Here is a 47,024-nt window from a genome sequence, read left to right as displayed (position 1 = left end):
GCGGATACCGCCCCAACACGGCGTCGACCTCGGGCGTCAGCGAGGCCGCCAACCGCCACGCGGCCGGACGGCTTTCGTCCCGCAGGGCCTCAACGGCAGCGAGGAGCACACGCCGCCCCTTGCTCCTGGGCACGGTCGCGGCGGCACGCTCGTACAGCCGCGCGCCCTCCTCCAGCACCAGTTCCGTGTCCATCCCGGCGGGGATCTTGATCTCGGCGTGGTGCCGCCAGGTGCTGACGGGGTCGCCCCACGCCTCGACGTGGTACGTCCAGCGGCCCGGCTCGCCGGCCGTGACGTCGGCTCCCCAGCGGTCGGTGCCGGGGGCGAGTTCACGCATCGGGGTCCAGGGGCCGGGGCGGCCGTCCGGGTCGGTCAGTACGGCATTGGCGGCGACGGCGTCGTGTCCCTCCCGGAACACGGTCGCGGAGATCTCGAAGGTCTCGCCGGTGACCGCCTTCGCGGGCCGGCGTCCTTGCTGGACGACCGGGCGGACGTCGAGAACCGGTATGCGCCCGACACCGCTGGTCGCATCGGCCGTGGAGGATCGCTCCGGAGCCGGCGGTCCGGGGTCGGGGGCGGTGGCGCGGGGGACTGGTGGCGCTTCGGTGCGAGGCGTCGGGGGTGTGGACGACTGGTGGTGCATGGCGGGCATGACCGCTCCTGTCCGCGTCAACGTTGGTGGGCGGATGGCTGTGGGGAGGTGGGTCCTGCGTGGTGACTTGGCGCTGTGCGGCCGGGCCGCGTGGGGGTGCACGCCCGGGGGCGCACATGGGGTCGTACCGGAGGAGCCTTCCCACCCTATTCGTGTGGGCAATCCGGCACTTTGTTAACTACTCACGCGTATGTCTACGCACAAGACCGGCCCCGTTCGTGAGGAACGGGGCCGGTGTCCGCACTTCGCCGCGAAGTGACCGCTACGAGCCCGGTACCTGCAGGAGTTTGTTCGGTGAGCCGAGCCCGCGGCCGGAGACCTTGCCGGAAATGGCATGTGCCACCAGCGCTTTGGAGACCTGGGCAGGCGATGCCTTGGGGTGGTCCGCGAGATAGAGCGCGGCCACGCCCGCCACGTGCGGTGATGCCATCGACGTACCGGAGTAGGTGGCCCGGCCGGTGTTGCTCGCGTTGGACGCGGAGGTGATCGACACGCCCGGGGCGAACACGTCCAGAACCGGTCCGGTGTTGGAGAAGCCCGCCCGCGCGTCCTTCTTGTCGGTGGCGCCGACGGTGATGGCCTCGCGCACCGCCGCGGGGGAGTACAGGCCGGCCGGCAGCCCGTCGTTGCCCGCCGCCACCGTGTAGGTGACACCGGCGGCGACGGAGTTGCGTACGGCGGCGTCCAACTGGGCGTTGCGCTTGCCGCCGAGGCTGACGTTGGCGACCGCCGGCTTCCTCGCGTGCTTGGTCACCCAGTCGATGCCCGCGATGACCTGGGCGGTCGTGCCGCCGCCGGCGTTGTCCAGGACCCGTACGGCCACGACCTTCGCCTTCTTGGCGACTCCGTACTGTTTGCCCGCGACCGTGCCGGCGACATGGGTGCCGTGGCCGTTGCCGTCGCCGGCGCTCCTGTCGTTGCCGACGAAGTCCCAGCCGTGGCTCGCCCGGCCGCTGAAGTCCTTGTGCGAGATGCGGATGCCGGTGTCGATGACGTAGACCGTCACGCCGGCGCCCGCGGACTCGGGCCAGGTGTAGCCCCTGTCCAGCGGAAGACTGGCCTGATCGATACGGTCGAGACCCCAGGACGGCGGGTTCTTCTGCGTGTGCTCCAGGGTCACCCGGGTGTCCTGCACGACCGAGGCGACCCGGGGGTCGGCCGCGAGCCGCCTGGCCTGTCTCTCGTCGGCCCGGACGGCGTAACCGTTGAGGACCGTGCCGTAGGTGTGGCTTATTTCCGCCCCGTACTTTTCGGCGAGGCTCTTTCCGGCCGCCGACGGAGCTCTCGTTGCCCCCTTGAGTGTCACCAGGTAACTGCCGCGGACGGAGCCGGGGTCCCCGGCGCCGAGTATCTGCCCCTCCGGTGCGGCGTGCGCGGGCATGCTGGTGGCCGAAAGCGCGACGACACAGGTCATCGCGGTCAGACCAGCCGCCCGGCGCAGACGCCGCGTGCGCGTCCGTGCCATGGTGTGAGTTCCCCTCCTCAACTCGGCGCACGGCGGCCGGGAATCGCCGGGTGCACCCGGCGAGGCCGGTACGCCACTGCCACCCTCTCGTGAGGTCAGAAGTCGCCACAAGGACGCCTACGGGGGCGGAATCGGCCATATCGGCTATGGGGGATGTGTAAAGGTTGCGCTTGATTTCGGACGGAGATACTCGGTCCGCTTCGCTCGGGAGTCGCAAAAACGCCCTGTGGTTACGAAGCCCCGCATACCGATACCGTCGGTGGCGATGACGGGACCCACACCGCCGTGTGTCCCCTGCCACGTGCTGCCCGAGGTGAACCGTGAAGGCGATCCGTCGATTCACCGTCCGACCTGTCCTCCCCGAACCCCTCCGGCCCCTCAGCGACCTGGCGCGCAATCTGCGCTGGTCCTGGCATGCGGAGACCCGTGAGCTCTTCCAGTCCGTGGACCCCGGGCGCTGGGCCGCCTCGGGCAACGACCCCGTGCGGCTGCTGGGCAGTGTCCCGCCCGCGCGGCTCGCGGAACTGGCTGAGGACAGCCGCTTCCTGCGCCGGCTGGCCTCGGTCGCCGGTGACCTCAACGACTACGTCACCGGTGGACGCTGGTACCAGGACCAGTCCGCCGAACTCCCTGCCGCCGTCGCCTACTTCTCGCCCGAATTCGGCATCACGGCGGCCCTGCCCCAGTACTCCGGAGGCCTCGGCATCCTCGCCGGGGACCACCTCAAGGCGGCCAGCGACCTCGGTGTGCCGCTCATCGGCGTCGGGCTGCTGTACCGGCACGGCTACTTCCGACAGACCCTGTCCCGGGACGGCTGGCAGCAGGAGCACTACCCCGTCCTGGACCCCAACGAGCTGCCGCTGGTGCTCCTGAAGGAACCCGACGGCACTCCCGCCCAGGTCTCGCTCGCCCTGCCCGGCGGCAGGTCGCTGCACGCCCGCGTCTGGCTCGCCCAGGTCGGCCGGGTGCCGCTGCTGATGCTCGACTCCGACGTCGAGGAGAACGACCTCGGCGGACGCGGGGTGACCGACCGGCTCTACGGCGGCGGCAGCGAGCACCGGCTGCTCCAGGAGATGCTGCTGGGCATAGGAGGTGTGCGGGCGGTGCGGGCGTACTGCCGGCTGACCGGACACCCCGAACCCGAGGTCTTCCACACCAACGAGGGACACGCCGGCTTCCTCGGTCTGGAGCGCATCGCCGAACTGGCCACCGCGGGGCTGGACTTCGATCCCGCGCTGGAGGCCGTCCGCGCGGGCACGGTCTTCACCACCCACACCCCCGTCCCGGCCGGCATCGACCGCTTCGACCGTGAGCTGGTCGCCCACCACTTCGGCCCCGGCGCCGAGCTCCCCGGCATCGACGTCGAGCGCATCCTCCAGCTCGGCATGGAGACCTACCCGGGCGGCGAGCCGAACCTGTTCAACATGGCCGTGATGGGCCTGCGCCTGGGCCAGCGGGCCAACGGCGTCTCGCTGCTGCACGGCAACGTCAGCCGCGAGATGTTCTCGGGCCTGTGGCCGGGGTTCGACCCGGACGAGGTGCCGATCACCTCGGTCACCAACGGCGTCCACGCCCCGACCTGGGTGGCCCCCGAGGTCTTCCGCCTCGGCGCCCGCCAGATCGGCGGCCGGCGCACCGAGGACGCGCTGACGGTGGGGGGCTCGGAACGCTGGGACGCGGTCGGGGAGATCCCGGACCAGGACGTCTGGGAACTGCGTCGGGTGCTGCGCGAGCAGCTGGTGACCGAGGTGCGGGAGCGGCTGCGCGCCTCCTGGCGCCAGCGGGGCGCGGGGACGGCCGAGCTGGGCTGGATCGACGGGGTCCTGGACCCCGACGTCCTCACGATCGGATTCGCGCGCCGGGTCCCGTCGTACAAGCGCCTCACCCTCATGCTCCGCGACCGCGACCGGCTGATGGACCTGCTCCTGCACCCCGAGCGGCCGATCCAGATCGTGGTGGCCGGCAAGGCGCACCCCGCGGACGACGGCGGGAAGCGGCTGGTGCAGGAACTCGTGCGGTTCACGGACGACCCGCGGGTGCGCCACCGCATCGTCTTCCTGCCGGACTACGGCATGGCGATGGCCCAGAAGCTCTACCCCGGCTGCGACATCTGGCTGAACAACCCGCTGCGTCCGCTGGAGGCCTGCGGCACCTCCGGGATGAAGGCGGCCCTGAACGGCTGTCTCAACCTGTCCGTCCTGGACGGCTGGTGGGACGAGTGGTTCCAGCCCGACTTCGGCTGGGCGATCCCCACGGCGGACGGCACCGGCACGGATCCGGACCGCCGCGACGACATAGAGGCCGCGGCGCTGTACGACCTGCTGGAACAACGCGTCGCGCCCCGCTTCTACGAGCGCGGGCAGAGCGGCCTGCCCGACCGCTGGATCGAGATGGTCCGCCAGACGCTCACCCTGCTCGGCCCGAAGGTCCTCGCGGGCCGGATGGTCCGCGAGTACGTGGAGCGCCTCTACACGCCCGCCGCGCACGCCCACCGGGCGATGACGGCGGACGCGGCGCGCGAACTCGCCGTCTGGAAGGCGCGGGTGCGCTCCGCCTGGCACGACGTGAGCGTCGACCATGTGGAGACGTCCGTGTCGACGGTGACCGCCACGGCCGAACTCGGCACGACCCTCACCCTCCGCGTCCGCGTCGGCCTCGGCGACCTCGCCCCGGACGACGTGGAGGTCCAGGTGGTCTCGGGCCGCGTCGACCCGGAGGACCACATCGCGGACGCGTCCACGGTGCCGCTGAAGCCGGTGGGCGGCCCCGACATCGAGGGCCGCTGGACCTACGAGGGCCCCCTGTCCCTGGCCCGCACGGGCCCCTACGGCTACACCGTCCGCATCCTCCCGGCCCACCGCCTGCTGGCGTCGAGCGCGGAACTGGGCCTGGTCGCGGTGCCCGCCGAGGACCTGGGGGAGGGGGCGGGGGTTCTGATGCGGTGACGCGGCGGCAGCGCGGGCGCGAGGCTCGCGGGGAGAGGGGTTTGTCAGTACTCCTTGTTCTCGCGCTCGCACAGCTGCCGCAGTACGCTGCCGCACCGCCGCGCATAGGCGTGCTGCAGCCCCCGCGTCGCCGGGCCGCCCGCTCGGGTGTACCACTTGGCCGCGCGGCTGAAGGCGTGGACCGTCAGCCAGACCGTGCCGTCGCCCGTGCGGTCCACGACGAAGGACTCCTCGCCGCACTCGGGGTGGCCGACGAGGGTGCCGTAGGCCCAGCCGGTGCGGCGGTGCTCCTCGACCGTCCACACGACGCGGCAGGGGGCCTTGATGACGCCGGCGAGGGTGACCGTGACGTCGACGTCGGGGGCCGCGCGCTCGGCCGCCGCTTCCATGCCGACGCCCATGGCGCGGTGCATCTCCCAGGTCATGACCGCCTCGGCGGCTCTGCGGAAGACGTCTTCGCCCTCGCCGATGCGGGTGCGCACGTTCATGGGGTGGAAGCCGGGCGGGCAGAAGCCTCTCTCCCGGGTCGCGCCGACGTCGTCGTACGTGAAGGACATGGGTCCCAAGAGTAGGGCGGCACCCGGGGATGCCTTCGTCCCGGGTGCCGCCCCTGCGAGCAACTACAGGTGCGTCAGCTCACGTTGATGGCCGACCAGGCGGCCGCCACCGTCTTGTACTCCGTGCTGGTGGAGCCGTACAGGGCGGATGCCGCGCTCAGCGTCGCCGTGCGGGCGGCCTTGTAGTCGGTGGTCGAGGTCATGTACTCGGTCAGCGCCTTGTACCAGATCGCGGCGGCCTTGGCGCGGCCGATCCCGGTGACCGTCGAGCCGTTGGAGGTCGGGGAGTTGTAGCTCACCCCGTTGATCGTCTTCGCGCCGCTGCCCTCGGACAGGAGGTAGAAGAAGTGGTTCGCGGGGCCCGAGGAGTAGTGCACGTCGATGGAGCCGATGCCCGAGTACCAGGCGTCCTTGGACGCGCCGTCCTTGCTGGGCTTGTCCATGTAGCGCAGCGGGGTGCCGTCGCCGTTGATGTCGATCTCCTCGCCGATGAGGTAGTCACCGACGTCGGAGGCGTTGCCCGCGTAGAACTCGACCGCCGTGCCGAAGATGTCGGAGGTCGCCTCGTTCAGACCGCCCGACTCACCGGAGTAGTTCAGGCCCGCGGTGTTGGAGGTGACGCCGTGGGTCATCTCGTGGCCGGCCACGTCCAGCGAGGTCAGCGGGTTGGTGTTGCCCTCGCCGTCGCCGTACGTCATGCAGAAGCAGCTGTCCGACCAGAACGCGTTGACATAGGCGTTGCCGTAGTGGACGCGGGAGTAGGCGGCCTTGCCGTCGTTCTTGATGCCGCTGCGGCCGAAGGTGTTCTTGTAGAAGTCCCAGGTCTCCTGCGCGCCGTAGGCCGCGTCGACGGCGGCGGTCTGGTCGGTGGAGGAGCTGGAGGCGGTGCCGGTGCCCCAGGTGTCGTCCGCGTCCGTGAACAGCGTGCCGGCCGAGGAACTGGTGCTGCGGGCCTTGTTGTACGTCTTGTGGCCGCCGCGCGTGGTGTCGTAGAGCTGGTACGTCGAGCCCGACTTGGTCGTGCCGAGCGTGACCGTGCCCGAGTACAGGCTCTTGCCGGTGCCGGTCTCGATGCCCTGGTACTCGAAGAGCTTCTTGCCGGTGGCGGCGTCGGTGATGACGTGCAGCTCGTTGGGGGTGCCGTCGTCCTGGAGGCCGCCGACGACGGTCTCGTAGGCCAGGGTCGGCTTGCCGTTCGCAGCCCAGATCACCTTGCGGGGGGCCTTGTCCGCCTCGGTCTTCTCCGAGCCGGCCGACTTGGCGAGCGAGACCGCCTGGCCCTCGGCCCTGGCCGCGGTGATCGCCGGCTTCAGCGAGGCGACCTTGATGGCGGCCTTCGTCGCCTTGGTCACGCCCTTTCTCGCGCCGGACGCCGACTCGTGGACGACCAGGTCGCCGCCGAGGACCGGCAGGCCCGCGTAGGTGCGCTCGTAGCGGGTGTGGACGCTGCCGTCGGCGTCCTTGACGACGTCCTTGACGACCAGCTTCTCCCGGGCGCCGAGTCCTATCTCGTCGGCGGTGTCGGCCGCCTTGGCCTGCTGGTCCTTGATGAGGGTGGTGCGGGCCGCGGGGGCGAGCGCGACCGGTGCGGCGAGCGGGGCGGCCTGGGTGCCGGGGGCCGCTGCGGCCGAACCACCGGTGGTCAGCGCGGTGGTGAGGAGCGCCCCGGCGGCCACGGTGGTGGCGATGGCCAGGGTGGTGCGCTTGCGACGCGCGTAGAGGGGGGTCACACGAGCTCCTTTTGTGGGGGAGGTGCATTGGTGCTGGTGCGGCGGGTGGGGGAAGCGTGGCACCTGGGACGCGTACATGTCAGGAGTGCTCGGTGATGTTGGCCAAGATTTGACTGAACGGTGAACGTTTCAGACATATGAACGGGCGCCGTCCCGGCGGGAGTTGAACCCACCGAGACGGCGCCCTGTCGGAGACCGACCGCGAACCGGCTTACGGGAAGGTGAGCTTCCAGCTGTTGATGTAGCCGGTGTCGATGGCCGCGTTGTCCTGGACCCGCAGTGTCCAGACGCCGTTGGCGACCTCGGAGGAGGCGTTCACCGTGTAGGTGGTGTTGAGGTTGTCCGAGCTGCCGCCCGTGCCGTACCCCTTCAGCGTGTACACCGTGCCGTCGGGGGCGAGCAGATCCACCTTGAGGTCACCGATGTAGGTGTGGACGATGTCCACGGCGACCTGGAGGTTGGACGGCGCGTTGCCGGTCCGCCCGGAGACGGTGATCGACGACGTGACCGCCGCGCCCCGGTCCGGGATCGCCACGTCGGTGGTGTTCTCGAACGACGTACCGCCGCCGCCACCGCCGTCGGACCGGGTGCCCACGTTGACGCCCGCCCAGGCGTCCTGCACGGCCTTGTACTCGGCGCTCGTGGTGCCGTAGAGCTCACCGGTGGCCGCGAGGGTGCCGGTGCGGGCGGCCGCGTAGTTGGTGTTCGAGGTGAACTTGGTGGTCAGCGCGCGGAACCAGATCTTCTCCGCCTTGGCGCGGCCGATGCCGGTGACCGGAAGGCCGTCCGAGGTGGGCGAGTTGTAGGTGACACCGTTGATGGTCTTGGTGCCGCTGCCCTCGGACAGGAGGTAGAAGAAGTGGTTCGCGGGGCCCGAGGAGTAGTGCACGTCGATGGAGCCGATGCCCGAGTACCAGGCGTCCTTGGACGCGCCGTCCTTGCTGGGCTTGTCCATGTAGCGCAGCGGGGTGCCGTCGCCGTTGATGTCGATCTCCTCGCCGATGAGGTAGTCACCGACGTCGGAGGCGTTGCCCGCGTAGAACTCGACGGTCGAGCCGAAGATGTCGGAGGTCGCCTCGTTCAGACCGCCGGACTCGCCGCTGTAGATGAGGCCCGCGGTGTTGGAGGTGACACCGTGGGTCATCTCGTGGCCGGCCACGTCGATGGACGTCAGCGGGTGGGTGTTGCCCGAACCGTCGCCGTACGTCATGCAGAAGCAGCTGTCCGACCAGAACGCGTTGACGTAGTTGTTGCCGTAGTGGACGCGGGAGTAGGCGCCGACGCCGTCACCGCGGATGCCCGAACGCCCGTGCACGTTCTTGTAGTAGTCCCACGTCAGCGCGGCACCGTAGTGCGCGTCGGCGCCCGCGGTCTCCGCGTTGGACGGGTTGCCGTTGCCCCACACGTCGTCGGAGCCCGAGAAGAGCGTGCCCGTGCCGGAGGTGCCGCGGTTGAGGTTGTACGTCTTGTGGTTGCCGCGCGCGCCGTCGGTCAGGTTGTACGTCGACCCGGACTGCGTGGTGCCGAGCGTCACGGTGCCGCTGTACATCGTGTTGCCGGTGCCGGTCTCGATGCCCTGGTACTCGTAGAGCTTCGCGCCGGTGGCGGCGTCGGTGACGACGTGCAGTTCGTTCGGGGTGCCGTCCTCCTGGAGGCCGCCGACGACGGTCTCGTAGGCCAGGGTCGGCTTGCCGTTCGCGGCCCAGATCACCTTGCGCGGCGCCTTGTTGACGTCCGGGCTCTTGGCGTCCTCGGCCTTCGCCGCGGCCAGCGCCTGCTTCTCGGCCTTGGCGGCCGGGACGGCGGCGGTCGTGGTCGCGGGCTTGATGGCGGCGCGGGTCGCCTTCACGACGTCCTTGGTCGCGCCGGACTTCGTGGTCTCGACGACCAGGTCGCCGCCGAGGACGGGCAGGCCGTCGTAGGTGCGCTCGTAGCGGGTGTGGACCGTGCCGTTGCCGTCCTTGACGACATCACGGACGACCAGCTTCTCCTTGGCCCCCAGGCCCAGGTCCTCGGCGGTGTCCGCCTTGGTGGCGTTGGCGTCGCGGATCAGCTCGGCGCGCTGGGCGGGGGACAGCTTGACGGCCTCGGCGCCCGGTATGACCTTGCCCGCGGCCGACGGTGCCTTCTCCGGGGCTGCGGTGGCGGCGCCCGCCTGGACGGCCGCGGCGATCAGGGCCGAGACGCCGACGAGGGCGACGGCGGCGGCCCGGCGGTGGGGGGTGTGGGGGGTGCGTCTGTGGGAGGAACTGTCTCTCAACACTGACTCCTTCTGCGCGGCCGCGGATCACGCGGCCAGGGGAGACCGGCCGGCGGGTGGGCCGTCCGGGCAGATCGGGGTGGTACGCAGAACGACGTGCGCGTGCGGGAGCTCGGCCGCGGACACCGCCGTGCGACGGTGCTGTGGGGTTGCTGTGCCGCGGCCGTGGGAAGAGTGGCAGGTGGTTGCGGTTTCTGTCAGGACCGCGTCAGAAAGTTGGCCGGAAATCGTTCGTTGTCCGGGAGTTCACGTTCGATAAACGGACCAGTCGCTCAAACGTCGATGCGCCCGAGGTCACGCAGCCACGCGGCGGCGTTGCCGTCGGACGGCGCCCGCCAGTCGCCGCGCGGCGAGAGCGAACCGCCCGCCGAGACCTTCGGGCCGTTCGGCATCGCGGAGCGCTTGAACTGTGCGAACGCGAAGAAACGACGGCAGAAGACCTCCAGCCAGCGCCGGATCTCGGCCAGGTCGTACGCCACCCGCTTCGCCTCGGGGAAGCCCGGGGGCCAGGCACCCGCGTCCGCCTCGTGCCAGGCGTGCCACGCCAGGAACGCGATCTTCGACGGCCGGAAGCCGTACCGCAGGACGTGGAAGAGCGTGAAGTCGTGCAGCGCGTACGGCCCGATCTTCGACTCGGTGGACTGCATCTCCTCGCCCGGCACCAGCTCGGGGCTGATCTCGGTGTCGAGGATCGCGGCCAGCGTCCTACCGGTCTCCTCATCGAACTGCTCGCTGCCGATGACCCAGCGGATCAGATGCTGGATCAGCGTCTTCGGCACGCCGGAGTTGACGTTGTAGTGGCTCATCTGGTCGCCCACGCCGTACGTGGACCAGCCCAGCGCCAGCTCCGACAGGTCACCGGTGCCCAGGACGATGCCGCCGCGCTGGTTCGCGAGCCGGAACAGGTAGTCGGTGCGCAGGCCCGCCTGCACGTTCTCGAAGGTGACGTCGTACACCGGCTCGCCGGCCGCGAACGGGTGGCCCATCTCCTTCAGCATCAGCCGCGCGGTCGGCGTGATGTCCAGCTCGGCCGCGGTCACGCCGAGCGAGTTCATCAGCTTGTGGGCGTTGTCCTTGGTGTGGTCGCTGGTGGCGAAGCCGGGCAGCGTGAACGCCAGGATGTCGCTGCGCGGGCGCCCGGCGCGGTCCATCGCCCGGGCGGCGACGATCAGCGCGTGCGTGGAGTCCAGACCGCCCGACACCCCGATGACGACCTTCGGGCCGCCGATCGCCGACAGACGCTGCTGAAGGCCCGCGACCTGGATGTTGTACGCCTCGTAGCAGTCCAGCGCGAGCCGGTCCGCGTCGGCCGGGACGAACGGGAAACGCTCCACCCGGCGCCTGAGCCCGAGATCGGTCGTCGGCGGGTCGAGCCGGAACTTGATGCTCCGGAAGTCGTCGGTGCGCCCGGCGTGCGCGCGGCGGTTGTCGTCGAACGTGCCCATCCGGTGCCGTTCCTGCCGCAGCAGGTCGAGGTCGACGTCGGCCACCGCGTACTGGTCGTCGCTCGCGAAGCGGTCCGTCTCGCCGAGCAGGGCGCCGTTCTCGTAGATCATGGTCTGCCCGTCCCAGGACAGATCCGTCGTCGACTCGCCCAGACCGGCCGCCGAGTAGACGTAGGCGGCCAGACAGCGCGCGGACGCCGCCCGGCACAGCAGCCGGCGGTCCTCCGCCCGGCCGACCGTGATCGGGCTGCCGGAGAGGTTCGCGAGCACGGTCGCGCCGGCCAGCGCGGCCTCCGCGCTCGGCGGCACCGGCACCCACATGTCCTCGCAGATCTCCGCGTGCAGCACCAGACCCGGGACGTCCTCGGCCTCGAAGAGCAGGTCGATCCCGAACGGCACCTCCACCCCGCCGATCCGGATCGTCCCGCCGCGCTCGTTCTCGCCGGAGGCGATCTGGCGGCGCTCGTAGAACTCGCGGTAGTTCGGCGGGTACGACTTCGGCGCCACGCCGAGGATCCGGCCGCGGTGCACGATCACCGCGCAGTTGTAGATCCGGTGGCGGTGGCGCAGCGGAGCGCCGACCACCAGCACCGGCAGCAGGTCCGCCGACCCGGCCACCACGTCCTGCAGCGCCTGCTCCACCTCGTCGAGCACCGGGTCCTGCAGCAGCAGGTCCTCGATCGAGTAGCCGGTCAGGCCCAGCTCGGGGAAGACGGCGACCGCGACGCCGTCGCGCGCGCACGCCTGCGCCTGCCGCAGCACCGCCTCCGCGTTGGCGAGCGGATCGGCGATGACGGTGTGGCCCGTACACGCGGCGACCCGCGCGAAGCCGTGCTGGTAGATCGACCAGAAGTTCAATGCACTGCGGCTTTCTACTGTGGCTTTCTTCAGCGTGCCAGGGATCTCCTACGGCAACGAGCATAGATCGCCTGTTCAGGCGGGCCGCTCCCCGTGCCAGGACCGCCACAGCGCCGCGTACGCCCCGTCCGCCGCGACCAGCTCGTCATGGGTGCCGAGCTCGGTCAGGCGGCCGTTCTCCATCACGGCCACCCGGTCCGCGTCGCTGGCGGTGTGCAGCCGGTGCGCGATGGCGATGACGGTACGGCCTTCCAGTACGGCCGCCAGAGCGCGCTCGGTGTGCCGGGCGGTCGTCGGGTCGAGCAGGGCCGTCGCCTCGTCGAGGATCAGGGTGTGCGGGTCGGCCAGCACCACCCGGGCCAGCGCGAGCTGCTGGGCCTGCGAGCCGTCCGTGGCACGGCCCCCGTCGCCCAGCGCCGTGTCCAGGCCGTCGGGCAGCCGCCGTACCCAGGAGTCCGCGCCGACCGCGGTCAGGGCCGCCCACAGGTCCTCGTCCGTGGCGGACGGCTCGGCGATCCGCAGGTTGTCGCGGACCGTGCCGAGGAAGACATGGTGCTCCTGGGTGACCAGCACGACCTGGCGGCGCAGCTGCTCCGGGCCCAGCGCGACGACCGGCACACCGCCGACCGTCACCGAGCCGGCGGTCGGCGCGTCCACGCCCGCGAGGAGCCGGCTCAGGGTCGTCTTCCCGGCGCCGGACGGGCCGACCACCGCGAGCCGCTCCCCCGGCCGGACCGTCAGGTCGACATCGCTGAGGACCTCACCGCCCCGGTCGTAGGCGTAGCGCGCGCCGGTCACGTCGATCCGGTCGTCCGCGGGCGCCGGCGCGTCGGACTCCGTCGCCCGCGGGGCCTGCGCCAGCCCCTCCACGCGGGCGAACGAGGCGCCGCTGCTCTGGAGTTGCTCGATCCGCATCAGGATCTCGTCCAGCGGACCGGCCATCTGCTGCTGATACAGCGCCGCCGCGACCACCGTGCCCAGGCTGATCGTGCCCTGCGCGTGCAGCGCCCCGCCGACGAGCAGGACCGTCGCCACCGGGACGAGATAGGCGATCTCCACCGAAGGGAAGAACACCGAGCGCAGGAAGAGGGTGTGCAGCCGGGTCCGGCGCGCCGTCTCCAGCGCGTCCCGGCTCGCCCCCACCCGCCGCCGCTCCAGCCGCAGTGCCTCCACCGTGCGGGCGCCGCCCGCGGTCGCCGCCAGGATCTCCGCGACGTCCGAGGTGGCCGCGCCCTCGGCGAGGTACCCGGTGCGGGCGCGGCGCAGATACCAGCGCAGCACCGGCCACAGACCGGCCAGCCCGATCAGACCGCAGGCGCCCAGCAGGGGGTCCAGCACGAAGACCGCGCCCAGCAGGAACAGGACCTGCACGGAGTTGATGAGCAGCTCGGGCCCGGCGTCGCGCAGGGTGGTGCCGACGGCCGCCACGTCGGCGGTGCCGCGCGCGGTCAGGTCCCCGGTGCCGGCCCGCTCCACGACGGACGCGGGCAGCGCGAGCGTGCGGTCCACGAACTCCTCGCGGACGCGGGCGAGGGTGCGCTCGCCGAAGCGGTGGCCGATGTAGCGGGCCCAGCGGGCCAGCAGCAACTGGGCTGTCGCCGCTACCAGGATCGCCAGGGCCAGCTTGTCGACGGTCGTCACACCGTGGCCGGCACGGACCTCGTCGATGATGCGGCCGACCAGCCAGGGGGCGGCGAGGCCGGCGATCGCCGCGGCGGCGTTCAGTGCGAGTACGGCGGTGAAGGCCTTGGCGTCGGCTCGGACGAGGCGGACGGTGGCTCGGCGGACGTCTTGCCGTTCGGCGATGGGGAGTGAATTGCGGCTCGTAGCTCGGGACTCGGGGTGGTCCGCCGGGTGCGGGCGTGATGTGGCCTGTCGCGCCCCGCGGCGGAGCCGCTCATCGACACGGGCCCGCGCCCCTGAGGTGGGCTGAGCTTTCGTCACCTGGTCAGCTCCTCGGCGTTCTCGTCCCGGGCCACCAGGGCTCTGTATCCCGGTTCTCTGTCCAGGAGTTCTCGGTGGTCGCCTGTTGCTGCCACCTTGCCGTCGACCAGGTAGTGCACGGTGTCCGCGCGGTCCAGGACGAGGGGGGACGTGGTCGTGACGACGGTCGTGCGGCCGGTGCGCTCGGCGTGCAGGCGCTCGGCGACCCGTGCCTCCGTGTGGGCGTCCAGGGCCGACGTCGGCTCGATCGCCAGGAGGACCTCCGGGTCGGCCAGCAACGCGCGGACCAGGCGGACGCGCTGGCGCTGGCCGCCGGAGAGGTTGCGTCCCTGGGCGTCGATCGGGGTGTCCAGGCCGTCCGGCAGGCCTCGCACGATGTCGTCGGCGACCGCGGCGCGCACCGCCCGCGCGACGGCCGCGTCGTCCGGGTCCCACGCGCCGCCGAGCAGCTCGCACAGCGGACCGGCGAACAGGTCCGACTCGTGGTCGGCCACCAGGACCCGCTCCCGCACCTGCGGCAGCGCGATCTCGTCGAGCGCCACCCCGCCCCAGGTCGCCGCCGACGGCACATACCGGCCGAGGCGGTCGACGACGGCCACGGTGTCGGCGGGCAGCGCCCCGGCCAGCGCGGTCATGCGGCCCGGCAGCACCCGCACGCCGGACTCGGGGTCGTGCAGCACCGCCGGTTCGGCCGGCGCGTCCCGCGTGCCGGTGTCCGCCATCGGCTCCAGCCGCAGGAACCGTACGACCCGCCGTGCCGCCACCACGCCACGGCTGACCTGATAGCCGCACTCGATGAAGAACGCCACCGGCCCCACCAGCACCGCGACATAGCCGTACACCGACACCAACTCGCCCACGGTGATGTCCCCCCGGGCGGCCAGCCGCGCCGCCAGCCAGGTCACCACGGCCAGGAACAGGGTCGGCAGCCCCGCCCCGAGTGCCTGCACCCAACTGGTCACCGCCCCGACCCGGTACCCCTGAGCCCGCAGCCGCTGCGAGTCGCGGTGGAAGGCGTCGGCGACCAGGCCCTTGCCACCGAGCCCGTTGAGGACGCGCAGGCCGCCCGCGAGGTCGGCGATCCGGGCGGTCAGCACCCCCTGCCGCTCCCGGTACTGCGTCTCCGTCGCCTGCAGCCGCCCCAGCAGCGGCCCGACGAGCACGCCGACCAGCGGCATACCGAGCAGCACCACCACGGCGATCGGCACCGAAACCGACACCAGCAGTCCGGCGATCACCAGATAGGCGACGACCGCCCCGACCCCCGGGCCGACGACGGTCAGGGACTGGCTGATGGTCTGCACGTCGCCCACGCCGATCGTGACGACCTCCCCGGCCCCGATCCGGCGCGGCAGTGTGGCGCCCAGTCGTACCGCCTGCCCCATCAGCACCTTGACCGTACGGAAGTTGGCATCCATCCGCACCCGCGTCATCGTGCGGTGCCGCATGATGCTCAGCCAGGCGTTGAGCATGCCCACCGCGAACAGCGCGCCCGTCCACCCCGCCAACGCGCCCTGGTCACCGGTCGTCAGCCCGTCGTCGACGGCACGGGACATCAGGTACGGCGTCGCCGCCAGCAGCACCATCCACACACTGGAGATCAGCGCCCCCACGACGGACCGCGTCCTCTGGCGCATGACCAGCCACCACAGATACCGCCATCCGCCGCGGCAGTCGGGCTCGCCCGGATCCTCGTACGCGTCGATCATCGTCCCCGTGCCCCGTTCGTCGTCCCGTTTGCCGTTCCGCTACGCCAGGCTGTCCCGCCACGCCCGGTGCAGATCCGCGAACCTGCCCGTCCCGGCGATGAGTTCGTCCGGTGCGCCGTCCTCGACGATCCGCCCGTGCTCCATGACCAGCACCCGGTCGGCGATCTCGACGGTGGACAGACGGTGGGCGATGACGACGGCCGTACGTCCGTGCAGAACCGTCGTCATCGCGCGCTGCACCGCCCGTTCGCCGGGGATGTCCAGGGAGCTGGTCGCCTCGTCGAGGATCAGCACGGCCGGATCCGCGAGCAGCGCCCGCGCGAACGCCACGAGCTGCCGCTGACCGGCGGAGATACGGCCGCCGCGCTTGCGTACGTCGGTGTCGTAGCCGTCGGGCAGGGAGCTGATGAAGTCGTGCGCGCCGATGGCCTTCGCGGCCCGCTCGATCTCCTCGCGGGTGGCGTCCGGGCGGCCGAGGGCGATGTTCTCGGCGACCGTGCCGGAGAACAGGAACGCCTCCTGCGTCACCATCACCACCCCGCGCCGCAGCTCGGCCACCGGCAGCTCGCGCAGGTCGACGCCGTCCAGCAGGACCCGGCCCGCGGAGGGGTCGTAGAACCGGGCGAGCAGCTTGGCCAGCGTCGACTTGCCGGCGCCGGTGGAGCCGACGACCGCGACGGTCTGCCCGGCCGGCAGCGTGAGGTCGAAACGGGGCAGCACCTCGCCACCGGTGCGGTAGCCGAACCGGACGCCGTCGAAGACGACCTCGCGGCCCGGGTGCTCGGAGCGGAGCGCGGGGAGCTGCCGGGGCGCCTGCGGCTCGGGGACGGACGGTGTCTGCGCGAGGAGGCCGGCGATCTTCTCCAGGGACGCGGCCGCCGACTGGTAGGAGTTCAGGAACATGCCGAGGCGGTCGATCGGGTCGTACAGCCGCCGCAGATAGAGCACCGCCGCCGCCAGCACACCGAGGGCGAGCGTGCCGCCCGCGACGCGGTACGCGCCCCACAGCACGATCCCCGCGACGGCCGTGTTGGCGACGAGCCGGGAGCCGACGACATAGCGGGCCATCTCCAGCAGGGCGTCGCCGTTCGTGCGCTCGTGCCGGGTGTTGAGGACGCGGAAGTCGGCGTCGTTGGCGGCCTCGCGCCGGAAGGCGCGCACCGGGCGGATGCCGTTCATCGTCTCCACGAACTTGACGATCACGGACGCGATGGCCGTGGACCGCAGCGTGTACACGCGGGCGGCACGCCGCCGGTAGAGCCGCACGAGCAGGTACAGCGGCACGAAGGAGGCCACGGCGACCGCGCCGAGGCCGAGGTCCAGCCACAGCAGCATCGCCGAGATGTAGACGAAGGACAGGATGACGGTGACGAGTTCCTGGAGGCCCTCGTTCAGGAGCTCGCGCAGGGACTCCACGTCCGTGGTGGAGCGGGAGATGAGCCGCCCCGAGGTGTAGCGCTCGTGGAAGTCGACGCTCAGTGCCTGGGCGTGCCGGAAGATCCGGCCGCGCAGGTCGAGCAGCACGTCCTGGTTGACGCGGGCGGCGGCCAGGATGAACGCGTACTGGAGCGCGCCGGAGACGAGCGCGCACCCCAGATAGCCGACGCCGACCGCGATCAGCGGCCCGAGGTCGTCGCGCCGGAACGCCGGCACGGCCGAGTCGATGGCGTACGCCACCAGCAGCGGCCCCGCCTGCACCGCCGCCTGCTGGAGCAACAGCAGCAGCGTGGTCAGGGCGACGCGGGCCTTCATCGGGGCGAGCAGCGAGCGCAGGAGCGCGATCGTGGCGCCCGGGGGAGTCGGCAGGACGTCGTGGTCGAAGGGGTCGACGTTCTTCGGGGGTTCTCCGGCCGGCTGATCCTTGCCCGGTGCGGTGGCGGTGGTCGCCGTCATCGGTCGGTCTCCTCGTGTCCGGCCATCAGGTGGGCGTACTCGGCGTTGCCGCGCAGCAGTTCCTGGTGCGTGCCCACGGCCGTGATGCGGCCGTCGGAGAGCAGGGCGACGCGGTCGGCCAGCAGCACGGTGGACGGGCGGTGGGCGACGATGAGGGCGGTGGTCTGCGCGAGCACGTCCCGCAGGGCCGCCTCGACGGCGGCCTCGGTGTGCACGTCCAGGGCGGACAGCGGGTCGTCGAGGACGAGGAACCGGGGCCGGCCGACGACCGCCCGTGCGAGCGCGAGGCGCTGCCGCTGGCCGCCGGAGAGGCTGAGGCCCTGCTCGCCGACCTGTGTCCCGGTCCCGTGCGGCAGGTCGTGCGTGAACCCGGCCTGCGCGACGCCGAGCGCCCGCTCCAGCTCGGGCTCGCCCGCGCCCGCTGCGGCCCCCATGAGAACGTTGTCGGCCACGCTGGCCGAGAAGAGCGTGGGCTCCTCGAAGGCGACGGCCACGAGTTCGCGCAGCTCCTCGCGGGGCATCGCCGTGATGTCCTGCCCGTCGAGGGTGATCCGGCCGGACGTCAGCTCGTGGAGACGGGGGACCAGGGCCGTGAGGGTGGTCTTGCCGCTGCCCGTCGTGCCGACCAGGGCCATGGATTCGCCGGGGCGGATGTGGAGGTCGATGTGGTCGAGAACGGGCGGCGAGTCCACGGGTGCGTCGGGGTAGCGGAACCGCACGTCGTGAAAGCGGAGTCCGAGGTCCGTACGGTCCTCTTTCGCCGTCGCGACCTCATGGCCCTCCGGCTTCTCGTCCATGACCTCGAAGTACCGCTCCGTCGCGGTCGCCGCCTCCTGGCTCATCGCCAGCAGGAACCCGATGGAGTCCACCGGCCATCTGAGCGCGAGCGCGGTCGACAGGAACGCCACCAGGGTGCCCGCCGACAGCTCCCCGTCCGCCACCTGCACGGCACCCAGCACCAGCGCCGCCCCGATGGCCACCTCCGGCAGCGTCACGATGACGCCCCAGATCGTGGCCAGCAGCCGGGCCTTGCGCAGTTCCGTGCCGCGCAGCGTCCCCGACAGCTCGCGGAACGCCCGCGCCTGGCTGCGATGCCGCCCGAAGCCCTTGATGATCCGGATCCCGAGCACGCTCTCCTCGACGACCGTCGTCAGATCGCCGACCTGGTCCTGAGCGCGCCGCGCCACCTCGGCGTACCGCTTCTCGAAGATCACGCAGGTGACCATCACGGGCACCGCCGGGATCAGGATCACCAGCCCCAGCGTCCAGTCCTGGAGCAGCATGATGATCACGCCGACCAGGATGGTCACGCTGTTGACCAGCAGGAACGTCAGCGGGAAGGCGAGGAACATCCGCACCAGCATCAGATCCGTCGTGCCCCGTGACAGCAACTGCCCCGACGCCCACCGGTCGTGGAACGCCACCGGCAGCCGCTGCAGCCGCCCGTACAGATCAGCCCGCATCGCCGCCTCGACGCCCGCCAGCGGCCGCGCCACCAGCCACCGCCGGAGCCCGAACAGCAACGCCTCCGCGAAGCCGAGCAGCAGCAGAAACAGCGCCCCGAGCCACACCCCGGCCGGATCCCGGTCCGCGACCGGACCGTCCACCATCCACTTCAGGACGAGCGGGATGACCAGCGACAGGCACGAGGCGAGGACCGCCACGCCCGCGGCGGTGAACAGCCGCACGCGCACCGGCCGCACGTACGGCCACAGGCGCAGCAGCGTGCGGACGGCGGATCGTTCGGACCTGTCCTCGGGGGTTGCACGTGTAGTGACCATCAGCAGCGAGCCTACGGATCGCCACTGACACTGCCCACTGTGTTTTTTGGCTGTTGGGCCGGTCCGCATTCGGCCGCCGGCCCTACGACCTGGGCAAGTTGGACGGGTAGTACGGCCGCCATCAACCGATCGGAGGATGTTCGTTCGAGCGCGACGGCCGATGTGGCGGCGGCCGCCCCGCCGGGACCCTGATGCCATGTCCGTCATCGAAGTCACCGACCTGCGCAAGTCCTACGGCGGCCGCGCCGTCGTCGACGGCGTCTCCTTCTCCGTCGAGGAGGGCGAGATCTTCGGCGTCCTCGGCCCCAACGGCGCCGGCAAGACCACCACCGTCGAGTGCGTCGAGGGTCTGCGCGTCCCCGACGCGGGCCGCACGGTCCTGTCCCCGGCCGTCGCCTCCCGCCTCGTCCCGGTCGTACGCACCCCGAGGGCCCGGGGCAACGAGCCCCTCTCCGCCCGCGAGCGCGAGGTCCTCGCCCTGGTAGCCAAGGGCACGCCCAACCGCGAGATCGCCCGCGAGCTCTTCATCAGCGAGGCGACCGTGAAGACCCACCTCACCCACCTGTACGCCAAGCTCGGCGTCAACGACCGCGCGGCGGCGGTCGCGACGGCGTACGAGCGGGGGATCCTCGGCCAGGACGGGTACGGCAGCAGGGTGTTCGCGGTCCGTTCCCAGGACGCCCTCAGCTCGGCGAGCAACGCCGGCTCGTCCGGGGCCTGCCCGATCGGCCTGCTCGCGCTTGTCGTGGGCCAGGTGTGGTTGAGCGCGGCGACGACCTCCCCTGGGACTTCGCGCCGCGATCTCGGCACCGGTCTCCGCGTCGCCTCCGCGAGCCACGGCCAGTGCGGGCTGGTGAAGTCGAGGTTGAGCAGCCAGGGACCCTCGTGCCTGCGGCCGACGAACTCTCGCACAGGTCGTACTCGCCGGGCCGGCCGAGCTGCGAAGCCCTCTCAACGACCCTCAACATCGCCTCAAGCCACCCGCAGCAACAGCACCGCACGGGCCGGCACCGTGATCGCGGACCCCGCCCGATGCTCCACGCCCGGTGCCTCGCCCTGTTCCTCCCGTGAGGTGTCGACGACGACCTCGTAGCGCTCGGCCCACGGCGGCCCCGGCAGCACGAAGCTCGCCGGACGGTCCCCGGCGTGCAGGACGGCCAGGAAGCTGTCGTCCACTATCGGCGCCCCGCGCTCGTCCCGGCCCGGGATGTCCCGCCCGGAGAGGTACATGCCCAGCGCGGCGGCGGGCGCGTACCAGTCCCCCTCCGTCATCTCCGAGCCCCGCGAGGTGAACCACGCCAGGTCCCGCAGCCCGTCCGCCGAGTGCGCCCGCCCCGAGAAGAAGGCCCGGCGGCGCAGCACCGGGTGCCGGTGCCGCAGCTCGATCAGCCGGGCCGTCAGCTCGAAGAGGGCCTTCCAGCCGGGGTCCTGAAGCAGGCTCCAGTCCAGCCAGCCGATCTCGTTGTCCTGGCAGTAGGCGTTGTTGTTGCCGCGCTGCGTGCGCCCGAGCTCGTCGCCCGCGACCAGCATCGGCACACCCGTCGACAGCAGCAGCGTCGTCAGCAGGTTCCGCAGCTGCCGCCGCCTGAGCGCGCGTACCCGCTCGTCGTCGGTCTCGCCCTCGGCACCGCAGTTCCAGGCCCGGTTGTCGTTCGAGCCGTCCCGGTTGCCCTCGCCGTTGGCCTCGTTGTGCTTGCGCTCGTAGGACACCAGGTCCCGCAGCGTGAAGCCGTCGTGCGCGGTCACGAAGTTCACCGAGGCGTACGGCCGGCGGCCGCCCCACGCGTACAGGTCGCTGGACCCCGACAGGCGGTACCCCAGATCCCGTACGTCCGGCAGCGCGCCCCGCCAGAAGTCCCGTACGGCATCGCGGTAGCGGTCGTTCCACTCCGTCCACAGCGACGGGAACGCCCCCACCTGGTAGCCGCCCGAGCCGACGTCCCACGGCTCGGCGATCAGCTTCACCCGCCGCAGCACCGGATCCTGCGCGATGACGGCGAGGAACGGCGAGAGCATGTCGACGTCGTGCATGGAGCGGGCCAGCGCGGCGGCCAGGTCGAAGCGGAAGCCGTCCACGCCCATCTCGGTCACCCAGTAGCGCAGGGAGTCGGTGATCAGGCGCAGCACCTGCGGCTGGACCACGTGCAGGGTGTTCCCGCAGCCCGTGTAGTCGGCGTACCGGCGCGCGTCCGGCTGCAACCGGTAGTACCCCCGGTTGTCGATGCCCTTCAGCGACAGCGTCGGCCCCAGCTCGCCCGCCTCCGCCGTGTGGTTGTAGACCACGTCGAGGATGACCTCGATCCCGGCGGCGTGCAGGGCGCGGACCATCCGCTTGAACTCGCCGACCTGCTGACCGTTCGTGCCCGAGGCGGCGTACGCGGCGTGCGGCGCGAAGTAGCCGATGGAGTTGTAGCCCCAGTAGTTGCGCAGGCCCTTGCGCAGCAGATGGTCCTCGTGCGCGAACTGGTGCACCGGCAGCAGCTCCACCGCCGTCACGCCCAGCTTCACCAGGTGCTCGATCGCCGCGGGATGCGCGAGCCCGGCGTACGTCCCCCGCAGCTCCTGCGGGATCCCCGGGTGCAGCTTGGTGAACCCCCGCACATGCACCTCGTAGATCACCGAGTCGGCCCACGGCGTCTTCGGCCGGCGGTCGTCCGCCCAGTCGTCGTCATCGTGGACGACGACCCCCTTCGGGACGAAGGGCGCCGAGTCCCGCTCGTCGCGCACGGTGTCCGCGACATGCTGCTGCGGCCAGTCACGGACGTGCCCGTACACCTCCGGCGGCAGGCCGAAGTCGCCGTCGACCGCCCTGGCGTACGGGTCGAGCAGCAGTTTCGCCGGGTTCCAGCGGCCGCCGGTCCACGGGTCCCAGCGGCCGTGCACCCGGTAGCCGTAGCGCTGCCCCGGCATCACACCCGGCACGAAGCCGTGCCAGATCTCGTGCGTCAGTTCGGACAGCCGGGCCCGTGTCTCCCTTCCCTGCTCGTCGAACAGGCACAGCTCCACCGACTCCGCCCCGCCCGCCCACAGCGCGAAGTTGGTGCCCGCCACCCCGTCCGGACCGACCCGGAACCGGGCGCCGAGCGGCACGGGCGTGCCCGGCCACACGGGCACCCCGGGGGCCTTGAGCCGCGCGCCGTTCACGACGGCGGCCGGGCGCCCCTCCTCAGCGGCGACCGCCCCGGCCACCGCCTCCTGCTCGGCTGCGCTCGACACCTGCGGCCTCCCACGGCTCACGGACCACACGACGTGGAAGGAGAGCACGCGGTCGTCCCCAGGCCCTGTCGTCAGATTCCCGCCTGCCCGGTGGGCGGACGTCGGGAATCTGACGACAGGGCCTGCCCGCGGCTCCCCGTCGCGTCGTCCTCCCACATGTTCTGCCCACGCCATGGCCAAAGCGACCCTGCGGAAGTCGGCCGAGCGCCGGGTCCGGCAGCGTCCCGTGGCCGGCCGCGTCCCTGAGGGGCGCGGGGAGCCGCGCGACCAGCCACGACGGACCCGCAGCTGGATCGCCGGCCTGTCGCGGCACACGTCGCGCAGCGCCCCGCGCTCACGTTTCCCCAGGGCCGCCCCGGTCGTTGGGGTCTTCGTGAGGCACGTACAAGGGCGCGCGCGGCGCGCGGGGGCCGCATCGGCCGCCGTACTGACATGGGCAGGGCTGCTGACCGGGGCCGCCGGATGCACGACGGACGGCGGCGCCGCCGACCAGAAGGCGCCGGCGCCCGAGGACGTCATCCGGGTCACCCCGGACGACGGCTCCAAGGGCGCGCGACCCGACGAGAAACTGCTCGTCAGGGTGCCCAGCGGACGCCTGGAGTCGGTGAAGGTCGTCAAGTCGCAGGACGCGCAGGAGACTCCGGTGCCGGGCCGTGTCTCCGCGGACGGCCTGCGCTGGGAGCCCGAGGACCCCCGGCTCGCGCTGGCCGCCAGGTACACGGTCGACGCGGTGGCCCTCGACGCCCACGGCCGCCGCAGCGCACGGCACACGACCTTCACCACATACGTCCCCGACCAGCGGTTCGTCGGCTACGTCGCCCCGGAGAACCGCTCCACCGTCGGCACCGGCATGATCGTCTCCCTGGAGTTCAACCGGGAGATCGAGGACCGGGCCGCCGTCGAACGCGCCGTCGAGGTCACCGCCGAACCGGCCGTGGACATCCGCCCGCACTGGTTCGGCAAGTCCCGCCTCGACTTCCGCCCCCGCGACTACTGGCGGCCCGGCACCCGGGTCACCGTCGCGCTGCGGCTGCGGGACGTCGAGGGAGCGCGCGGGGTGTACGGCCTGCAGCACAAGACGTTCTCCTTCACCGTCGGCCGCCACCAGACATCCCTGGTCGACGCCACCGAACACACCATGGAGGTCCGCCGCGACGGCGAACTCCTCGCCACCGTCCCCGTCACGGCCGGCGCCCCGAAGATGACCACCTACAACGGCAAGATGGTGGTCACCGAGATGTTCGAACTGACCCGGATGAACGGCGCCACGGTCGGCTTCAAGAAGAAGGACGGCAAGGGCGAGTACGACATCCCCGACGTCCCGCACGCCATGCGTCTGACCGACTCCGGCACCTTCCTGCACGGCAACTACTGGGCGGACCCCGCCATCTTCGGACACGGCAACGTCAGCCACGGATGCGTGGGACTCAGGGACGTCAAGGGCGGCGGATCCGAGACGCCCGCGGGCTGGTTCTTCGACCGCAGCCTGGTCGGTGACGTCGTCGAGGTGGTCCGCAGCGATGACAAAAAGGTCGCTCCCGACAATGGCCTCGGAGGGTGGAATATGGGTTGGAAGGAGTGGAAGAGCGGTAGTGCGGTGAAGTAATCGGACAGGGGGGTGAGTTGCGGCGGGCGGCCCGGCGGTCCGGCCGCTCGGCGATGTTGGAACGGAACGGTGACAAACGCGCGGCGCCGACACGCCTGGCCTTGTGGTTAATATGCGCCGATGCGCGCGGCTGACGCGCGGGGGAGCGGGCCGGACCTGGCCCGGGGAGGGGAGTACGACTTGAACGTGCGGCCGATATCGGGGGCGTCGGTTGACGCGCGCGGAGGGCGCGGGCGAACCGGCCTTGCGGCACTGGCCGGCGTCCTGCTGATCGCCGTCACCGCGTGCGGCGGGGGCGGCGGATCGGACACGGGTGCCGGGGACGGCAAGGGCGTGGACTCCACTACGGCGGAGTCCAGGAAGTCCCGGGCGGTCGTGACCATAGCGCCGGGCGACGGCGCCAAGTCCGTCGACACCAGCGGTGCGCTGAAGGTGACCGCGGCCAAGGGCAAGCTGACGGACGTCGAGGTCAAGGACGCCAAGGGCAACGCGATAGACGGGAAGATATCCGGCGACGGCGGCACGTGGACTCCGTCCACGCACCTCGCCGCCGCGACGAAGTACACGGTGCACGCGGTCGCCAAGGACGCCGACGGTCTGGAGGCCGCCAAGGAGGCCGACTTCACCACCCTGACGCCGAAGAACACCTTCATCGGCCGGTTCACGCCGGAGGACGGTTCGAAGGTCGGCGTCGGAATGCCGTTCTCCCTGCGCTTCGACCGGGGCATCACCAACCCCGAGGACGTCGAGAAGGCGATCACCGTCAAGACCGAGCCGGCGGTCGAGGTCGCGGGCCACTGGTTCGGCAACGACCGCCTCGACTTCCGTCCCGAGAAGTACTGGAAGTCCGGCACGAAGGTCACCGTCGAGCTCAACCTCGACGGCGTCGAGGGCCGTGACGGCGTCTACGGCGAGCAGAACAAGAAGGTCTCCTTCACGATCGGTCGCAACCAGGTCTCGGTCGTCGACGTGAAGACCAAGAAGATGAAGGTCACCCAGGACGGCAAGGTCGTCAGGACCATCCCCGTCACCACCGGCAAGCCCGGGTACGACACCTGGAACGGCCAGATGGTCATGACCGAGAAGTTCGTCGAGACCCGGATGAACGGCGACACGGTCGGCTACGACGGCGAGTACGACATCGAGGACGTGCCGCACGCCACCCGTCTGACCGACTCGGGCACCTTCATCCACGGCAACTACTGGGGCGGCGGCGCCTTCGGCAACTACAACGCCAGCCACGGCTGCATCGGCCTGCGCGACGTCAAGGGCGCGTGGGACAAGAGCACCCCGGCCGCGTGGTTCTTCAACCACTCGATGATCGGCGACGTGGTGGTCGTGAAGAACTCCGCCGACGCGACGGTCGCGCCGGAGAACGGCCTCAACGGCTGGAACATGTCCTGGGAGAAGTGGAAGGCGTAACTCCGCCCTTGCGGACACACGGCCCCGGCGCTCAGCCTCGATGTGAGGTACGGCACCGGGGCCGTGGCCGTTAGTCCCCGTTAACCTGCTCGCATGACCGTGAATCTCGAAGTCGCCGAAGGTGTCGGTACCCTCCGTCTCGACCGCCCGCCCATGAACGCGCTGGACGTCGCCACCCAGGACAGGCTCAAGGAGCTGGCCGAGGAGGCGACCCGGCGTGACGACGTGCGGGCCGTGGTGATCTACGGCGGGGAGAAGGTGTTCGCGGCGGGCGCGGACATCAAGGAGATGCAGGCCATGGACCACACGGCGATGGTCCTGCGCGCCCGGGGCCTCCAGGAGTCGTTCACCGCGGTGGCCCGGATCCCGAAGCCGGTCGTGGCCGCCGTGACCGGCTACGCGCTCGGCGGCGGCTGCGAGTTGGCGCTGTGCGCGGACTTCCGCATCGCCGCTGACAACGCCAAGCTGGGCCAGCCGGAGATCCTGCTCGGCCTGATCCCGGGTGCCGGCGGCACCCAGCGGCTGGCCCGGCTGATCGGCCCGTCCAAGGCGAAGGACCTGATCTTCACGGGCCGTATGGTGAAGGCCGACGAGGCGCGGGAGCTGGGCCTCGTGGACCGTGTCGTCGCCGCGGACGAGGTCTACGCCGAGGCGCACGCCTGGGCCGCGAAGCTGGCGCAGGGGCCGGCGATCGCGCTGCGCGCGGCGAAGGAGTCGATCGACACGGGCCTGGAGACGGACATCGAGACGGGCCTCGCCGTCGAGCGCGGCTGGTTCGCCGGGCTGTTCGCGACGGAGGACCGGGAGCGGGGCATGCGGAGCTTCGTCGAGGAGGGGCCGGGCAAGGCCAAGTTCCTCTGAATCTCACATCTGAAACTCGCCCGAGCCACTTGCAATTGACGCGGTGTCTGATCCGGGTCCCTCGATGGGGCGGTTTATGGCAGCCTTAAGGCAACCTTAAGGCTGCCTTGTCGAGGGAGCCCGTCGATTGCCTCCAGCGGCCCCTTCGTCGCAGGTCGGACGGGCTGTCAAGGACTCTGAACTGCCATCGGCATATGCCAACGGGCCGGTGCGGAATGAGGTCTTCCGGGGGGTGTATTCCTCCGGAACGGCCCCGGAGGGCCGCGCGGGCGGCCATGATGGGGGCATGGCGGGGCTGGAGGGTGTCGAACACCCGCGGGGAAACGGCCGTGCGACTGCGGCGCGCTGGTCGCCGGCGGTCGAGGACGAAGCTGCCTCAAAGGCGCTGGAGTTGTTCGGTAATCCTACGGAGGCGGAAGTTCCGCTCCCGTCCCGACCGGAATCCGCCGCGACCGCGCGCCGGCTCGCGCAAGTGGTGGTTCTGCGCCAGTGGGGCCTCACCCCCAAGATGACCGAGGACGCGGTCCTGCTCGTCTCGGAGCTCGTCGGCAACGCCGTCCGCCACACCGGCGCCCGTGTCTTCGGCCTGCGGATGCGACGCCGCCGGGGCTGGATCCGGATCGAGGTCCGCGACCCGTCCCGCGGTCTGCCCTGTCTGATGCCGGTCCAGGAGATGGACATCAGCGGCCGGGGCCTGTTCCTGGTCGACAAGCTCTCCGACCGCTGGGGCGTGGACCTGCTGCCGCGCGGCAAGACGACGTGGTTCGAGATGAGGGTGGCGGACCGCTAGGGCCTCCCGCGCCAAGGTGACTCCGGGTCAGGCCGCGGCGACCCGCGGCAGGGGCCAATCGGGTAAATGGCATGGTTTTCGGCGTAATACTCATTAAATAGTGCGGCGCCCCCACCCCGCCGCACCGGAAGAACTGCCGATGAACCACACCTACCGCACCCTCCTCGCCGGCCTGGCCCTCCTCGCGCTCGCCGCCTGCGGCACCGCCTCCCCCAAGGGCGAGGGCCGCGCCGAGACGCCCCGCGGCACCCAGGCCGCCGTCCCCGCCCCGGTGAAGGACGAGCCCGTCAAGGGCCTGGCCGGCATGCCGCCCGTCCTCGACCCGAAGGACGTCTACGCCGCCGACCGCCCCAACCGGCTCTCCCCGGTCGTCAAGGACTTCCCGTCCCGCGTCTACGTCCCGAACAGCGAGTCCGACACCGTCTCCGTCATCGACCCGAAGACGTACGAGGTCATCGAGACCATCCCCGTCGGCCGCCAGCCCCAGCACGTCGTCCCGTCCTGGGACCTGAAGACCCTCTGGGTCAACAACAACCGCGGCCACACCCTCACCCCCATCGACCCGAGGACCGGCAAGGCGGGAGAGGTGGTGGAGGTCCACGACCCCTACAACCTCTACTTCACCCCCAACGGCAAGTACGCCGTGGTCATGGCCTCGCTCGACCGCGAACTCGTCTTCCGCGACCCCCACACCATGAAGCGGATCAGAACCGAACCGGTCACCTGCTACGGCGTCAACCACGCCGACTTCTCCCTCGACGGCCGCTACTTCATCGTCTCCTGCGAGTTCAGCGGCGAACTGCTGAAGGTCGACACCGAGAGGATGAAGGTCGTCGCCCAGCAGAAGCTCCCCTTCGACGGCGCCATGCCGCAGGACGTCAAGGTCTCCCCGGACGGCAAGCGGTTCTACATCGCCGACATGATGGCCGACGGCATGTGGGTGCTGGACGGCGACAAGTTCGACACCCCGGAGCTCCTGCCCACCGGCAAGGGCACCCACGGCCTCTACGTCAGCCGCGACTCACGCGAGATGTACGTCTCCAACCGCGGCGAGGGCACCGTCTCCGTCTTCGACTTCACCCGGAACAGGCTGACCCGGAAGTGGCGCCTCCCCGAGGGCGGCAGCCCCGACATGGGCGGCGTCTCCGCCGACGGCAAGGTGCTGTGGCTCTCCGGCCGCTACGACTCCGAGGTGTACGCCATCGACACCCGCACCGGCGCCGAACTCGCCCGCATCCAGGTCGGCGAGGGCCCGCACGGCCTCGCCGTGTACCCGCAGCCGGGCCGCTACTCCCTCGGCCACACCGGCATCTTCCGCTAGCCGCCGACTGGCTGAACGCCCTTCACCGACCCTCGTCCCCTACCGGGTGTGCAGCAGCAACTCCGCGCCCACCGGCCGATAGCCCGCCGCCTGGAACGTCCGCGCACTGCGGGCGTTCCCCGGCGTGACCTGCGCCCACAGCGGTTCCGTGACGAGATGCCGGGCCGCGGTCACCAGCAGGCGTCCCAGCCCCTGGTGCCGTAGCCCCTCGTCCACCTCCACCGAGACCTCCAGCCGCCCGGCGACGCCGCGTCCCGTCACCAGCACCCCGCCGTCCGCCGCCCACGCGCGCACGTCGTCGCGCCGCCGTCGGGCACAGCCGACGCGGGAGTGCCCGGCGTCCTCGATCTCCCTCAGCGCGAGCGGCGGCGTGCCCGGCAGCGGTTCCGCGACCAGGACCGCGTCCACGGTCTCGGCCCCGCGCCCCGTCCGCTCCATCAAGGCCGCCAGGAAGCGCGGGTTCATCGGCGCGGCCGGCGCGTCGCAGTCCACCTCGCGCAGGGTGTCGTACACCCACGCCGGGTCCTCGTCGGTGAGGACGACGGAGTGCGCGGTGAAGGCGAGGACACCCGCGTCGCGCCGGGAGGGCTGGGGGAGGACCGTCGTACGGCCGTCCGCGGGCGGGAAGACGCCCCGCGCCACCGAGTCGAGAATGTCCCGCAGGGTTTCCGCCACGCCGCCTGTCCCTCGTCCCGCTCCTTGAGTCCGCGCCCACCGGAAGGCCCACACTCGCAGACATGATCGCCGACGGCGCGGCAGCCGGTCACTCGCTTCTGAAGGGCCGCGGGCCCGAGTCGGCGTACCGCGCGGAGTCCGCCGGGCGGTCGCCGCACTGGAGGCGTGCGGGGGCGGTTAATCTGACCGCGGCTAATGTGACCTGCGGCAGCAGGCCGGCACAGACACGACAGACGCGAGTAGACGCGAGTAGAGGGGCGGACCGGTGGCGCACATCGACATCGAGGAAGCACGCAAGCAGTTCGAGCGCATCGATGCGGACGGTGACGGCACCATCACCGCCGCCGAGTTCAAGACCGCCCTCGCTCAGGGCGGCGACTGGAACGTCACCGAGGCCGTCGCCGAGGCGATCATCAAGAGCCGTGACCTCAACGGCGACAAGCTCCTGTCCTTCGACGAGTTCTGGGGCTTCCTGAACAAGTAGCACATCCATGAAGGGGCGCCCTCCTCCCGGGGAAGGCGCCCCTTCAGGCGTTCTCGGCCCACTCCCGCAGCGCTGCCTTGCTGGAGAACTGCGCGACGTTCTTGTCCAGCGGGTCGTCCGTGTACTGGTGGAAGCGCCACTTCGCCTGGATGCGGGGCTTGCCCGCCGTCACGTAGTCGGCGATCCAGAGACCGTCGCCGGCGTAGGAGGTGGTGTCGACGTTGAGCCAGTAGTGACGGTTGCAGTAGAGGACGACCGGGTTGTTCGGGCGCTTCTCTCTCAACTTGCGGATGAAGAGGTCCTTCTCCGCGTTGCTGGCGTGAGTGCCCTCGCTCGTGGTCTCCCAGTCGACGGCGAGGATGTCGCCCGCCTTCTCGGGGGCCTTGCTGACGAAGTAGTCGGCCTGGGCGGAGAGGTTGCCGGGCCAGAGGAAGTGGTAGAAGCCGACGACCAGGCCGGCGTCACGGGCGCGTTTCGTCTGGGCGGCGAGTTTGGGGTTGATGTAGGAGCGCCCCTCCGTCGCCTTGATGAAGACGAAGGAGAGGCCGTCGGTGTCGTAGGACGAGGACTGGTACGCGCTCACGTCGATCCCGCGCAGCATGGGGGGACTCCCTGATGTACCGGTGGGGGGGACAGGAGTTGGACTGGGTGTATGCCCCACCGTGGCGCGGTTGACGCGTTCCTGACGTGGAAGGGGCAACATTCGATGATGCTGACCGCCGGCCCTCCGCGCGCCGTCTCCTCGTACTTGGCCGCCATGAGAGCGCCTTTGCACGACCAGCCGCCCGACCTGCGGCAGGGGTATCTCGCGGGTCCTACACCCCTCGGGGAGTGAGAATACGGGGCGTCCCTTGATGCCCACTTGAGCTGGCGCCGCACCTGGAAGCCGGTCAGAACCGTCTCGCCCACCGGCGGCACCATGTGGCGCTCCAGCTCCCGCTGGACACCTGAAAGCCCCCCGTCGCCCTGGACTCGGACGAGTACGGCACCCCGCGAGTCGGCCAGGCGGCCTGGTGGGGCGCGCGACCTGCATCTTCGCTCGATCAGGGGGGCATGCCTGGCCATGCTCACGTCATCTCCACCCGCCCCCACTGGATCGCGGCTCATGACGATGGATAGGCTCCAATGGAAGATCACTTTTGATGCGATGGGGTGCCCGTGGCGGGTATCCCGTCGGCCACGGGGGTAGCAGTGAGTTCCGACTTCGACGACATACGTCCGGTGTCCGCGCCGAACACCGGGGTGGATCCACGCATATCCGTGCCGACCGCGCCCGCCACTGGCGTGGACCCGCGTACGGCGTACCGGATGTCGGCCTCGCCCGCGCGCGCCGACGTGCGCGACCTCGATCCTGCGCCGCGCGCGACCACGGGCGGCGGCCACGACGGTGGAGACATCCGGCTCATGTCGGCCGGGGGCGGCGCCGGCGGCGTACAGACGAACGGCATGTCCGGCGTCCAGGACCCGGCCGCCCTCAACCGCGCGGGTCAGGCCTCCACGGAGATGGCGAGCGTGGTGCGGAGTCACGGGCACGTCGGCAGCGATGAACGCATGTGGGGTGCGGTCGGCGCCCTGAGCGGCGACCTGTGGGGCGGACAACTGGGCGTGGAGCTCAGCAGGACGATGGAGAGCTGGGACAGGCAGGCAACGAAGCTGCAGAAGCTCTGCCAGGAGATCGGAACGCGGTGTACCACGACCGCGGGGAACTACACGCGCACGGAGTCGGCGAACGAGCAGGAGATGAACGCCGTCCGCAGCTCTCTTTCCGACTTCAACTGACAGGACCAGCCCGGTGATCGCCTACGAACAGCTCTACCACCTCGACGTCGACGGCATCCGGAACGCCGTCGACTCCTGGAGCGAGTACATCCGCCGCTACGACTCCATGGGCGAGGCCTACGACCAGCAGGTCGTCACGAACTTCGACCAGGCCGGCTGGACCAGCCTCGACGGCACCGCCCTGTACGCCCGGAGCCAGATCGTCATGGCGAACAAGGAGTTCATCGACGCGGTGACCGAGGCCAAGGGCATCCGCGCCGTCCTCCAGGACGCCTACGACGAGCTGAGGAAGTACAAGAGCGACCTGCACCAGCTCAAGGACGACGCCAAGAGCGACAACATCACCATTACCGCCACCGGCCAGGTGACGCTGACCCAGCCGGATCCCGACGGCGACAAGCCGGTCCTCCCGGGTGGTGCGCTGGCGCCGCTCGGGCCCTCCGTCAACCAGCTCAAGATCGAGTTCTGGGAGGCGAAGATCGCGGTCGTCCTCGCTGCTGCCGACAACGCCGACATCTCTGCTTCGCACGCCCTGCGGCGCAACACCGGCAAGGGCGGCGACGAGGGCTTCAACGACAAGACCGTCAAGTCCGTCGACCAGGACGAGGCCCAGCAGGCGTCCAAGCTGCTGAAGAAGTACGAGAACGGCGAGAAGCTCTCTCCCGCCGAACTCAACGAGCTCGACCGTCTGATGAGCCACAACCAGAAGGACCCCGAGTTCAGCCGGATGCTCCTCAAGGACCTCGGCCCTGAGGGCACGCTGCGCCTGGCTGAGGACCTGGAGCACGAACGGGGCGGCGACGGTGCGAACAAGGACAAGTACAACGACATCCAGCGCGCCTTGGCCAACAACATCGCCACCGCCAACCAGGACAAGGCGTTCTCCGACCAGTGGCGGGCGGACATGCGCGCGCTCGGGACCGAGCCGACGGGCGGCGACCACTCCCAGCCCTACGGGTACCAGACGCTGACCACCCTGCTGAAGCACGGTGACACCGCCGACTATCCACCACGGCTCACCACCGGCCTGACCGACGACATCATCGCCGCCGAGAAGAAGCATCCGGGTATCTGGGACGAAGGCAAGGTTGTCCCTTACGGCGACGACCCCGAGCCGCAGGCTGTGGTGGATCCGGTCGACGACATGCTCGGCATCATGAGCGGCGATCCCGACACGGCCACGAAGTACCTCGACCCGGAGCAGGACGGCAGCAAGGACCGTCTCAAGTACCTCCTCGACGACCGGCACTGGCCCAACGTCCATGTCCGGGAGGACTCCCAGGGAGCGGCTCAGGGAACCCCCCTGGACGAGTACGACCAGGATGCCACCAACTCCCGTACCGGCCTCGGCTCTGTCCTGGAAGCCGCCACCACGGGCGGGCAGCCGGGTGAGGAGAAGACCAGGTATGAGGGGCACACCGAGGGCCAGGCGCGGGTCATGCAGGAAACGATCCAGCGCCTGGACAACTACGGACACGGCGGCGGCGACGAGATCCCCGAGAACATGCAGACGCCGTTGGCCCGCGCCCTCTCGGACTACACCCCGGACACCCACAACATCATCGCCGGCACGCAGGACGGCTACGTCGATCCGAACGGCCGCAAGAACATCCTCGGCAGCGGCGACGACGCCCACATCGCCGTGCCCGAGCGCAGCGTGATCCGTGTCCTGCGGGGCGTGTCGGAGGATCCCGAGAACTACGCCCAGATCTACGAGTCGGAGCGTTTCTACGCGGCGGACCAGATGGCCCGCGCCGACAAGGAGCCGGGTAACGGCAACGAGAACTGGGAGGTTCCCGCCGTGGACGCGGGCAACGTGCTCGGCGCGTACAACGCGATCGGGTCCGATGCGTACCTGGACGCCCGGGACGAGAAGAAGCAGTGGGCCGACGACGCCGCCAAGAGCGTCTACCACGGAGCGGGCCTGCCGCTCACGGCGGTGCCCTGGGTCGGTGACGGCGCACAGCGCATGCTCGATCAGGAGACCTACGACTGGTCGAAGGATGTCAAGGCGGTCGCCGATGCCCGGGCGAACGATCAGACCGCCGCAGAGAAGGCGGATGGAGTCGGCAGCACCCAGGACCTGATCACCCGCTGGGACCGTGACCGCTCTCAGTCCGGACAGGCACCCGACGACCGGATCGTCCAGCAGATGCGGCAGCAGACTGAGCAGGGCTACATCACTTCACGCGAGTCCGCCTTCGAGGACCTCAGGGGACGGCACTGATGAGTACGGCACTGATGAACACCCCTGACCAGGCCGGCAAGCGCCGCCGGGGACGGGCGCCGCGCGTCGCGTCGGTGATACTCGCTGGGCTCGCAGTGACGGCAGGCGCCCTCTACTTCACCGGCATGTACGGCAGTGGGACGGAGGACGCGCCGCCGGCGCAGCTCTGCGACGGACTGGTGCAACGGGACGACCGCGATCTGCAATGGCTCCTGGGGGCACGCGAGCCGTCTGCCGCCGATGTCATCACCGACCGCACCTCGGACGAGCCACGAGAGTGTGACTTCTCGCCCAGGGCGAGTGGCACAGGCGTCCGCTACGAGGAACTGGACATCACCGTCAGCCGGAGCGCGGGCAGCAGGTACCTCCTCCTGGAGCTCGGGCGTCAGCAGTCGGACAACGCGGCATTCACGGTGTCTCCCATCGGTAACGGCTGGCGTGGTGTGCTCCATACCGATCCGGGCGCCTCCCGGGCAACCGTGGTGATGCTCTGTGAGGGTGACGAACCGAGCGACCTCACGGTGAACCTGACGGGTCGCCCGGCGGGCTACGAAGGCAAAGACCCCACCGACGAGCAGCGCGCCCGGCTCGCCCGGCTGACCTCCCGTATCGCTGTGCGTGCCGCGCAACAGGCCGGCTGCAAGGCCCCGCACGGCGACACGATCGACACAGTGGCCGACCCCATACCCAGTCCCGTCGACAACACGGAGCCAGAGGCGGTGCCGTCCGGCAAGGCGACCGGTACATGCGAGGGCGTCCCCGCCCCCACCCTCGAGACCAGGGCCGACCCGCTCGCTCCCATCGAGGACTGCGTGGTCATCGGCAAGGCAGGCAAGCCCGCCTCCCGCCTGGCCGCCTACTACGGCCCCTTCGTCCGGGACGGATACGCGGCGACGTACAAGCGCGGTGACAGCGGCAGGTTCTCGGGACCGGCGGGCGGGGCGGACGGCGTCTATTGGGCCAGTGCGAAGTGCCCCGCCCAGGGCGGCACCGCCTTCTTCACCTCGGAGACCCTGTACACCGGCGACGGCCACACCTCGCCGGATCCCGACCTTCAGCAGTCGGCGTTGCAGCGGTTCGCCGAACGGTCCGCGAAGGCGCACGGGTGTGAGGCGCCGGTGTTCAGCGAATAGCACACGACTCGAACAACATGGCCCTCGGGGACGGGCGGCACGGTGGCGGTCGGCTGCACCCTCGTCGCGCCACCGAGCGGACACGGATTGCGGCACCCTTGGCACCGCCATGCGGGACGCCACGCCCGGCCCGACTCCCGGGCGGCACACGCCGGCTCAGGCCCGTGCCATGAAGGCGGGCTTCTCGCTGCGGCGAGGACGTCGAGCGACGCCTGGCCCAGCGCATCCGGTGGCGCGCGCTGGGGCCCGGCCGTGGGGCCGGACGGCTGCTGTGGATGTGCGAACGGATGGCCACCGCCCCGCTCGCGCCCGATCTCGTTCCCCGGATGTGGCGCGCGGCCCGCGCCCCTGGCGTCGACGCCCCCGACTGGAGCGGGACGACACCTCCGGGCGACTGCGCCCTGCCCCCGGACCGCTACCGCGCGCTGCTCGCGGAGCGCGCCACCGGCGTCCACCTGGACCTGCGGGAGGACGACGGCGCGGTCCGGGTGGCGGCGCCGCCGGGCTCGGTGATCCGGTTGTGGAACGGGTCGACGACCACCCTGCACAGCGGCGACGGCGAGGCGACCACCTTGCTCCTGCCGCCCGACGACCCGTCGGACAACTCGCCCGGCAACAGCGGGGCGGCCGTCTTCACCAGGGGTGGTGACCGGCTGGGGACGGGGTGGCTCGGGGCGTACGCGGCGATCCGCCGCTGAGCCGGCCGCAGAGAGGGTCCCTACGAGGGCCACCGCCTGGCACGGAGCGTGAAACGGGCGCACGGTAGCACAGGTGGCATGGGCCGGGGAGCGGCTCACACGCACCGATCGGGGTGCGGCAGACTGGTGTGGATCCGGTGGTACACGTCCGGCGGGACGTGTACCGGCCGAAGCGGGGGAGAAGGGAAGCCCACAGTTCCGTGAGCGACGAGTTCGACGTCCCGGAGTCCGATGCCGCGGACCCCGTCGACGATGCCGCGTTCGGTATCGACGCGTTCTCCCTCGACGACCGGCTGCGGCTGTTCCACTTCGCCGCCGCCGAGAAGCGCCACGAGTACCTGTGGCTGCTGCGGGCCTTCGACCGCGGACGCGCCAACTACCAGGTGCTGCTGCACGCTTCGGACGCGGTGGGCCTGCTGGAGCGGCTCGCCGTCGACCATCCCGCGGCGGGCGCCGTCGGTGGGTCGGCCGGTGTGCAGCCTCTGCTCGACGCGCTCGCGGAGTGGCAGGTGCTGGACCGGTCGTACGACGGGACGCGCGCCGCGAACCTCGCCGAGTACCGCAATCGGCACTACGTGTACCAGTTCACCCAGGCCGGATACCGGGCCTACCGGGCCGTGGAGGACGTGCTCGGCGCGAGCCTGGAGGATGCCCAGCTCTCCCGTCTCGTCTTCCCCGACATCCTCGGCGACCTGCGCGCGCTGGCCGACGCCAACACCGCGGGCGACGGCGAGGAGGTGTACCGCAAGCTCGGCCGTCTCGACTCCGTGCTCAACGAGATGGCGCAGCGCGCCGCCCGCTTCTACCTCATGCTGGGCGACCTGGCGCGCACCAACGACACGCGGCCCGAGGTGTTCCTCGCCCACAAGGACACGCTCCTCGCGCACATGCGGGAATTCACCGCCGAGCTCGGGCGTTACGCCCCGCTGCTCGCCGAGGCGGTCGAGAAGGCCGCGGCCACCGGCGTGGACCGGATGATCGAGTACGCGGCCGAGGCCGACGAACGGCTCTTCCGCAGTCCCGCCGAGCGCCTCGCGGACTGGCGGCACCGGTGGGACGGCATCGTCCACTGGTTCGCGGAGCGCGAGCACAGCGAGACCGAGCGGCTGCAGGACGCCACCGTCACCGCGATCCGCTCCGTCCTCGCCCTGCTGCGCCGCGTCACCGAGGCCCGTCGGGGCGGGGTGAGCCGGGAGAGCCAACTGCGACATCTCGCCCAGTGGTTCACCTCCTGCGAGAGCGACGAGGACGCGCACGCCCTGTTCCAGGCCGTCTTCGGGCTCGGCGCGCCCCGCCATATCGCCGTGCCGTACGCCGACCCCGAGCAGATCCCGGGGCGTACCTCCTGGTGGGATGCCGAGCCGGTCGAGCTGGCCCGCACCCTCGTCCAGTCCGGCCGCACCCCCGCCCTGCACGGCCCCGGCCGCATCGAACGCGACGACGACCGGCGGGCGTTGCTCCGCGCCGAGCAGCTCAAGAAGCAGGCCGAGCGGCGGGACGCCGCGCACTCCCTCGCCTCGGACGGCGTGTACGGCCGGACCCTCGACGAGCCCGAGACGCGCGCCCTGCTCGCCCTCCTCGACGTGGCGCTCGCCGCCCGTGTCCCCGCCAGCCGCCGGGTCACCGCCGCCTCCGGCTCCGCCCACGGGGTACGGCTGACCCTCACGCCCGCCGAGGGATCCACCACCGTCGACACCGTGCGCGGCCGTCTCCATCTCGACGGGCTGCGGCTGGAGGTCACCACATGAGCCAGGTCGCCGCAAGCAGTGGTGTCGTGATCGAGGCCGCCGCATGAGCCGTGTCGCCGAAGGCGTCTCGCCGCTCGAACTCGCCGACTACCAGAAGGCGGTACGGCTCGTCCTGCGGCACCCTCTGATCACGTCCGGGTACCCGGACAGGGCGGCGCTGGCGACCGTGCGCCGCTGGGCCGATCAACTGCGCACCGACCTGATGGACGTGCTCGGGTACCGGCTCGTCACCACTGCCGACACCGCCCGCCTCCAGCGCGCCCAGGACGGCCTGGACGCCACCCGCCCGGCCCTCACCCGCGCGGGCCGCCCCTTCGACCGGCGCCGCTACGCCTACCTCGTCCTCACTCTCGCGGCCCTCGGCCGCCACGGCGCGCAGGTGGCGCTGGGCGAGCTGGCCGACGCGGTCGCCGCCGACGCCGTACGCATCGACGGGCTCGGCCTCGACACCGCCCGCAAACCCGACCGGGACGCCTTCGTCGACGCCGTCACCTGGCTCACCGAACGCGGCGCGCTCACCCTCGCCGACGGCTCCGCCACCGCCTGGGCCGGCGATCCCGAGCGTGCCGAGGCCCTGTACGACATCGACCGCGAGATCCTCCTCGCCGTCCACCATCCGACCCGCGTGCTCCAGCACCTGACCTCGGTCACCGCGCTGCTGGACTCCTCCGGCGCGCTGGGCATGTCCGCGAGCCGTGCCGCCCAGCGCCGTGACCAGGCCCGCCGCGCCCGGCGGCTGGTGCTGGAGAACCCGGTCGCGTACTACGCCGACGCCGACACCGAACTCCTGGGCCAGCTGCGGGCCCCCGCCCTCGCCGAGGACCTGGAGCGGCTGACCGGGCTGACGGTGGAGCGGCGGGCCGAGGGGGTGGCGCTCGTCGACACCTCCGGCAGACTGTCCGACCTCCGCTTCCCCGGCGGCGGAACCGTCGCGCAGGCCGCGCTGCTCCTCGCCGCCCGGATCAGCGCCGCCGTCCAGCGCTCCGGACGGCACGCCCTCGACCTGCTGCCCGCGCCCACCGCAGCCGAACGCCTCGCGGCCCGCGCCCGGCGCATCGACGCGGCCCTCCCGTCGCGAGGGCTGATCGCCGGACTCGCCGAGCCGGACCAGGAGTCGGCGTACGAGGCGTCCGGTGACGAGGGGGAGGCGCCGGGGGAGACCCGGTACCCCTTCGTCACCGACTCCTGGCTCCGGGGCAGGCTCAAGGAGATCACCGCCGAGTACGGCGCGGGCTTCGCCGCCGACCTGCGCGGCGACCCGGACCGGCTGCTCGGCCAGGCGCTCGACCTGCTGGCCGCGATGTCGCTGATCACCCGGGTCGACGGCGGGGCCCTCGCGCTGCCTCTGCTGGCGCGGTACCGGGGGGTCACGGCCCGTGTGAAGACCCGAACGGCAGCACAACCGCCCGCCCAGACCGCCCTGTTCGCCGACGACCCCGCCGCCGACACAGTCAACGAGACCGCCAAGGACCCGACTCCGTGAGCACCTCCGCTCCCACCCAGTCCCCCACCCCCTCAGCCCGCTACGTCCCCACCCGCGCCGGGATCATCAACCTGTGGGACTACCGGGACGAGGAGTTCTCCTTCGCCGGTGGCTGGCTGGTGCTGCGCGGCCCCAACGGATCGGGTAAGACCAAGGCCCTCGAAGTCCTCTTCCCGTTCGTCCTCGACGGCCGTATCGACCCCAAGCGGCTCAACCCGTTCGCCGCCGAGGACCGCACCATGAAGTCCAACCTGCTCTTCCGAGGGCAGGACAGCGCGCTCGGCTACGTCTGGATCGAGTTCACCCACCGGGAAACGGGGGAGGCCGTCACCTGCGGTATCGGGCTGCATGCCCAGCGGCACCGCGACGCACCCGCTCGCTGGCACTTCGTCGCCGAAGGCCGCGTCGGCGAGGACTTCTCCCTCCTCACCCACGACGACCGGCCGATGACGAGGAAGCAGCTCGCCGCCGAGCTCGGACGCGAGCTGATCGCTTCCACGGCCGACTACCGCGCCGCCGTCGACGAGCGCCTGTTCGGCCTCGGCCCGGAGCGGTACGAGCAACTGCTCACCCTGATCCTCACGTTGCGCCGCCCGCAGCTCGCCAAGAACCTCGACCCGGCCAGGCTCTCCGACACCCTCACCGCGGGTCTGCGCCCGCTCGACGTCGACCTGATCGCCGAGGCGGCCCGCTCCTTCGACGACATGGAGTCCGTGCAGCGCACCCTGGAGGGGCTGGCCGCCGCCGACGACGCCACCCGAGCCTTCCTCGCGAGCTACTCCACCTATCTGCGGGTCCATGCCCGCGCCGCCGCGGACCGGCTCACCGCCCGGCGCGCCGAGACCGCCGAGCGGGCCGCCGCCCTGCGCACCGCCGCGGCGGACCTGGCGGCGGCCCGCGAGGCGCAGGCCGCCGCGGAGACGCGCGCCGAGTCGGCCGACGCCTCGCTCGCCGCCCAGCGTGCCCGTCTGGACCAGCTGCGCTCCTCCGCCGCCTACCAGGCAGTCGAGCAACTGGCCGACCTGGAGCGGCTGGTGCGTACCTGCGAGCAGACCGCCCGGCAGGCCACCGCCGAGCGTGAGCGCCGTACGGCAGCCACCGGCCGCGCCCGCGCCGAGGCCGAACACGCCGCGCGGATCGCCGCCGAACTCGACGCCGCCGTCTCCCGCGATGCCGCCGCCGTCGCCGACCACGCCCACACCGCTGGCCTGCCCTGGACCCCGGCCGACGCCGAGCCCGCCCGGCTCGCCGAACGCTCCGCCGCGCTCGCCGCCGCCCGCCACGAGGGCGTCCGGGCCGTGCGCGCCGCCCAGCAGGCCGCACGCGGCGCCGAGCAGACCCGCGACCTCGCCCGGGTCTCCCTTGACCGCGCGCAGGAGGCCGTCACCACGGCCGAAACCGCCGAAGCCGGTGCCGAGGCGGCCCTCGAATCCGCCCGCGACGAGGCCCGCACGGCGCTCGGCCGGTGGACGGAAGGACACGGCACGCTGCTGGCCGAGGAGGATGCCCGTCGGCTCGCCGAAGCCCTCGAACTCACCGGCGAGGCCGACGCGGTCACGCTCGGCGACGCCTTCACCGAGGCCACCGCGCCCGCCGTACAGGACCTGCGCGACACCCTCGCCGCCCTGCGCGCCCGGCACACGGATGTCGAGCGCCGCCGCGCCGACACGGAGGTCGAACGCGACCGGATCGCCGCCGAGCACGACGATGCCCCGCCGCCGGCCCGTGGTCGCACCGCAGACCGGTCACCGGGGGACGGGGTTCCGCTGTGGCGGCTCGTCGACTTCGACGACGAACTGACGGACCGTCAACGAGCGGATCTGGAAGCTGCGTTGGAGGCGTCGGGTCTCCTCGACGCGCTCGTCACCGCCGAGGACACCCCCGTGGCGGCCGGGCACAGCGAGGGCTACCTCCGGGCCGGGGCCCCGGTGAACGGCCCGAGCCTCGCCGACCTCCTGCGGCCCGACAACCCCGGGAACCGGCGGGGCGCCGCGGCGCTCCCGACCGCCGCCCGCATCACCGCCGTCCTGCGCTCCGTCGCCGTCAGCGGCGACCCCGGCGCCGGGACACCGCGGATCGGCCCCGACGGCCGGTACGCGGCCGGTGTCCTGGTCGGCGCCCACACCAAGGAGCACGCCGAGTACGTCGGCGCCACCGCCCGCGCCCGTCGGCGCGCCGCCCGGATCGCCGCCTGCGAGGCGCTTCTGGCCGAACTCCTGGCTCAGCAGGGCGAGTTGGCGCACGCCCAGGCCCGTACGGACGCCGCCCTCGACGCGTACGCCGCCGCCCGCGCCGAACTGCCCCGCACCACCGGCATCACCGAGGCGCTGCGCGAGCTCGACCGGGCCGCGGCGCGGCTGCGGGCCACCCGTGACGCCGCCGACGTCGCCCGGGGCGCGTACGACGAGTCGGTGGCCGCCTGCTCGGTCGCCGAGCGTGCCCTGCGCCGCACAGCGGCCGAGCACACCATCGAGACCGAGCGCGTCGACGCCGTCGAGACCGCCACCCGCGCCTTCCAGACGGCGGTCCGTGAACTGGGCGCCCGCCGCCGCGAGCACGCCCGCCAGACCGATGCCGCACAGGCAGCCGCCGACCGGCTCACCGCCGCCGCCGAGGACGAGGAGGCGGCGGCGGACGCCGAGCGCGCGGCGCGCCGTCGGCACGCGGAGGAGGCCGCGGGACTCGAGGCCCTCCAGGATGCCGTCGGGGCCGAGGCACAGGAGGTGATGCGCCAGGTGCAGGAGACCGAGGACGGCATCGACGCTCTGGTGGGGGAGGCCGAGGCGGCCCGCACCGCCCAGCACGCCGCGATCGCGGGCACCGCCGCGGCCGAGGCCCGCCGTACGGCTGCCGCCGAGGCCGGGGCGGTCGCCGCGGCGGAGGAGAAGGGCACCGCCCGCTCCCTGCGCCCGTACGCCGCCCCGGAACTCCTCGACATCCTGCGCTGCCCGCAGGGTCTGGCCTGGCCCGCCCAGGAGGCCGACTGGACCGGCGAGGCACTCCCGCCGGCCGTGGTCGCCGTGCACGAGGCGATTCTCTCCGCGACCCGTGACCTTACCCCCACCGAGACCAGCCTCAAGCAGTCCGTCACCCGCCTGACCAAGGCCCTGGACGACCTCCAGGCGCAACTCGCCGCCGCGGGGCAGGACTACCGGCCCGAATGGGACGGCTCCGACGGCGTCATCCTCGTCCGCGTGGCCGACGAAGAGGGCCCGCTGCCCGTCGCCGCCTTCGCCCAGAAGATCTCCGCCCACCGCCGTGACCAGGCCGAACTGCTCTCCGAGTCCGAGCAGCGCATCCTGGAGGACGCCCTGCTCACCCGGCTCGCCCAGCAGATCCACGACCGTACCGTCGACGCCCGCGATCTGATCCGGCGGATGAACACCGACATGCGCGAGCGGCAGATGTCCTCGGGGACGACGGTCGGCGTGAGCTGGCTGCTCGCCGACCACCTCGACGACGAACAGCGTGCCGTCTGCGCCCTCCTCGACGCCGACGCCGCCCGCCTCGGCCCCGACGGACTCGCCCGGGTGCGCACGCACTTCGCCGCACAGATCAAGTCCGCCCGCGCCCGCCACCGCGACCAGCCCTACCGCGAACTGCTCGCCGACGTCCTCGACTACCGGCGCTGGCGGCTCTTCGCCTTCCAGCTCGTTCGCCCCGACAAGAGCGAGGAGAGGCTCACCCGCGCCCGGCACAGCCGGCTGTCGGGCGGTGAGCAGTCCGTGTCGCTGCACCTGCCGCTGTTCGCCGCCGCGCACGCCATGCTCAACTCCGCCCACCCGCACGCCCCGCGCCTGCTCGCCCTCGACGAGGCCTTCGCCGGCGTGGACGACACCGGGCGCGGCGAACTCATGTCGCTGGCCGCGCAGTTCGACCTCGACCTGTTCATGACCGGCTACGACCTGTGGGCCGCCCACGCCTCCGTGTCCGCCGCGGCCCACTACGACCTGGCGCACAGCGCCGTCGACCACACCGTCTCGGCGCTGCTGCTCGTCTGGGACGGCGACCGGCTCCTCGCCGACGACACCGGTGACCTCACCGCCGCCCTCGGCTCGCCCGGCACCCGGCGCGTCCCGACGCCCGAGGAGGCCGCGGTTGTCCACTGAGCGCGAGCCGTCGGCGTACGACGAGCTGCGGGGCGAGGGATGGACCCGGCTGCTCGCCGCCGCCCGCCGCCGGCTGGAGCGCACCGGCGGCGCGCTCGACGGCGACATCGGGCTCACGAGCCCCAGCGAGGCCGAGCGCCGCACCGTCATCGGTGTCACCGGCCGCTACCGGCCCGAGACCGCCAAGCGTCTCGCCGTACCCCTGAGTGATCTGGACGGATACCTGTACGACTGCTACGGCACCGGCCTCCTCCAGACGCTCGGCCGTCTCCACGGGCCGCTGCGGGACCGGCCCGCCGAACGGGCCGAAGAGGTAGCGCGCCGCGACGACGCCCTGAAGTCGGCCCACTCCAGCCGGCTCGGCGGGCAGGGCTGGTTCGCCGTCTGGCTGGACCGGATCGCCGCCGACGGCACCCTCACCCGCCTCGTACGCCGGGGAGACGCGCCTCTCCTCGACGCGGCGGTACGTGTCCTGGAAAGGCTGACCGGTGACGGGGACCGCTCCGCGGGCTTCCCGAACGACCGCTCTGCGGGCTTGCCGAACCGGGTCCCCGGCCTCCTGCCGCTCCCGGTCCTGGCCGAGTGGGCCACCGGCGACACCAAGGCCCTTGTGCCCGGCGCCCCGCTGGAGCAGCTCGTCCTGCGGGCCCTCGCCCAGCGCACCGGCGGCGGCTCGGAGGTACCACGTGACCGGGCCGGGCGGCGCGCCCTGTGGGAGAGCACCGGCGCCATCGCGGACGACCTCGCCAGCCAGGTCCTCGTCCTCAACATCGGCGCCAGGGGCGACACCGTCGTCTGCGACTGGCTGCGTGACGCCGCCGGCTTCGGCATACCTTTCCGGCTCACCCTCCACCAACTCGCCACCGACCCCGTCGTCCCCGCCGCCCGCACCCTCTTCGTCTGCGAGAACCCGGCCGTCCTGCGCGCCGCCGCCGGCGAACTCCAGGACACCGCCGCCGCCCTGGTCTGCACCGAGGGTGTCCCGTCCGCCGCCTGCCACAAACTGCTCGGCGACGCCGTACGCGCGGGAGCCCGGCTGCACTGGCGCGCCGACTTCGACTGGACCGGCCTGCGCATCACCGCGGACGCCGTGGCCCGCCACGCTGCCCACCCCTGGCGGATGACCGCCGCCGACTACACGGCAGCCCTCGGCGAGGGCGGGTCAACACCGCTCGCGGGACCGCCCGCGGCCAGCCCCTGGGACCCCGGACTGGCCCTCGCGATGGAGGCGTCGGGCAGCACGGTCATGGAGGAACGCCTCCTGCCCGCGCTCCTGTCCGACCTCACCCATGCCTGAACCGGCGTCCGGTGGCCGACTCGATCCGTCGATCCGAGCACGTCGAAGGGCATGCACCGGCGAGCCGGCGCTGGTACCCGAGCCCGTGGACGAGATTCAGTTCGATCGCGTTCGTCACCTCGCGCTCGCGCCCCGCGTTACTCGGCGGGCGGTTTTCAGCGTGTGTCGGTGTCCGGTTCGGGCACCGGAAGTTCGTCGAGGTCGAGGGTGAAGGTGCGGCCGTCGGCCAGGGGGATGGGGAGCTTGCCCGTGCCGTATGCGCGGGTGTGGGCGGTGCTGTAGCCGTTCGCGGTGGGTTCGGTGTGCAGGACGACTTCCCGGGCGTAGGGGTCCACGACGAGGTAGACGGGGATGCCGTACCGGCCGTACTTCGCGGTGCAGTCGTCGTAGTCCTTGCGTGCCGAGGACGTGGAGACGACCTCCGAGATCAACAGGACGTCCTCGAAGCTGTAGCGCTTGCCCTCCTTGCGCGCGTCCTCGCGCAGGATGGCCAGGTCGGGGGCGGAGTTCTCGTCGGCGGGGAAGTCGATGCAGACGTCCGAGGTGACCTTCGCGTGACGGCCGAGGGCGAGAGAGTCGATCTGCAACGACCTGATCGTGCTGGAGTGCTCTTCGCTCTGCGGGGTCATGATGATCTTTGCGTCGGCGGCGAAGAACACCACGTATCCCGCGGGGAACTCGGTGTGCGTGATCGCGTCGACACTCATGGACGGTGCTCCTTCCCGTGTGCCGTCATGATACGGCGGACAGAGCCGTCCCACGGGTGGACTTCCGTGGCGTGCGCGCACCACAGAGGGAACCGGTCCGCATGAGCGGACGCCGTGACGCGGGGCGTGAGCTGGGCCTGCAGGTGTTCGGACCCAACAGCCGGCGTTGGGTGACTTCCAGGGGCGGCGGGCACCTTCCGGATGGCCATGGAGTGGCGGGACGTCTTTGGACATTGCGGTACGAGGTACCGGCGTCCGGTACGACGCATATGGTTTGATCAGGCACAACGGCATCTGGCGGCATCAGTCGTCACCAGGGCCGGGCGGGCTGGATGAGCACCGGGTCCGCCGCTGTCCCGCCTGGGCCCGCCGGGTCACCCCCGCGATGTCGGCCCACGCCTTCCTCGCCGTCGTCCGCGCCGACGAACGCGCACACCGGCCCACGTCGGACGACGTGATCCCGTTTGTCCTGCGGCGAGATCTGCCGCCTGTTCATCGCGCTCGTCGTCCGGCCTGCCCGCGACACGGCCCACTCACTTGCCTGGTCCGACTGGCGCGGCCGCCCACCAGGCACGATCCCGCACCGGTCACTACCGGAGGCGAGCCGCATCCCTCACATCAAGGTCACGAACTACGGCTGGAGTGGTCAGTGGCAGTGGCCTTGATGTCCAGTGCATGGGGGGCTTTGTCCGAGTCGGACAACTCGACGATTCGAGACCCCCGTGCTTCGGGAGTACCCAATCCGGTGGCCGCTCGGTGGCCGGAGGCCTTTGGACGGGGCAGTGTGAAGTAGCAGAGGGCAACCTGCGGCAAGTGCTCTGATCAGGCACGACAGCACTCGGCGGCATCACGCGGTGGAGAGTTTTTCGGCGATGACGGTGGCGAGTGGGTAGCCGAGGATCTGGAAGCTGTCCGTCGTGAGTTGCTGCGGGTAGTCGATGATCCTGGGGCCCGGGGTGACGGGGTCGCCGAAGCTGATATCGAGTTGGAGCTTGAGTCGTGCTCGGGCGATGCAGGCGGCCATGGACAGGCGCAGACCGTGGTACTCGTCCTCCTCGCGAATGGGGACGGTCTTGAGCGTCGCGGGATCGAATACGACTCCGTCGTCGCTCTCGGTGGCGGCGATGGCCGCGACCCTGTGGATGATCTCGGTTTCGGTGCCTGGGAACGAGCGGCCGAGGATGTCGATGCCGCGGGTCATTCGACGTGCGCCGAACTGGGCGAGCAGCAGGCCACCCTCGAGGACGAAGTGTTCCCGGCCGAGGTGCGATGCGGCCAGGCGGTAGAGGAACCGTTCGAGGACGTACTCGACCATGACCTCGTCCGTGGACCGGCTGTTGCGGCGGGCCAGGTTGCGCAGGTTGTTGTAGACGTGGCCGGCGGTGGTGTCGCGGGTGGGGTTGGCCGTCAGGCGAGCACCGCTTCTACGGCGGGGCGGATGACGGAGAGAGCGTCCAACTCGCGTGCGATGTGCTGGAGTTCGCCAACCCCGCCGCGTCCGCTTCGGCGCAGGTGGCGGCCGAGCGCGGAGAGGGCGAGGGGCTCGCCGATGCGGCTGCGGTGGCGCATCGCGTCGACGACGCTGCGGGCTGCGTTGTACACGGGGATGCTCTCTCCCGGGGCTGCTTCGAACCGCGTCCATGTATCGAATGGAACCCCTCAGGTTGACCCAGGGGATCGATTTCATACGTCCAGTGGTGGGCGAGCGGTGTATCCGGCGTTGATCACATACCGCGAACCCGCAGGTCAAGAGCCCCTTCCATGGGGACTGCCCAGGGATTTTTCAGGGACTTTCACGTCTGCCTCAGGGAGTCTCCAGGGACTTTCAGCCGTGCAAGAAGGGAAGGCCCCGACAGCGCTGAAAGAAACGAATGCGCTGGTCAGGGCCCATCCCCTCAGCACTCGATGATGTTCACCGCCAGCCCGCCCCGCGCCGTCTCCTTGTACTTCACCGACATGTCGGCGCCCGTGTCCTTCATGGTCTTGATGACCTTGTCCAGGGACACCTTGTGGGAGCCGTCGCCGCGCATCGCCATGCGGGCGGCGGTGACCGCCTTCACCGCGGCCATGCCGTTGCGTTCGATGCAGGGGATCTGGACGAGGCCGCCGACGGGGTCGCAGGTGAGGCCGAGGTTGTGCTCCATGCCGATCTCGGCGGCGTTCTCGACCTGTTCGGGGCTGCCGCCGAGCACTTCGGCGAGGGCGCCGGCCGCCATGGAGCAGGCGGAA

General features: G+C 71.4%; 32 protein-coding genes and 3 pseudogenes. 18 read left to right on the top strand and 17 right to left on the bottom strand.

Annotated elements, in window-relative coordinates; translation table 11 throughout:
* A partial coding sequence (locus tag AC3ETA_RS43575) for a maltotransferase domain-containing protein (RefSeq protein ID WP_432198451.1) occupies positions 1-652 on the bottom strand: 652 nt, incomplete at its 3' end.
* A gap of 262 nt (positions 653-914) precedes the next feature.
* Positions 915-2,117, bottom strand: coding sequence for a S8 family peptidase (locus tag AC3ETA_RS43570; protein ID WP_432198450.1), 1,203 nt, complete (start codon positions 2,115-2,117; stop codon positions 915-917).
* Between the two features lie 320 nt (positions 2,118-2,437).
* Here AC3ETA_RS43570 and AC3ETA_RS43565 point away from each other — a divergent pair, with 320 nt between their 5' ends.
* Positions 2,438-5,062: a glycosyltransferase family 1 protein gene (locus AC3ETA_RS43565; RefSeq protein WP_432198449.1), complete on the top strand. Its 2,625-nt coding sequence runs from the start codon at positions 2,438-2,440 to the stop codon at positions 5,060-5,062.
* 44 nt (positions 5,063-5,106) lie between these two features.
* On the opposite strand, the gene AC3ETA_RS43560 is transcribed toward AC3ETA_RS43565, so the two are convergent.
* The 8 genes from AC3ETA_RS43560 to AC3ETA_RS43525 form a co-directional block, all read right to left on the bottom strand.
* Positions 5,107-5,619 (bottom strand): DUF1990 domain-containing protein, encoded by a 513-nt coding sequence (locus AC3ETA_RS43560; protein WP_432198448.1) that lies wholly within the window; start codon positions 5,617-5,619, stop codon positions 5,107-5,109.
* A 74-nt stretch (positions 5,620-5,693) separates the two neighbouring features.
* The gene (locus AC3ETA_RS43555; RefSeq protein WP_432198447.1) at positions 5,694-7,349 is read right to left on the bottom strand and encodes a M4 family metallopeptidase; all 1,656 of its coding nucleotides are present in this window, start codon (positions 7,347-7,349) and stop codon (positions 5,694-5,696) included.
* A 211-nt stretch (positions 7,350-7,560) separates the two neighbouring features.
* Positions 7,561-9,609, bottom strand: coding sequence for a M4 family metallopeptidase (locus AC3ETA_RS43550; RefSeq protein ID WP_432198446.1), 2,049 nt, complete (start codon positions 9,607-9,609; stop codon positions 7,561-7,563).
* Between the two features lie 272 nt (positions 9,610-9,881).
* Positions 9,882-11,912, bottom strand: coding sequence for an NAD(+) synthase (locus tag AC3ETA_RS43545; RefSeq protein ID WP_432198445.1), 2,031 nt, complete (start codon positions 11,910-11,912; stop codon positions 9,882-9,884).
* 75 nt (positions 11,913-11,987) lie between these two features.
* Positions 11,988-13,718: an ABC transporter ATP-binding protein gene (locus AC3ETA_RS43540; protein ID WP_432198453.1), complete on the bottom strand. Its 1,731-nt coding sequence runs from the start codon at positions 13,716-13,718 to the stop codon at positions 11,988-11,990.
* A gap of 134 nt (positions 13,719-13,852) precedes the next feature.
* Positions 13,853-15,565 carry an ABC transporter transmembrane domain-containing protein gene (locus AC3ETA_RS43535; protein ID WP_432198444.1) on the bottom strand — a complete coding sequence of 571 codons (1,713 nt, stop codon included), beginning with the start codon at positions 15,563-15,565 and terminating at the stop codon, positions 13,853-13,855.
* Between the two features lie 39 nt (positions 15,566-15,604).
* Positions 15,605-17,458: an ABC transporter ATP-binding protein gene (locus AC3ETA_RS43530; protein ID WP_432198443.1), complete on the bottom strand. Its 1,854-nt coding sequence runs from the start codon at positions 17,456-17,458 to the stop codon at positions 15,605-15,607.
* Positions 17,455-19,239, bottom strand: a complete 1,785-nt coding sequence (locus AC3ETA_RS43525) for an ABC transporter ATP-binding protein (protein ID WP_432198442.1) — start codon at positions 19,237-19,239, stop codon at positions 17,455-17,457. The genes AC3ETA_RS43530 and AC3ETA_RS43525 overlap by 4 nt, the downstream gene beginning before the upstream one ends.
* A gap of 136 nt (positions 19,240-19,375) precedes the next feature.
* Here AC3ETA_RS43525 and AC3ETA_RS43520 point away from each other — a divergent pair.
* Both AC3ETA_RS43520 and AC3ETA_RS43515 read left to right on the top strand, forming a co-directional pair.
* Positions 19,376-19,570 (top strand): annotated as a pseudogene (locus AC3ETA_RS43520) (ATP-binding cassette domain-containing protein); the annotation flags it as partial.
* A 30-nt stretch (positions 19,571-19,600) separates the two neighbouring features.
* Positions 19,601-19,873: pseudogene (locus AC3ETA_RS43515) on the top strand (response regulator transcription factor); the annotation flags it as partial.
* 338 nt (positions 19,874-20,211) lie between these two features.
* Here AC3ETA_RS43515 and glgX read toward each other — a convergent pair.
* Entirely contained in the window at positions 20,212-22,455 is a 2,244-nt protein-coding gene (gene glgX, locus AC3ETA_RS43510) for a glycogen debranching protein GlgX (RefSeq protein ID WP_432198441.1), read from the bottom strand.
* Between the two features lie 373 nt (positions 22,456-22,828).
* On the opposite strand from glgX, the gene AC3ETA_RS43505 reads away from it, so the two are divergent.
* The 5 genes from AC3ETA_RS43505 to AC3ETA_RS43485 all read left to right on the top strand — a co-directional run bounded on the left by AC3ETA_RS43505 (position 22,829) and on the right by AC3ETA_RS43485 (position 28,455).
* Entirely contained in the window at positions 22,829-24,061 is a 1,233-nt protein-coding gene (locus tag AC3ETA_RS43505) for a L,D-transpeptidase (protein WP_432198440.1), read from the top strand.
* Positions 24,062-24,241: 180 nt separating this feature from the next.
* Positions 24,242-25,483, top strand: coding sequence for a L,D-transpeptidase (locus AC3ETA_RS43500; RefSeq protein WP_432198452.1), 1,242 nt, complete (start codon positions 24,242-24,244; stop codon positions 25,481-25,483).
* Positions 25,484-25,576: 93 nt separating this feature from the next.
* Positions 25,577-26,344, top strand: a complete 768-nt coding sequence (locus AC3ETA_RS43495) for an enoyl-CoA hydratase/isomerase family protein (protein ID WP_432198439.1) — start codon at positions 25,577-25,579, stop codon at positions 26,342-26,344.
* Positions 26,345-26,630: 286 nt separating this feature from the next.
* The gene (locus AC3ETA_RS43490) at positions 26,631-27,134 is read left to right on the top strand and encodes an ATP-binding protein (RefSeq protein ID WP_147993852.1); all 504 of its coding nucleotides are present in this window, start codon (positions 26,631-26,633) and stop codon (positions 27,132-27,134) included.
* A gap of 139 nt (positions 27,135-27,273) precedes the next feature.
* Positions 27,274-28,455, top strand: coding sequence for a YncE family protein (locus tag AC3ETA_RS43485; RefSeq protein WP_432198438.1), 1,182 nt, complete (start codon positions 27,274-27,276; stop codon positions 28,453-28,455).
* 39 nt (positions 28,456-28,494) lie between these two features.
* On the opposite strand, the gene AC3ETA_RS43480 is transcribed toward AC3ETA_RS43485, so the two are convergent.
* A complete protein-coding gene (locus AC3ETA_RS43480) occupies positions 28,495-29,130 on the bottom strand; it encodes a GNAT family N-acetyltransferase (RefSeq protein WP_432198437.1) in 636 nt (211 codons plus the stop codon).
* A gap of 265 nt (positions 29,131-29,395) precedes the next feature.
* On the opposite strand from AC3ETA_RS43480, the gene AC3ETA_RS43475 reads away from it, so the two are divergent.
* The gene (locus tag AC3ETA_RS43475) at positions 29,396-29,614 is read left to right on the top strand and encodes an EF-hand domain-containing protein (RefSeq protein WP_432198436.1); all 219 of its coding nucleotides are present in this window, start codon (positions 29,396-29,398) and stop codon (positions 29,612-29,614) included.
* Positions 29,615-29,657: 43 nt separating this feature from the next.
* Here the strand turns inward: AC3ETA_RS43475 and AC3ETA_RS43470 are convergent, their stop codons facing one another.
* Positions 29,658-30,215, bottom strand: coding sequence for a glycoside hydrolase family 25 protein (locus AC3ETA_RS43470; RefSeq protein WP_432198435.1), 558 nt, complete (start codon positions 30,213-30,215; stop codon positions 29,658-29,660).
* 590 nt (positions 30,216-30,805) lie between these two features.
* On the opposite strand from AC3ETA_RS43470, the gene AC3ETA_RS43465 reads away from it, so the two are divergent.
* From AC3ETA_RS43465 to AC3ETA_RS43430, 8 genes are all read left to right on the top strand, one after another.
* Positions 30,806-31,393, top strand: a complete 588-nt coding sequence (locus tag AC3ETA_RS43465) for a WXG100 family type VII secretion target (protein WP_432198434.1) — start codon at positions 30,806-30,808, stop codon at positions 31,391-31,393.
* A gap of 13 nt (positions 31,394-31,406) precedes the next feature.
* Entirely contained in the window at positions 31,407-33,620 is a 2,214-nt protein-coding gene (locus tag AC3ETA_RS43460; RefSeq protein WP_432198433.1) for a hypothetical protein, read from the top strand.
* On the top strand, positions 33,620-34,753 hold the full coding sequence (locus tag AC3ETA_RS43455; protein WP_432198432.1) for a hypothetical protein: 1,134 nt from the start codon (positions 33,620-33,622) through the stop codon (positions 34,751-34,753). Before AC3ETA_RS43460 ends, AC3ETA_RS43455 begins: the two co-directional genes overlap by 1 nt.
* Before the next feature lie 287 nt (positions 34,754-35,040).
* Complete coding sequence (locus AC3ETA_RS43450; RefSeq protein WP_432198431.1) at positions 35,041-35,451, top strand: hypothetical protein; 411 nt, start codon at positions 35,041-35,043, stop codon at positions 35,449-35,451.
* A 200-nt stretch (positions 35,452-35,651) separates the two neighbouring features.
* The gene (locus tag AC3ETA_RS43445) at positions 35,652-37,199 is read left to right on the top strand and encodes a TIGR02677 family protein (protein WP_432198430.1); all 1,548 of its coding nucleotides are present in this window, start codon (positions 35,652-35,654) and stop codon (positions 37,197-37,199) included.
* A gap of 43 nt (positions 37,200-37,242) precedes the next feature.
* Complete coding sequence (locus AC3ETA_RS43440) at positions 37,243-38,682, top strand: TIGR02678 family protein (RefSeq protein WP_432198429.1); 1,440 nt, start codon at positions 37,243-37,245, stop codon at positions 38,680-38,682.
* A complete protein-coding gene (locus AC3ETA_RS43435; protein WP_432198428.1) occupies positions 38,679-42,791 on the top strand; it encodes a TIGR02680 family protein in 4,113 nt (1,370 codons plus the stop codon). Before AC3ETA_RS43440 ends, AC3ETA_RS43435 begins: the two co-directional genes overlap by 4 nt.
* A complete protein-coding gene (locus tag AC3ETA_RS43430) occupies positions 42,781-44,088 on the top strand; it encodes a TIGR02679 family protein (RefSeq protein WP_432198427.1) in 1,308 nt (435 codons plus the stop codon). The genes AC3ETA_RS43435 and AC3ETA_RS43430 overlap by 11 nt, the downstream gene beginning before the upstream one ends.
* Before the next feature lie 155 nt (positions 44,089-44,243).
* Here the strand turns inward: AC3ETA_RS43430 and AC3ETA_RS43425 are convergent, their stop codons facing one another.
* The gene (locus AC3ETA_RS43425; protein ID WP_432198426.1) at positions 44,244-44,795 is read right to left on the bottom strand and encodes a Uma2 family endonuclease; all 552 of its coding nucleotides are present in this window, start codon (positions 44,793-44,795) and stop codon (positions 44,244-44,246) included.
* Between the two features lie 304 nt (positions 44,796-45,099).
* Here AC3ETA_RS43425 and AC3ETA_RS43420 point away from each other — a divergent pair.
* Positions 45,100-45,404, top strand: a pseudogene (locus AC3ETA_RS43420) (IS701 family transposase); the annotation flags it as partial.
* A 238-nt stretch (positions 45,405-45,642) separates the two neighbouring features.
* Here AC3ETA_RS43420 and AC3ETA_RS43415 read toward each other — a convergent pair.
* The 3 genes from AC3ETA_RS43415 to AC3ETA_RS43405 form a co-directional block, all read right to left on the bottom strand.
* Positions 45,643-46,110 (bottom strand): nucleotidyl transferase AbiEii/AbiGii toxin family protein, encoded by a 468-nt coding sequence (locus AC3ETA_RS43415; protein WP_432198425.1) that lies wholly within the window; start codon positions 46,108-46,110, stop codon positions 45,643-45,645.
* 92 nt (positions 46,111-46,202) lie between these two features.
* Positions 46,203-46,397, bottom strand: coding sequence for a hypothetical protein (locus AC3ETA_RS43410; protein WP_432198424.1), 195 nt, complete (start codon positions 46,395-46,397; stop codon positions 46,203-46,205).
* 293 nt (positions 46,398-46,690) lie between these two features.
* Positions 46,691-47,024: L-serine ammonia-lyase, iron-sulfur-dependent, subunit alpha (locus AC3ETA_RS43405; protein WP_432198423.1), on the bottom strand; the 334-nt coding region annotated here is incomplete at its 5' end.

The sequence above is a fragment of the Streptomyces sp. bgisy027 genome (genome assembly GCF_057710365.1).
The sequence above is the reverse complement of the archived record's forward strand: the minus strand, read 5'-3'. Positions and strand labels throughout refer to the sequence as shown.

Excerpts from the sequence above, each read along its gene's own strand:
- AC3ETA_RS43470 (WP_432198435.1), bottom strand. The coding sequence starts at position 30,215 with ATGCTGCGCGGGATCGACGTGAGCGCGTACCAGTCCTCGTCCTACGAC.
- AC3ETA_RS43490 (WP_147993852.1), top strand. The coding sequence starts at position 26,631 with ATGGCGGGGCTGGAGGGTGTCGAACACCCGCGGGGAAACGGCCGTGCG.
- AC3ETA_RS43495 (WP_432198439.1), top strand. The coding sequence starts at position 25,577 with ATGACCGTGAATCTCGAAGTCGCCGAAGGTGTCGGTACCCTCCGTCTC.
- AC3ETA_RS43535 (WP_432198444.1), bottom strand. The coding sequence starts at position 15,565 with ATGATCGACGCGTACGAGGATCCGGGCGAGCCCGACTGCCGCGGCGGA.
- AC3ETA_RS43415 (WP_432198425.1), bottom strand. The coding sequence starts at position 46,110 with ATGGTCGAGTACGTCCTCGAACGGTTCCTCTACCGCCTGGCCGCATCG.
- AC3ETA_RS43485 (WP_432198438.1), top strand. The coding sequence starts at position 27,274 with ATGAACCACACCTACCGCACCCTCCTCGCCGGCCTGGCCCTCCTCGCG.
- AC3ETA_RS43455 (WP_432198432.1), top strand. The coding sequence starts at position 33,620 with ATGAGTACGGCACTGATGAACACCCCTGACCAGGCCGGCAAGCGCCGC.
- AC3ETA_RS43450 (WP_432198431.1), top strand. The coding sequence starts at position 35,041 with ATGGCCACCGCCCCGCTCGCGCCCGATCTCGTTCCCCGGATGTGGCGC.
- AC3ETA_RS43570 (WP_432198450.1), bottom strand. The coding sequence starts at position 2,117 with ATGGCACGGACGCGCACGCGGCGTCTGCGCCGGGCGGCTGGTCTGACC.
- AC3ETA_RS43425 (WP_432198426.1), bottom strand. The coding sequence starts at position 44,795 with ATGAGTGTCGACGCGATCACGCACACCGAGTTCCCCGCGGGATACGTG.
- AC3ETA_RS43525 (WP_432198442.1), bottom strand. The coding sequence starts at position 19,239 with ATGGTCACTACACGTGCAACCCCCGAGGACAGGTCCGAACGATCCGCC.
- AC3ETA_RS43560 (WP_432198448.1), bottom strand. The coding sequence starts at position 5,619 with ATGTCCTTCACGTACGACGACGTCGGCGCGACCCGGGAGAGAGGCTTC.
- AC3ETA_RS43440 (WP_432198429.1), top strand. The coding sequence starts at position 37,243 with ATGAGCCGTGTCGCCGAAGGCGTCTCGCCGCTCGAACTCGCCGACTAC.
- AC3ETA_RS43530 (WP_432198443.1), bottom strand. The coding sequence starts at position 17,458 with ATGACGGCGACCACCGCCACCGCACCGGGCAAGGATCAGCCGGCCGGA.